Here is a 57671-nt window from a genome sequence, read left to right as displayed (position 1 = left end):
GAACGCGGCCATCTGGCCACGGCGATTGCCACGGCCAAGGTCGCCGCCAGCCGCCAGGGCCTGGAGATTTGCAGCCGACTGTTCGAAGTCACCGGCGCCCGTTCGACCCATGCATCGCTGCGCCTCGATCGACACTGGCGCAACCTGCGCACGCAAACCCTGCACGACCCGCTGGATTACAAACTCCACGAGCTGGGAGACTGGGCGCTGAACCAGTCCCTGCCGGTGCCGACGTTCTATTCCTGATTTCCTTTCGTGGAGCGAGACCCATGCAACTGTTGACCCTGCCGCCCTCACCCGCCCTGGCCACGTCGATCCGCGCTACCGCCCAGGTGTTCGAAGACCCGAAATCCCAGGCCCTGCTCGCGCATCTGCAACAAGTCGCGCCGAGCGAAGCCAGCGTGCTGATCATCGGCGAAACCGGCACCGGTAAAGAGTTGGTGGCGCGGCACATCCACAACCTGAGCAACCGGCGCAACCGGCCGTTCATTGCGGTCAATTGCGGGGCGTTTTCCGAATCGCTGGTGGAAGCCGAACTGTTCGGCCACGAAAAAGGCGCCTTCACCGGCGCCCTCAGCGCCAAGGCCGGGTGGTTCGAAGAGGCGGATGGCGGCACTTTGTTCCTCGATGAAATCGGCGATCTGCCGATGGCCATTCAGGTCAAATTGCTGCGGGTGTTGCAGGAACGTGAAGTGGTGCGCCTGGGTTCGCGCAAGAGCATTCCCATCGATGTGCGGGTGCTGGCGGCAACCAACGTGCAACTGGAGAAAGCCATCAACGCCGGGCATTTCCGCGAGGATCTGTATTACCGGCTGAACGTGGTCAATCTGGAGCTGAGCCCGTTGCGCGATCGGCCCGGCGACATCCTGCCGCTGACCCGGCATTTCATCGAGGCCTACAGTCAGCGCTTGGGCTACGGACGCATCACCATCAGCCCCGGCGCCGAACACAAACTGCGCGGCTACAGTTGGCCGGGCAACATCCGCGAACTGGAAAACGTCATCCATCACACGCTGTTGATCTGCCGTAACGGCGTGATCGAACGCGACGATCTGCGCCTGTCGAACCTGCGCATCGACCGTCCCGACGACCAGCACGCGACCGCCGACGACTCACCGGAAGCGCTGCTGGAACGGGCCTTCCAGAAACTGTTCGAGCAACAGGCCGGCGCCCTGCATGAGAAGGTCGAAGACGCATTGCTGCGCGCGGCTTATCGCTTCTGCCATTACAACCAAGTGCACACCGCGTCCCTGCTCGGCCTGAGCCGAAACGTCACGCGTACGCGGCTGATCAAGATCGGCGAACTGGCGGTGAACAAGCGGCGACCCACGGAAAACCTGCAAGGCGAGCGCTTGATCCAGCTGTCGATCTAGCCCACCAGTTGGCAGTGCAAGCCGTCGTCATGACTGCGGGCGATGCTGCTCAACACCTGGAATGAACCGAAGGTCACGGTGCGCGCCTGATGGGTGCGGATCAGTTGCCAGAAATCCTGCTCGCCAGTCTCGAAACTCTGGAACGCCGCCTCCCCCGCCTCGCGGGACTGCCACTGCAGAAAACTCAACACTCGCCGGCCATCGTCGCTGGCCTGGACGCTGGCGCTGACGAAACCGGCGTAACGCTGGGCCAGACGTTCGGTCTGCACCGCCAGCGCCGAGACCAGCGCCGGTTGCTGACCGGGTTCGATTTCAAATTCGATCAATTGGGTAAAGCTGCGGTTTTTCGCTGGTGCTTGCATGACATCCCCACTCTGTCAGACGAATCTTGCGATTCGAAGGCCTGCAGGGTAAAACCTCGAGTTAACTAGAGGTCAAGGGGCAATTTGCAAATGATCACTGCGGAAAATGTGCACAAGCAACTGACCGTCGGCGAAGTCGCGGCCCGCAGCGGTGTGGCGGTCACCGCCCTGCACTTTTACGAATCCAAGGGGTTGATCAAGAGCCAGCGCAATGCCGGCAACCAGCGGCGTTATCCACGGGAAGTGCTGCGGCGAGTGGCGCTGATCAAGGTGGCGCAGCGGCTGGGCATTCCGCTGGCAGAAATCGGCGAGGCACTGAAACAGCTACCGGACAACCGCGCGCCAACGGCAGCGGACTGGAAAGTGTTGTCGGAGCAGTGGCGGCGTGAGCTGGACGAGCGGATCAATCAGTTGATGCTGCTGCGGGACCGGCTGACCGGTTGCATCGGTTGCGGATGCCTGTCGATGGAGGCCTGCCCGCTGCGCAATCAGGGCGATGTGCTGGGCGAGCAAGGGCCAGGAGCGCACTTTCTCGACGTACCCAAGTGAGGGTTCCCATTCAATGGGAACCCTCGGATCAATCCATCAGAAACCCGGCGCAATCTGCCCTTTGTAGCGGGTCAGAATGAACTGACGCACTTCATCGGAGTTCAACGCCTTGGCCAGTTTCTGCAGGCCCGGGTCGTTGATGTTGTCGGGACGCGCGACCAGAAACTCGATGTACAGGCTCTTGCCCTTCTCGACGATCAACGCACTGTTGGTGTCGATCCCGGCTTCCAGCGCGTAGTTGGCGAACACGAACGCCAGATCCACATGACTCACTGAACGTGCCAGCAACGCGCCTTCCAGTTCACGGATTTTCAGGTGCTTGGGGTTTTCGACGATGTCGCGCTGGGTGGCCAGGGTGTTGCTCGGATCCTTGAGTTTGATCAGCCCCGCCTCGTGCAGCAGCACCAGGGCGCGACCGGTGTTCACCGGGTCGTTGGGGATCGACACGCTGGCGCCGTCCTTCAGTTCCGAAATGTTTTTGATCTTGGTCGAGTAAGCACCGAAAGGTTCGATGTGCACGCCGACCACCGGCACCAGATCGGTGTGGCGGGTCTTGTTGAAATCATCGAGAAACGGCCGGTACTGGTAGTAGTTAGCATCGAGGTTTTTCAGCGCCAATTGCTGGTTGGGCTGGATGAAGTCGGTGAAGACCTTGATGTCCAGATCCACGCCTTCCTTGGCCAGGGTCGGTTTGACGAACTCGAGGATTTCCGCGTGCGGCACCGGGGTGGCACCGACGATCAGTTTTTCGTTGGCATGGGCGCCGAACGACAGAACGGCAGCCAGTACGGCCAGGGTCTTTTTCATGCTGTGCTCCAAGGCAGATTTGAGTGGCCGTCGTGGGGTGAACGTGGGGCCTTTATGGGTTGAACTTGTTTGTTCAGCGTCGGCTGTAGTGCGCCACCAGACGGTCACCGGTCATTTGCAGGGCCTGCACCAGAATCAGCAGCAACACCACGGTGACCACCATCACGTCGGTCTGAAAACGCTGATAGCCGTAGCGGATCGCCAGATCACCGAGCCCGCCGCCACCGATCACGCCGGCCATCGCCGTGTAATCCACCAGCACGATGGCGGTGACCGTCACCGCCGCCAGCAACCCGCCACGGGCTTCCGGCAGCAGGGTGTGGCGGATGATTTGCCAGGTGTTGGCGCCCATCGCCTGGGTCGCCTCGACCACGCCGCGATCGACTTCGCGCAACGCGGTTTCCACCAACCGCGCAAAGAACGGTGTGCAGCCAACCACCAGCGGCGGAATGGTCCCGGGCACGCCCAGCGACGTGCCCACCAGCAACGTGGTCAGCGGAATCAGCACGATCAGCAAAATGATGAACGGCAGCGAGCGCAGCATGTTCACGATCACCGACAGCACCCGGTACAGGCCGACGGTTTCATGCAACTGACGCTTGCCGGTGAGAAACAGCAGCAGCCCCAGCGGCAAACCCAGCAACACAGTGAACAGCAGCGCCGCGCCGAGCATGCTCAGGGTGTCGAGACAGGCCTGGGCAATGTCGGCCCAGTAAATGTGTTTGAACCACTCGGCCATGATCAGGACCAGTCGTGGCGCGGTGGTTTGACGCCGTTGAGCAACCAGTTGCCGACCACGTGGTACTTCCAGCGCACCGGATCATGCAGCGTATGCACCCGGGCGTTACGCCAGTGGCGGTCGAAGTTGTGCTTCTTCAGGGTCGAGCGGGTACCGCCGAGTTCGAACAGCTTGTTGCTGGCCTCGATGGCGATTTCGGTGGTCAGCACTTTGGCCTTGGCCACGGCCAGGGACGCCAGCGCGACGTTGTCTTCATCCGGTGCCGGGCGAGCGGCGTCGAGCGCCCAACCGGCACGTTCGAGCAAGGCTTCGGCGGCTTCCAGACGGATTTCCAGCGCACCGATCTGGATGATCGTCAGCGGATCTTCACTGGCCTTTTCCACACCCGCATCAATCCATGGCCGGGCGAACTGGCGGACGAACTCAACCGTATCGCGCAACGCCGCCCGGGCAATGCCGGCGTCGATGGCAGCGGTGGTCAACTGGGCGAACGGCCCGGCCAGGGTCGGGCTCTCGTAGGAACGGTACGTCGGAAACAGATTGAACGGTGCCACCTGTAAATCCTGCGCCAGCACCGTGCCGCTGGACGTGGTGCGCTGGCCGATGCTGTCCCAATCATCAACGATCACCAGCCCTGTCGTGCCGCGCTCGACAAAGGCCAACTGGCCCCTCTGCTCTTCATCCAGCGCCAGCACCGCCAGCCAGTGGGCGTAGAGCGAACCGGTGCAGTAGCCCTTGCGACCGTTGATCACGAAACCGTCGCCATAACGGCGGAGGGTCGCCTGAATGTCCTGCACGTTCTTGCCGCCGGTTTCCGACAGCGCGTTGGCGAAACGATGACCTTGCAGCGCCAGCTCAAAGAAATGCGCCTGCTGCGCCGGGGTGCCTTGCAGGCGGATGTCTTCGAGCAGGCAGTAATGGTTTTGCGGGATCTGCCCGAGCGACGGATCGGCGGCGGAAATGATCGCGATCACCTGCGCCAGCACCGCACAGGACACCTGCGCGCCGCCGTATTCCTTCGGCACGGTGATGCCCCACAGGCCACTGTTGGAATACAGATCGACGATCTCGGCGGGCACTTCGCGGTTGCGGTCACGCTCGGCGGCGTGTTCCTGCAAGACGGCGGCGACCTGCGCGGCCACGCGCAAGGCTTCGGCGTCGTCGGCGATCCGGTGGGCGGCTGGCGTATTGATCGGATAAACGGCAGATTCAGACATGGATGACTCTCGGTATCGGTGTTGTACCGGGTCATTGCAGCTTCTGTGCCTGACTGACAGGCCTTGTTTTTTCGGGGGTTACAGCGGACTTTCAGGGTATCTGACGATGAAAACCCGCGCATTCTGCTGCTTCACTGTCGATGGCTGAACAGTGCGGTGGCTGCTCGTCGGCTACTCGGCCGTGGCGGCGGCACGGATCTATAGTTGAGCGACCGGCAACCCCGGCGAAGGCACACCTTCAACCTCTAATAAAAACCAGGCAACAAATAACAGGGAGTACCGCCATGAGCGTCAAACCCATTCCCGAGGGGTACCACAGCATTACCCCGTACCTCGGCATTCACAAAGCTGCCGAAGCCATCGACTTCTATAAAAAGGCGTTCGGTGCCACCGAAGTCATGCGCCTGAGCATGCCCGACGGCGGCATCGGCCACGCCGAACTGCGCATCGGTGACAGCGCGATCATGCTCGGCTCGCCGTGCGATCAAGGGCCGTTGAGCAATCCGGACAAAGCCGTTTCGGTCGGTTTGCATCTGTACGTGACCGATGTCGACAAATCTTTTCAGCGTGCGCTGGAGGCCGGCGCCACCAGCGTTTCCGAGGTCAAGGATCAGTTCTACGGCGACCGCAGCGGGACATTGAAAGATCCGTACGGGCATCTGTGGTTCCTGGCCACGCGCAAGGAGGATCTGACGCAAGAGCAGATCGAGCAGCGGGCGAAGGAGATGTTTCAGCAGGGTTAGCAACGCCGAGCGTCCATTCCCGCGCAGCGCGCGGGGATGGGCGAACACGATTCATGAACCGTCGAACCACGCTTCACGTCTTGTCATGAACGCCCGGCGATTTCAGGATGCAGGCCACTCGCCTGAATAAAGGATCACCCGATGTTTGCCGGATTCGTCAAAGACCAGCGCCACGTCAACGGTGTGGACATCAGCTACCGCCTGAAAGGCAGCGGCCCGGGCCTGCTACTGTTGCACGGGCACCCGCAGACCCACGTCATCTGGCACAAGATCGCCGAACAACTGGCGGAGCACTTCACGGTGATCGCCGCCGACCTGCGCGGTTATGGCGACAGCAGCCGACCGCCGGCCGATGAGCGGCACACCAACTATTCCAAACGCGAAATGGCCCGCGACGGCGTGGAATTGATGAAAGCGCTGGGCTTCACGCAGTTCTCGATCCTTGCCCATGACCGTGGCGCGCGGGTCGCCCATCGCCTGGCCCTCGATCATCCCGCCGTCGTGCAGCGCATGGTCCTGCTCGACATCGCACCGACGCTGGCGATGTACAGCCAGACCAATGAAGCCTTCGCCCGGGCCTACTGGCACTGGTTCTTCCTGATCCGCCCGGCGCCGTTGCCGGAAACCCTGATCGAAGCCAATCCCGAAGGTTACCTGCGCAGTGTCATGGGCAGTCGCAGCGCGGGGCTCGCGCCCTTCACCGACGAGGCACTCAGCGAATACCGGCGTTGCCTGGAACGTCCCGGCAGTGCTCGGGGGATCTGCGAGGATTACCGCGCCAGTGCTGGCATCGACCTGGAACATGATCGCGCCGATCTCGCGGCCGGTCGCCACCTGAACCTGCCGTTGCTGGTGCTGTGGGGCGCCGAGGGCACGGTCGGTCGCTGCTTCGATCCGCTCAAGGAATGGCAACAGGTTGCCACCGACGTACGGGGCAAGGCTTTGCCGGCCGGGCATTACCTCGCCGAAGAAGTCCCTGAACTGTTGCTCACCGAAGCGCTCGACTTTCTCCGCTGATTCCCCTCCTTCAATCCGACGGCATGTGCCGTCGGACTGCTTCGCCTCCCCCGCAGAAATCTGCCCACGCGACAGCAACATGCAATCGCGAAACATTTACTTTCATATCGTTTATCGGGATTTGCTTCGGTCATCCGTCTTATAGAGATGCGGGCCGGTCGCGTAGGCAAAAGCCACGACCGGACCTTTCAGGGACTCCTGTGCTGCGAAGCCCGTAGTACCGCCCCCTCACTCTGAATCAAGACTTGTCATCATGTCGAAGAAATCCCGCTCGAAACTGTGGTTCCTGGTACACAGCTGGCTGGCGTTGCCGATCTGGTTTTTCGTGCTGATCGTCTGCGTCACCGGCACCCTGGCGGTGGTCAGCCAGGAAATCGTCTGGCTGGCCAACCCGCAGATGCGCGCGAGCGCGCCGTCGGACGATGCGCCGCTGCTCAGCTACGACCAGATCATCGCGGCCATCAAGAAAGCCGAGCCGCAAACGGTCGTGCAAGAGATCGACCGCCCCGATGAATCGCACTTTGCCCTCGATGTCCGCGTCAGCTACCCCGACGGGCGCTCGCTGACGGTCTACGTCAACCCGTACACGGGCGTCATTCAGGGCGAGGCCCCGGCGTTCAATTTCAAAGGTTTCACCCGCGCCCTGCATGGCTGGTGGCTGGTGCCCTTCACCAATGGCTACAGCTGGGGCTGGTACCTGGTGTCGATCCTCGGCCTGCCCATGCTCGCCTCGCTGGTGACCGGGCTGGTGGTGTACAAGCGCTTCTGGAAAGGCTTTTTCAGCCCGACCTTGCGATTGCGTCACGGCGCGCGGATTTTCTGGGGCGATTTCCACCGCCTCAGCGGCATCTGGTCGATCTGGTTCATTGCGGTGATTTCCATCACCGGCACCTGGTTCCTGATTCAGGCGCTGCTGGCCGACAACCACATTTCCATCTCGAGCGAACCGGTGATCCCGGCCATGTCCCGTGAGAGCGTGCCCCTCTCGGCGGACGGTTCGCCGGCCCCGCAGATCAGCCTCGATCGCGCGATCGAGATCGCCCAGCAGAAAATCCCCGGGCTGGAAACCAGCTATGTCAGCCTGCCGGGCAACGCCTACAGCCACCTCGATATCGGGGGGCGCGGCTGGTATCCGTTGATGTATCAGCGCGCGACGATCAATCCGTACAACGGCGAAATCGCTGCCTCGCGCCTGCTGTCCGACCGGACTTCGCTGGAGTTCGTCACCGAATCCATGCGGCCGTTGCACACCGGTGACTTCGGCGGACTGTGGATCAAGCTGATCTGGTTCTTCTTCGGGCTGCTGCTGAGCGTGATGGTGCTCAGCGGACTGCTGATCTGGACCAAACGCACCGCACTGGCCACCGCCAACGCCCTCAAGCGCGAGCACAAGAAGCAACGCGTCAAGGCGCAACCGGCCCTGAACCGTGAACCGTCGGAGGTCAACCCGTGAGCCAGTCAAACGTTGCAACCCGCCCTTCACGCCTTAGCCTGTTCTGGCACAAGTGGCGCTTCCACATCAACGTGTTGCTGCTGTTGATCCCTTTGGGCTTCATGCCCCGGTACTTTGCGGATCAGTCGCTGTTTCGCGGCGACACTGGCCTGGGCGAACGCGAAGTCGGAGAAGTCCAGGTCGGTCCCTGGAGCCTGCGCATGGCCGAATTCCGTGACGAGGCGCCCCGCCCCGCCGGGCCTGCCGGCCACATGAAAAGCTTCAACGTCGCGTTGTGCGATGCCTGCATCGATCAGGTCAAGGCCACCTACCTGCGCATCGGCAAACCGCGCAGCCTGCGCGCCGCCGGGGTGATCTTCTTCGGCACGCCGTATCGCATGGGCACCCAGTTGCCGATTCCGGAAAAGACCCGAACCGACGCCGAACTGTGGATCACCATGGAAGGCTGGGACGGCAGCATGCATCAGGCCTCGATCCCCCTGAGCCAGGCCTCCCCCGCCACCATCGCCTGGCTGAACAAACAAGGAGCCAAACCATGACTCTCGCCCGACGCTTTTCCCGCCTGCGCCTGAGCAGCCTGATGCTGGTGCTGTGTGCCGGTTTCAGTGCCAGCGCCCTGGCCCACAACCCGATGTGCGAGTGCAAGGCCATCGACGCCGAGCAGATCAAATGCACCGGCGGCTTCTCCGACGGCAGCGGCGCACCGGGGGTGACCCTCGATGTGATCGGCTATGACGAAACCATCCTGGTGCCGGGCAAGCTCGGCGCCGATTCGACCCTGACCTTCAAGAAACCCGGCGCCGAGTTCTACGTGCTGTTCGACGCCGGCCCCGGCCACGTGGTCGAAATCGACCAAGCGGATATCGAAGCCCCATGACCACGCCGACCACCCAGGTTGTACGCCCGGCCGGTGCCGGACATGAAACCCTCAATGTGCTGCTGATGTGCTTGTTGATCCTCGCAGTCGCTGGATCGGTAGTCGCATGGCGCGGCGTCTCCCACGAGCCGGAGCCGGTTTCCAGTCATCAGATGGATGCCCGCCGCGATCTCGGCGCCAGCGAGCAAGGCATCTATGCCGACTTGCGAGTGACCCTCGACGAGATCCACCTGCTGCGCGAAGAACAGCAAGCACTGCCGACCCCGCAGAACCTGGCGGACGAAGGTTTCGCCCCGTTTGCCCAGGACGCCAGCTCGGTCAGTCGTGGCGGCCATGCCTGGCAGTTGCTGGCCGACCGCGCCTACTTCGGCCACAGCCAGGCACCAGCCGTGGCCGGTTCGTTTCTGATGCGCCTGAACGCAGCCGATGACGCCGCGCCGGACATCTGGCTCAACCGCGCCACCGACCTGCAAGCGCCGACAGACCTGTCCGACGCAGCGCTGAGCGCCGCCGGCTGGAAACAGATCGTCGCGCAATTCGATGCCGGGGTGACCCGCGAACATCGTCATTGAACCCTCGCCTTCATTCGAGAGAAGACCGCTTGCCCATGCCTAGTTCATCTCAACGCCGTCCTTTCCTGCGCCTGCTGCTGATCGGCCTGTGCGCCTGCCTGCTGAGCCCGCTGGCCAGCGCCGATCAGGCCAAGCGCCTGCGCATCGGCATCACCCTGCACCCGTATTACAGCTATGTGGCGAACATCGTCGGCGACAAGGCCGAGGTCGTGCCGCTGATTCCCGCCGGCTTCAACCCGCACGCCTATGAGCCCCGCGCCGAAGACATCAAGCGCATCAGCGGGCTGGATGTGGTCGTGCTCAACGGCGTCGGTCATGACGACTTTGCCGACCGCATGATCGCCGCCAGCGAAACGCCGAACATCAAGACCATCGAAGCCAACGAAAACGTGCCGTTGCTGGCCGCCACCGGAGTTGCCGCGCGTGGTGCCGGCAAAGTGGTGAACCCACACACGTTCCTGTCGATCAGCGCCTCGATTGCGCAGGTCAACAACATCGCCCGGGAACTGGGCAAGCTCGACCCGGACAATGCCAAGACCTACACCCAGAACGCCCGCGCCTATGGCAAACGCCTGCGGCAGATGCGCGCCGACGCCCTGGCCAAGCTGACCCAGGCGCCGAATGCCGAACTGCGGGTGGCCACGGTGCACGCCGCTTATGACTACCTGCTGCGCGAGTTCGGTCTGGAAGTCACCGCCGTGGTCGAGCCGGCCCACGGCATCGAGCCAAGCCCGAGCCAGTTGAAGAAAACCATCGACCAACTGCGCGAGCTGGACGTGAAAGTGATCTTCTCCGAGATGGATTTCCCGTCCACCTACGTCGAAACCATTCAGCGTGAATCCGGTGTGAAGCTGTACCCGCTGTCGCACATTTCCTATGGCGAATACACCGCCGACAAGTACGAAAAGGAAATGACCGGCAACCTCAACACCGTGGTTCGGGCGATTCAGGAGTCCGGCGCATGACGGCTCAGGAAAACCTCTCAATCAGACATAACGGCCCGACCTTGGATTTCGCCGACGTCAGCCTGACCCTCGGCCGCACGACGATCCTGGACAAGGTCACCTTTCAAGTTCAGCCCGGCAGCGTGCATGCGCTGGTCGGACCCAACGGCGGCGGCAAGAGCTCCCTGATCAAGACCCTGCTCGGGCAGATGCCCCATCAGGGCCGGCTCAGCCTGCAATGGCCTGGCGAACCCGGCACCATCGGCTACGTGCCGCAGGCACTGGAGTTCGATCGGGGCCTGCCGATGACCGTCGATGATTTCATGGCCGCCATGTGCCAGCGCCGCCCGGCCTTCCTCGGCTTGAGCAAACGCTACGCCGGCGCTATCGGTGATGCGCTGGAGCGGGTCGGCATGCAGGACAAGCGCAAACGCCGGATGGGTGCGCTGTCCGGTGGCGAACGCCAGCGGGTACTGCTTGCTCAGGGCCTGATTCCAGCGCCGCAATTGCTGGTGCTGGATGAACCGATGTCGGCCCTCGACGAAGCCGGGATCCAGGTGTTCGAACGCCTGCTCGGCGACTGGCGCGCGGCGGGCATCACGGTGCTGTGGATCGAGCACGATCTGGAAGCGGTCGGGCGCCTGGCCAACCGCGTCACCGGCCTCAACCGCCGGGTGCTGTTCGACGCCACGCCGCAACAGGCCCTGACCCCGGAACGCCTGCTGACCCTGTTCTCGACCCATCCACGGAGCGCTGCCTGATGAGTTACGAAGCCTTTCGTTTGATGGTGCAAGGCTGGGCCTCTTCCGGTTACCTGCCGGAAGCCCTGGCCTATGGGTTTGTGGTCAACGCCCTGCTCGCCGGCCTGTTGATCGGCCCGGTGCTGGGTGGCCTCGGCACGCTGGTGGTGGTCAAGCGCTTCGCGTTTTTCTCCGAGGCGGTGGGCCACGCGGCGTTGACCGGCGTGGCCATCGGCATTCTGCTCGGCGAACCCTACACCGGCCCGTACGGCAGCCTGTTCGGCTACTGCCTGTTGTTCGGCATTTTGCTCAACTACCTGCGCAACCGCACCGGCCTGGCACCCGACACATTGATTGGCGTGTTCCTGTCGGTGTCCCTCGCCTTGGGCGCCAGCCTGCTGCTGATTCTGGCGGGCAAGATCAACGTGCACATTCTGGAAAACGTGCTGTTCGGCTCGGTGCTGACGGTCAACGGTAACGACCTGCTGGTGCTGGCGATTGTCGGCTCGCTGGTCATGGCGCTGGCCCTGCCGCTGTACAACCGCATCATGCTCGCCAGCTTCAACCCGCAGTTGGCGGCGGTGCGCGGCGTCGCGGTGAAAACCCTGGATTACCTGTTCGTGATTCTGGTGACGCTGATTACGGTTGCTGCAGTGAAAGTCATCGGCGCGATTCTGGTCGGTGCGCTGCTGGTGATTCCGGCGGCGGCAGCGCGCTTGCTCAGCCAGTCGCTCAAAGGCTTTTTCTGGTGTTCGGTGCTGATTGCCACGGTCAGTACGCTGTGCGGAATTCTCGCGCCGATCGTGTTCGACCTGCCGATTCCGTCCGGCGCCGCGATCATTCTGGTCGCCGGTATCGCCTTCGCCCTCGCCGCCATTGCCCGGGGCGTCGTCCCCAGTCTGAAAGGGAACCTTGGATAAATGTCTTTCTCACTGCGACAACTGACCCTGGCCATCGCCCTGTGCGGCGTGGCCTCGACGACTGTACTGGCCGCCGAAAGCCCCAAACCGCTGCGGGTGCTGGCCTCGCTGCCCATCACTTACGGTCTGGGCGAAGTCCTGCTCAAGGGCACCGACATCAGCCTCGAACGTGCGGCGCCAGCGAATCTGCCGGGCAGTCGCCAGACTGCCTACTTCACCGGTCGCGGCGCCCCGGCGCTGAGCAAACTGGCCACCGGCGCCGATGCGGTGATCGGCGTGCGTTCGCTGTGGGCCGATGATCCGCTGTATCCGATCGCGCGCCGCAGCAACATCCGCATCGTCGAAGTCGACGCTGCCCGCCCGGTGGACGGGGCCCTGCCCGGCATTGCCGTGCAACCGGGGCTCAAGGTCGACGGTTTGAACAGCCAGCCGTGGCTGGCGAGCAACAACATGGGGCGCATGGCTGACGTGATGGCTGCGGACCTGGTGCGCCTGGCGCCGAAGGACAAACCGAAAATCGAGGCCAATCTGGCGGCACTGAAGCAGCGCCTGCTGAAACTCAGTGCCGACAGCGAGGCGCGTCTGGCCAGTGCCGACAACCTGAGCGTGATGAGCCTGAGCGATCACTTCGGTTACCTGATCGGCAGCCTGAATCTGGAATTGATCGGGCAGGACGCGCGACCGGATGCCGAGTGGACGCCGGAAGATCTGAAAAAACTCACCGCCACCCTGAAAGACAATGACGTGGCAGTGGTGCTGCACCATCGACAGCCGTCGGACGCGGTAAAAGCGGCAATTGCCGAATCGGGCAGTCATCTGCTGGTGCTCAGCACCGATGCGGCGGATCCGGTGGCAGAGCTGGAAGGCAATGTGGATGTGCTGCTCAAGGGCCTGAGCGGCGCGTAACGCCGATCTTTCGGACATGAAAAAACCCGCTGACTGTTTCCAGTCCAGCGGGTTTCTTTTTGGCTGAAGACTTACTGTGCAGCCGCTTGCGCTTCCATCTTCTGGCGCAGGCTCAGCGGGCGCATGTCGGTCCAGACTTCTTCGATGTAGGCCAGGCATTCCTTTTTCAGGCCACTCTTGCCAACGGTGCGCCAGCCTTCCGGCACGGCCTTGTAGTCCGGCCAGATCGAGTACTGCTCTTCGTGGTTGACCACGACTTGGAAGAGGATGTCCTCGCGGTCGAATACTGACGTCATGCTGTGTCTCCATCGCTGTAGGGGTGGGCTGCACGACGGGTGCAGCCGGGTATGTAGAAAGAACGTTCGACGCGGCGAAAAATTTACAGGCCGGCGGTCGCGGCGCTCAACGCACGACCGAAGATCTCGGCGACGCGGTCGACTTCAGCGGCGGTGATCACCAGCGGCGGCAGGAATCGCACCACCGCACCATGCCGACCGCCCAGCTCCAGAATCAGCCCGCGCTTGAGGCATTCACGCTGAACCAGCGGCGCCAGACGTGCGAAAGCCGGCGGATGGCCGAGTGCGTCCGGCGTGCCGTTCGGATCGACCAGTTCGACACCGAGCATCAGGCCACGACCGCGAATGTCGCCCAGTTGCGGGAAGTCACGCTGCAGAATGTGCAAGTGCTCGCTCAGGCGCTCGCCCATGGCGGCGGCGTGTTCGCAGACCTTGTGCTCGACCAGGTAACGCATCACGGCAGAGCCGGCGGCCATCGCCATCTGGTTGCCACGGAACGTACCGGCGTGGGCGCCCGGCTGCCAGGTGTCGAGCCAGTCGCGATAAACAACCACCGCCAGCGGCAGGCTGCCGCCGATGGCTTTGGACAGCACCACAACGTCCGGAGTGATGCCGGCGTGTTCGAAGGCAAACATCTTGCCGGTACGGGCGAAACCGCTCTGGATTTCGTCGATGATCAACGCGACGCCGGCCTTTTCGGTGATGCGGCGCAGACCGCGCAGCCACTCGATGTCCGCCGGGATCACACCGCCCTCACCCTGCACCGCTTCGACGATCACCGCTGCCGGCAATTGCACGCCGGCCTCGGGATCATTGAGCAGGTTTTCCAGGTAGCTCAGATTAGCCTTCACCCCCGCCGCGCCACCGAGGCCGAACGGGCAGCGGTAGTCGTACGGGAACGGCATGAATTGCACGCCGTTGCTGAGCAGCGCACCCAGCGGTTTTTTCGGACCGAGGCTGCCCATCAGGCTCAAGGCCCCCTGGCTCATGCCGTGGTAACCGCCGGTAAACGACAGCACGGTGCTGCGCCCGGTGGCGGTGCGCACCAGTTTCAGCGCAGCTTCCACGGCGTCGGTGCCGGTCGGGCCGCAGAACTGGATTTTCGCTTCCTTGGCCAATGCCGACGGCAGCAGGCCGAACAGGTCCTGCACGAACTGGTCTTTCACCGGCGTGGTCAGGTCCAGGGTGTGCAGCGGCAGCTCATCGGCCAGCACCTGCTGGATCGCTTCGATCACCACCGGATGGTTATGCCCCAGCGCCAGAGTGCCAGCACCGGCCAGGCAATCGATGAAGGTACGACCTTCGACGTCTTCGACGTACAGACCTTTGGCACGTTTGAGTGCCAGGGGAATGCGCCGCGGGTAGCTGCGGGCATTGGATTCCTGCTGGCTCTGACGGGCCAGCAACGGTGATTCATTGAACTGATACAGCGTTTCAGCCGGCGCGGAGGCGATCCGGGCCGAAGACTCTTCGATAAGGCTGGTGGCGACTGACATCTCTCGACCCCTCAATACGCTATGGATAGTGACCAAAACTGCACACCGGGCAGGTGCGCGTTCCGGTCGCGGGGCGCACATGCTGGTTTTCCTGTTCTGGAAACGCACCAGCGTGTCGAGGATTTACACCCTTGATCGAATGTCAGGCCGACAATGGCAGTGGCTTGTGCATCGGCAGGCTCAAAACACCGTGATGCGAGAAGGTAGACGCCGCTTCGCGATACCCCAGGCGCCGGTAGAACGCCTCGCCGGTTCGCGTGCTGGCGAGCGTGACGCAAGGCCGGCCACGAACCCGCAGCCAACCCTCGAGATCGCCCATCAGCGCGCGGCCCGCGCCCCGGCGAAACCACTCCGGCTGCACATGACAGAACGTGATTTCGCCATTGGCTGCGGCCATGCCGACGCCGACCGGTTTATCGTGAAGAAGCGCAATATTCAGATAGAGATGCGGATCGGCGAGCCAGCCGCTGATGTGTTCCGCCGATTGTCGGCGAACCCAGCGGTCGACCAATTGGGGATCGTTGCGATGGTCAAGCGCGCAACCGACGCGGATCGAGCGTTCGAGAATCCGGCTGATGAGGCCGGCGTCGGCGGAGGTGGCGGGACAGATGTGGATGGGTGCTTCCATGGCGCTGTTTCCCTCAATCCATTGAGTCAAAGGCTGGGGCGACAATAACGTCACGGCCGGCGGATGACTAATGGAGAGAGGTTACATTTGATGTGCCTGGCGAAATGTCAGACCGGTTGCAGCGGCATGGTCAGCTCGACCCGCAAACCATCCGGGCGGCTGTCGAAATGCAGGGTGCAGGCGCAACGTTGAACGATGGCCTGAACAATCGCCAGCCCCAGTCCGCAGCCGGTGCTCTGGCCGTTGCGCCAGAAGCGCTGGGTCAGATGTTGCAGATCGTCCGGGGCAATCCCCGGCCCATAATCGCGCACCACGAAACGTACGCGGTTGGCGGTGGTTTCCAGGCTCAGTTCCACCGCGCCGTCCGTCGGCGTGTGACGTAGAGCGTTGTCCAGCAGGTTGCGCAGAGCCGCGATCGACAACACCGCCGGCATTTGCAGGGGTGCACCGGACAAGCGCTCAGGCAGGTGCAGCTTGATGCGCTGGCGCTGGTCGCTGGCCGAGTCCTGAATCGCCAGTTTCGCCACCTGTTCGGCACTGCATTGCACACCGTCGTCGAACGACAGACTGCCCTCGACCCGGGCCAGCAACAGCAATTGCTCAAGGGTCCGGTGCAGACGGTCGGCGCCCTCCTCGGCCCGGGCCAGGGACTGATCGCGGGCGTTGCCTTCGGTCATGCGCGCCACTTGCAGGTGGGTCTTGATCGCCGTCAGCGGGCTGCGCAATTCATGGGCGGCATCGCCGGTCAGGCGACGTTCGCGTTCGATCGTCTTGCCGATGCGCTGGAACAGTTGGTTCTGGGTTTCGAGCAGCGGTTTCAGTTCGCTGGGGAATGACTGCAGCTGCAGCGGCTCGAGCGAATCGGCATTGCGGCGCATCAAAGCTTCACGCAAGCGATTGAGCGGCGCCAGGCCCTGCCCGATCCCCAGCCACAACAGGCACAGGCAGCCCAGCAGCGCCACGCCCACCGGCACCGAGGCCGCCAGCAGGATCGACATGTTCAGGGCTTCGCGCTCGATTACCCGGTCGGCGGTGGTGATTCGCACATCACCTCGGGCCAGGGTGAAGCTGCGCCATGGCGCGCCATCGATCATCTGATCGTGGAAGCCCATCTTCTGGGCTTCCAGCGCCTGTTCCGGATTGTTGTGGCTGCGGGCGAGGATTTCCCCGCGCAGCGAACTGACCTGACAGGCCATCCCGCCGGGAATGTTCAGTTGCTCGGCGCTGAAGTGAGTGCCTTCGCCTTTGCTCGGGATAGCGGGCAATTGCTCCAGCAGCCCGGCAACCATCCGCGCCGACGCCACCAGGCGCTGGTCGAGGGAAAACATCATCTGGTTGCGCAAGTCGCTGAGCATCCAAGCAGCCGCCAGTGCCCAGATCAGCGCGAACGCGGCGCCGAGGGTCAGGCTCAGGCGCAGGCGCAGACTCATCACTTGTCAGGTTCTCCACCATCGGCCGGGCCGAGGCGATAGCCCAGACCGCGCACGGTTTCGACGATGCCTTTACCCAGTTTGCTGCGCAGGTGATGGATGTGCACGTTGAGTGCGTTGCTCTCCAGTTCATCGTTGAAACCGTAGACGCTGTCCTTCAACTGCTCGGTGGACAGCACCCGGCCACGGTTGTGCAGCAAGGCTTGCAGCAGGGATTGTTCGCGACGGGACAGGTCTACCGAACGGCCCACCAGCGTGGTTTCCCGACTGCTCGGGTCGTAGGTCAGCGCGCCGTGTTCGATCAGGTTGACGCTGCGCCCGGCTACCCGGCGCAACAGGGTTTGCAGACGGGCGAACAATTCACGCAGGTCAAACGGCTTGAGCAGATAGTCGTCGGCACCGGACTGCAAACCGTCGACACGGTCGGTGACCGAGTCCCGCGCGGTAAGGATCAGTACCGGAATCTCCAGGCCCTGCTGGCGCAGTTGCTGCAGCAGTTTGAGGCCATCTTCGTCCGGCAGGCCAAGATCGAGCACCATCACGTCGAACTCGGCAACCTTGAGGATCGCCCGCGCCTTGGAGGCGGTGTTGACGTGCTCGACCGTCAGGCCTTGCGCCGTCAGCCCGGCGACGATCCCGCTGGCGATCAACTCATCGTCTTCGCAAACCAGTACGTGCATGGGAGCTCCATGAGAAAAAACGCGATTCAAGCAGGAGAGGATTAAGCGGCAATTATGGACACTGCCCGCGCCAAGGAAAAGCACGATCCCGACGTATACGACCACGGGCGAGGTCTTTCTCAACGCCAATTACTGCAACGACAACTAACAAGTTCACAGGCAACAACTTGACACCACCCAATGTCACAAACAGCAATCACTAAATCAGTGCATAACCATTATTTGCCGATATAACCTCCAACTGCAAAACATACAAACATCAAATCAGACAACCATCACTCTTCAGAAGAAAACATAAAATGTCCAAACTTAACAACTTCGTCGCCATCGACTGGCGCTCCGGCCCCGACCGGATTTACTTCTTCTTCAAAGATACTGATCAATTCTCCCGTTACAACAATGGCGATGAAAAAGTACCCAACGAATATCCAAAACCGATCAAGGGAAACTGGCCAGGTTTCGATGCCCATGCCAAGCACCTGCGCTTCGGATTTACGCAAACAAGGGCAGGCGACAAGGACATTGCCTGGTTGTTCTTTTACAACGGTGATCGCCCGTGGGTGTGCGCCTATGACCAGGACAATGACAAGGCTGATGCCTTTTACGATCTATCCAACTCTCTCTGGACGCCGATCCTGCCTTACTTCGACAGAATCGTTGCCGGCACCTGGCTGGAAGCCATCGGACACAAGTACGAGTTTCTTTTCCTGTTGAATGACGGAACTCGTCTGACATTCCACACTGTGACGCAAAAAATCAATCACCAAGCCAATGCAATACTGCCCGGACTTGCACCTTATAAAGATCGCCTTGTTACTGCGGCGCAGATTGATCCGACTTTCAGCGATAACCTCTGGTGCATCTTCCTGACCAATGACCAGTTTGTGGTTTTCAATATGCAAAAAGGCGCTGTCGAGGGAGGTGTGCGCAATGTCAGTGGCACATTCGCCGGGTTAACCCGCGGTCTCTGATTCCCTCATTCGTTTGCAATGCTGCAGCGTCTCGCCGGTTCGACGCATGGATAACTCCGGTTAATCATCGGTTAATCGCCGCCCGCCACTGTGCCCCTCAATTGCACAGGGACAAGGCTCCTCCATGCGTCATTTTTTTCTATTGTTTGCACTGTTGATTTCGAGTCTGGCCCAGGCAGGGAATGATCCCTTTGCATCAAAACCGGAGTTCCTGCCGGTCGACAAGGCGTTCGTACTGACCTCGGAACGTCTGGATTCCGGTGAGACCCAGCTGTTCTGGCAAATTGCCGACGGTTATTACCTGTATCAGAAGCGTCTGAAGTTCGACGGGCTGGCGACACATAACGTCCCGGCCCTGCCCGAAGGCGAGTCCCACAGCGACGAGTATTTCGGTGAGCAACCGGTTTATCGACAGGGTCTGGAACTGAAGATTCCGGCAGCCGCCACGGGCCAGATCAAAGTCAGTTATCAGGGCTGTGCCGATGCCGGTCTTTGCTATCCACCGCAAACCCGAGTGATCGACCTCGGCGGCAAAGCCGCAGCAACGACAGATGAAGCGCCGGATCAGGCACTCGCCAGCGGTCTGCAACAGCACTCGCTGGGCTGGAGTCTGCTGGTGTTCTTCGGCCTGGGCCTGCTGCTGGCGTTTGCACCGTGTTCGTTGCCGATGCTGCCGATTCTGGCGGGCATGGTGGTGGGCAGCGGCGCCACGCCACGTCGCGGTTTCGCGCTGGCCGGCAGTTATGTGGTTTGCATGGCGCTGGTGTATGCGGCGATGGGCGTCATCGCCGCGCTGCTGGGGGCCAACCTGCAGGCGTGGTTGCAGAACCCGTGGCTGCTCGGGACGTTCGCGGCCGTGTTTGTGGTTCTGGCGCTGCCGATGTTCGGCTTCTTCGAGCTGCAATTGCCGGTGGCCCTGCGGGATCGACTGGAACATGCCTCGCGCAGTCAGCGCGGCGGCAGTCTGATCGGCGCGGGCGTATTGGGCGCGCTGTCCGGTTTACTGGTCGGCCCGTGCATGACAGCACCGCTGGCCGGTGCCCTGCTCTACATCGCGCAAAGCGGCAATGCGCTGCATGGTGGTTTGATTCTGTTTGCGCTCGGGATTGGCATCGGCGTACCGCTGCTGTTGCTGGTGACCGTCGGCAATCGCTTCCTGCCCAAGCCCGGCGCGTGGATGAATCTGCTCAAGGGCGTGTTCGGTTTCCTGTTCCTTGCCACCGCGCTGCTGATGCTGCGTCCGGTGCTGGAACCGTCGTTGTGGCTGGGCCTGTGCGGCGCACTACTATTGATCGCCGCTTACAGTGCCTGGAAACAGTCTGACGGCTTTGGTCGCGTGGCTCACTTGTTCGGTGCCAGTTCGCTGTTGCTTGGCTTGTGGGGCAGTCTGCTGGTGGTCGGTGCGGCGGGCGGCAGTAACGATCCGTATCAGCCGTTGCAGGTGTACAGCGGCGGCCGCGTCGGATTTGCGGCGCCCAGCGGCCACGAAGCCTTCACGACGATCAAGGATCCCGCCGCCCTGCAACGCGAGCTCGACGCCGCCAAGTCGCAAGGCCAGTGGGTGCTGCTCGATTACTACGCCGACTGGTGCACGTCGTGCAAAGTCATGGAGAAACAGGTGTTCGGCCAGGCGCGGGTGATGCAGGCACTGAGCGATGTGCGCTTGCTCCGACTCGACGTCACCGCCGACAATGCCGCCAGCCGCGAATTGCTCGGCCGTTACAAAGTGCCGGGGCCACCGAGTTTCGTGTGGATCGGCGCCGATGGCGAAGAGCGCCGCAGCCAGCGCATCACCGGCGAGGTCGATGCCGATACTTTCCTGCAACGCTGGACCACCACCCGAGACGCCCGTTAATGCTGACCTTCACCCTCGGCACCTTTGCCATCGCACTCAACCACCTGCTGCTGATCAGCGCGCTGGCGCTGGCGACCTTCGTCGGCTGGCGGGTGGCCAAGCGCGGCGGTGACAACCCCGAGTCGGCGCTGTTCAGCCTGTTTCTGCTCGGCATGCTGGCGGCGCGCATTGCGTTTGTCGCTGTGTACTGGGGCCACTATCGCAACGACCCGTGGCAGATCATCGACCTGCGCGACGGCGGTTTTCTCGCCTGGCCGGGGGTGATCGTGCTGCTTCTCGCGGCGCTGTATCGCGGCTGTCGACGGCCGGGTTTGCGTCGACCGCTGGGGTTCGGCGTGGTCAGCGGCGTGGCGTTCTGGGTTTTGGCGACCCTGTCGCTGAACATCTACGAGCAAGGCACACGCCTGCCGGACATCACCCTGCGCAACGCCGCCGGGGAAACCGTGAAACTCACCGACTATCAGGGCGGGCCGCTGGTGATCAACCTGTGGGCCACCTGGTGCCCGCCGTGCCGCCGGGAAATGCCGGTGCTGGAAAACGCCCAGCAGCAACGCCCGGACCTGACGTTCCTGTTCGTCAACCAGGCCGAAAGCATGCAAAGCGTCGCCACGTTTCTCGAAACCCAGGGCTTGAGCCTGAACAACGTGCTGTTCGACCGCAGCGGACGCCTCGGCCAGGCCGTGGGTTCCATGGCTCTGCCGACTACGCTGTTCTATAGCCCGGACGGTCGCCTGCTGGGCAGCCATCTGGGCGAGTTGTCGAATGCCAGCCTGGCCCGCGCCCTGGAAAACTTCGACACCCCGGCTTCCAGCCCGAATCCGGCCACCTCTTCTTCAAGGAAACTGCCATGCCCCGCCTCCGCCACCTGCTGACGCTGACCATGAGCGCAGCCCTGCTGCACTTGCCGTCGGTCCAGGCCGCCGAAGAACTGCCTGAAGCGATCAAGAAGATCGAAGCCAAGGGCGCCAAGATCGTCGGCCAGTTCGACGCACCGGACGGCTTGCGCGGTTACGCCGCGCAGTACCAGAACCGTGGCATGGCGCTGTACCTGACCCCGGACGGCAAGCACGTGCTGCTGGGTAATCTATACGACGCTGACGGCAACGACTTGAGCAGCGCGCCGCTGCAAAAACTGGTCTACGCGCCGATGGCCAAGGAAGTCTGGGCCAAGTTCGAGGCCAGCAACTGGATTCAGGACGGCAACAAGGACGCGCCGCGCACCGTGTACCTTTTCAGCGACCCGAACTGCCCGTACTGCAACATGTTCTGGGAACAGGCTCGCCCATGGGTCAAGGCCGGCAAGGTGCAACTGCGGCACATCATGGTCGGCATCATTCGCGAAGACAGCCCGGCCAAATCCGCCGCCCTGCTCGCCGCCAAAGACCCGAGCAAAGCCCTGGAAGATCACGAGAAAGCCGGCAAGGCCAGCACGCTCAAGGCCTTGAAGGACATTCCGGTCGCCGTGCAGACCAAACTTGCGGCGAACATGCAGTTGATGGAAGACCTGGACTTGCAGGCCACCCCGGCGATCTTCTACATGGACGACAAGGGCGAACTGCAACAACAGCAAGGCGCGCCGACGCCGGACAAACTGGCGAAGATTCTCGGCCCGAAATAAAAAACGCCCACGCAATGCGTGGGCGTTTTCGTTACTTCAGCTCAGCCAGAAACTTCAGCAGCGTGTCGGTCACGAAGGTTGGATTCTCCAGATTGGAGATATGCCCCGCCTCCGGCACCAGCACACACGGACAGCCAATCAACTCAGCCATTTCCCGTGCTTCCGACGGCGGGCGTGGTTTGTCCTGATCGCCGCAGACCACCAGCGTGGTGGCCGCATTTAGCTCGCCCAGACGCGGCAACAGATCATCACGGCCAAAGGTGATGCGCCCCATCGGCACGATGCTCTCGCGCAGGCATTCCGCTGGATAGCCGGCGAGTTTTGCGCGGAAATCCTGATACAGCGCCGACTCTCGATCGATGCCCGGGCGGAAGAAAATAGGCACCACGATATCCAGCAGTGGCTCGGAGATCCCGCCGCTTTCCTCGATCTGTTTGAACAGCGAGAAATAGTACTGGCGGGTCGGTTCCGGCTCGACGCCGACGTAAGTGTCCATCAGCACCAGACCGTTGAGCCGCTGCGGTGCCGACAACGCCAGACGCACGCCCCACATGCCGCCGACCGACAGCCCGACCAGCGTCACCTGATCGATATCCAGATGATCGAGCAAGGCCAGTGCCTGACGGGCGATGTCGTCCAGCGAAGCAGTTCCTTCAGGCAAGCGACCGGATTCGCCATGGCCCCACAGATCCAGTGCAATCACCCGATAGTGCGGCGACAGCGCAGCGATCTGCGGCGCCCACATGGCCTGGTCCCACAGGTAGCTGCCGGCCAGCAACACCGCCGGGCCCGTGCCTTGATCAATGTAGTGAAGCGCCTGTCCGTCAACTTCGAAGAAAGCCATCGATCACCCCCGCGACAAAAAAGAGAACCGGCAGACTGGGCTGCCGGTTCGGGATCGTCAACTATACAAACGTACATCCATGTTCCGGTTGATCGATGTCGAGATCACTGACGTTAAAGACTACAAGCCTTCCAGCTCTGCCATCAGATCATTGAGACGATCAACCTTCTCCTCGGTAATGTCGCTTGCCGCCAGCCCTTCGATGTACTCGGCCAGTTCCTCCACCGTGCTGCACTCGAACATCGCCCGCAGCGGCACGTCCCGTTGCAGGGCTTTCTGCACCCGCGAGGCGATCTGCGTGGCGAGCAGCGAATGGCCGCCGAGTTCGAAGAAGTTGTCGCGTACCCCGACCTTCTCGACCTTCAGTACCTCGGCCCAGATATCGGCCAGGGTCTGCTCCAGCTCGCTGCGCGGCGCCAGGTAATCCTCGCTCTGCAACTGGCCGATCTCCAGCACCGGCAAGGCCTTGCGGTCGAGTTTGCCGTTGGCGTTGAGCGGCAACCGGTCAAGCCACAACCAGTGCAGCGGCACCATGTATTCCGGCAGCTCGGCGCGCAGGCGCTGCTTGATCCGCTCCAGGCGTTCGCTCTGATTCAGTGCGGAGTCTGCGGCCACCAGGTAGCCGACCAGATGCTTGCCATTGACGCCTTCCTGCACACCCACCGCGCCATCGCGGACTTCCGGTTGCTCGTGCAGACGCGCCTCGATTTCACCCAGCTCGATCCGGTAACCGCGGATTTTCACCTGGTGGTCGACGCGGCCGACGTACTCCAGCACCCCGTCACTGCGGCGGCGCGCCAAGTCACCGGTGCGATACAGGCGCTCACCCGGCGCACCGAACGGATTCGGCACGAACACCGGCGCGGTGCGCAACGGATCGCTGACATAACCGCGACCGACACCGGTGCCGGCGACGCACAACTCACCCACCGCACCCAACGGCACCAGATCCAGCGCGCCATCGAGCAGGTACAGCAAGTTGTTGTCGGTCGGCGTACCGATCGGCAGATAACTGCCGCGAGTCGAGGCCAGGTCGACGCGGAAGAACGCCACGTCGTCCGAGCATTCCGCCGGGCCATAGGCGTTGACCAGACCGATCTCCGGATAACGCAGCAGCCACTGGTGCGCCAGTTCCGGCGGCATTGCTTCACCGGTCGGCAGCATCCAGCGCAGCCCGTCGAGGCTCAGACGATCCGAGGCGAGCATGCCCTGAATCAGCGACGGCACACTCTCCAGCACGGTGATGCCCTGTTGTTGCACATGCACCAGCAAACCTTGCGGATCGTGGGCGATGGTGTTCGGCACGATGTCCACTCGCGCCCCGAACAGCGGCGCGGCGAGGAACTGCCAGACCGAAATGTCGAAGCTTTGCGAAGCAGTCTGGGCGATCACATCGGCGTCGCTCAGGTTCAGGTACGGCACCTTGCTCAACTGGTTGTTGAGCATGCCACGCTGCTCGACCATCACGCCTTTCGGCAACCCGGTGGAGCCCGAGGTGTAGATCACGTAGGCCAGGTTGTCCGGGCCGCTGAAGATGTTCGGATTCGCCGACGACACCGCGCCGGCCTGAACCTCTTCCCACACCAGCAAGCGTGGACGGTTGGCGCAGCTGAACTCATCGAGCAAGGTCGTCGCCTGTTCACGGCAAGCCTCGGTGCACACCAGCACCGGCGTGCGGCTGAGCTCGATGATCCGTTGCAAACGCTGGCTCGGCAGGCCCGGATCCAGCGGCAGGTAACCGGCACCGGCCTTGAAGCTGCCGATGATCATGCCCAGCAGATCCAGATTACGCTCGCCCAGCAGCGCCACCGGTTGATCGATCTGCACCCCGGCTGCGACCAGTGCATGGCCGAGACGGTTGGCGTTCTGGTTCAGTTGCTCGTAGCTCAACTGCTGATCGAGGCAACTGGCGGCAGTGCGTTGCGGATGTTGTGCGACCTGCGCTTCGAACAGTGCGACATAGCTCTGCTCCAGCGGATAGTCGTGCTCACTCTGGTTGCAGCCGTGGAGCAGGAAGTCCTGTTCCTCATGGCCCAGCAGCGGCAGGTCGGCCATATCGCCATGGAAGCCGTCGACCAGCGCCAGCAACAGACGCTTGAACTCGCCGAGCATGCGCTCGATGGTCGACTCGTCGAAGTAACGCTGGTCGTAAGACAGGTGCAGACCGAGGTCGTCGCCCGGATAGCACACCGCCGTCAACGGGAAGTTGGTGTGGGTACGGCCCGAGTCCGAGGTCGCGTTGAGGCTCTGCGCGCGGTCCAGCACCGAGACTTCCACCGGGGCGTTTTCGAACACGAACAGGCTGTCGAACAGCGGCTGGCCTTTCGGCAATTCGCTTTGTTCCTGGATGTTCACCAGCGGCAGGTATTCGTACTCGCGCAGTTGCATGTTGCTGTCGAGCAGACCGCTCAGCCATTGACGCACGCTGGCGCGCTGATCGTCCGCCGGGATCTGCACCCGCAGCGCGATGCTGTTGATGAACAGGCCGACGGTGCGCTGCATCTCCGGCATTTCCACCGGGCGCCCGGCCACGGTCACACCGAACAGCACGTCGCGATCACCGCTCATGCGGCGCAGCACCAGTGCCCACGCCGCCTGGGCGAAGGTGTTGATGGTCAACTGATGGGCCTGGGCCAGTTCGCGCAGACGAGCGCCGTCCTCGACATTCAGTCGCGTGTAGCGGTCGCCGACGATCATGCCGCCGCTTTCGCCGGCGTGCTCACGCAGGAACGGACGGTCGCTCGGGATCGGCGTGGTGCGCTCGAAGCCTTGCAGGTTCTGCTGCCACCACTGGCGCGCTTCGGCCAGGCTCTGACGTTGCAACCAGCCGATGTAATCGCGGTAGCGCGGCGGCACTGCCAGTTGTGCTTCGCGACCTTCGCCCAGAGCGGTGTAGATCTCGAAGAAATCGTTCATCAGCAGCGAACGGCACCAGGCATCGATCAGGATGTGGTGGTTGCTCATCATGAACCAGTAACGCGCCGCGCCGACCTTGATCAGGCGCAGGTGGAACGGTGCCTGATTGAGCAGATCGAAACCGGCCTCGCGCTCGGACTTGAGCAGCGCTTGCAATTTCGGCTCCTGCTCGGCTTCTGCGATGGCGCTCCAGTCCAGATATTCGATCGGCGTGCGACCCGGCGTATGAATCACTTGCAGCATGTCTTCGCCGACGTTCCAGCAGAACGACGCACGCAACGCTTCGTGACGGGCGACCACCGCTTGCCACGCCTGGGCGAAACGCTCGGGGTCGAGTTCGCTGTTGATGCGGTAGCGATCCTGCATGTAATACAGACCGGTGCCCGGCTCGAGCAAGGTGTGCAGCAGCATGCCTTCCTGCATCGGCGTCAGCGGGTACACGTCTTCGATGTGCGCCGCCGGCACCGGCAATGCGTCAAGTTGCGCCTGGGTCAGTTTCGCAAGCGGGAAGTCCGACGGCGTCAGGCCACCGGCCTCGTCCTGCAGGCAATGTTCGATCAGGCTCTGCAACTCGCCGACGTAGGCATCGGCCAGCTCGTTGATGGTCTGCGCGTCGTAGCGTTCGGCGCTGAAGGTCCAGCGCAGCAGCAGTTCCCCGCCGTACACCTGACTGTCGACGCTCAACTCGTTCGGCAGCGGTGCGTGCGGATCGTGGGCGGCGCCAACCGATTCATCCAGCGGTCGGAACAACGCGTCGCTGCCGAAGCTCTGGTCGAACTGACCGAGGTAGTTGAAGGTGATCGGCGCATTCGGCAATTCCGCCATGCTCTGACGGCTGGCGTCATCGGCCAGATAGCGCAGCACACCATAACCGAGGCCTTTGTGCGGCACGGCACGCAGTTGTTCCTTGATCGCCTTGATCGAAGAGCCCTGCCCGGCGGCCTCTTCGATGTTGTGCGGGGTCAGGCGCAGCGGATAGGCGCTGGTGAACCAGCCGACGGTGCGGGTCAGGTCGATCTCGTCGAACAGGGTTTCGCGGCCGTGGCCTTCCAGTTGAATCAGCGCCGACGGCTGCCCGCTCCAGCGGCACAGCACGCGGGCCAGCGCGGTCAGCAACAGATCGTTGACCTGCGTGCGATAGGCGCTCGGCGCCTGTTGCAACAATTGCTTGGTGCGCTCGGCATCCAGACGCACGCTGACGGTTTGCGCATGGCGATTCTGGCGACCGCCCTCAGGACGCTCGCACGGCAAATCAGCAGTCGGGCCGGCCAGTTGCGCTTGCCACCAGCTCAGTTCTTCACGCAGGGATTCGCTGCCGGCGTAAGCCTGCAAGCGCGCCGCCCAGTCCTTGAAGGCACTGGTTTTGGCCGGCAGTTTCACCGACTGATCAGCGTCGAGCTGGCGATACACGGTTTGCAGATCGTCGAGCAGAACGCGCCACGACACACCGTCGACCACCAAGTGATGGATCGCAACGAACAGCCGTTGCTGACCTTCCGGCCCATCGACCAGCACGGCACGCAGCAGCGGGCCCTGGGCAAGGTCGAGACTGCGCTGGGCATCGGCGAACAGCGCGGCGCATTTGTCCATCGACGGCACGCGAACTTGCCACAGCACGGCAGCATCGGTCACCGGTTGATGGGTCGCTTGCCATGCGCCGTTGACCTCGGTGAAGCGCAGACGCAGGGCGTCATGCTGCTCAATCATCGCCAACAGCGCTTGCTCCAGACGGTGCGGTTCCAGCGCCACAGTCGGCTCCAGCAACAACGCCTGGTTCCAGTGCTGACGCTCGGGAATCTCGGTGTCGAAGAACCAGTGCTGGATCGGCGTCAGACGCGATTCGCCCGTCACCAGACCTTGCTCGGCGGTCACGGTTTCACTGCGGCTGGCGACAGCGGCCAGGGTCTGCACGGTCTGATGCTGGAACAGATCACGCGGGCTGAAGTGAATGCCCTGCTGACGCGCCCGGCTGACCACTTGAATCGACAGGATCGAGTCGCCGCCCAATTCGAAGAAGTTGTCGTTCAGACCAACCTGCTCGACGTTGAGCACTTCGCACCAGATCTGCGCCAGGGTTTGCTCCAGCTCGTTGCTCGGCGCCACGTAATCCTGACGATTGAGCTCCGGGTCCGGTGCCGGCAACGCGCGGCGGTCGAGCTTGCCGTTGGCGGTCAACGGCATGCTCGCCAACAGAATCAGATGCGTCGGCACCATGTAGTCCGGCAGTTGCGTCTTCAGGTGCGCCTTCAGCGCGTCGCGCAGTTCGGCTTGCTCGGCTTCGCCGCGCGAAGCGACCTCGGTCACCAGATAGCCAACCAGTTGCTTGCCGCTCGGCGCATCCAGCGCCAGCACCACTGCTTCACGGATCGAGTCGTGATCGAGCAGGCGGGTTTCGATCTCGCCCAGTTCGATCCGGAAACCACGGATCTTCACCTGATGGTCGATCCGCCCCAGGTATTCCACAAGACCGTCGGCGCGCTGGCGCACCAGGTCACCGGTGCGGTACATGCGCCCGCCATCGGCAGCAAACGGGTCGGCGACGAAACGTTCGGCAGTGATGCCCGCACGCTCGTGATACCCCACCGCCAGACCGGCGCCGCCGACGAACAATTCACCGGTCGCACCTTGCGGCACCAGCGCCAGATCGGCGTCGAGAATGTAGGCCACGCGATCACCGATCACGCTGCCGATCGGCACACTGCCGGCGCCCTCTTCCAGCACCTCGGGCGCAAGGCTGGCCAGCGGCATGACCACGGTTTCGGTCGGGCCGTAGGCGTTGAAGAACAGGCTCGGCTTGAACGCCGCGCGAATTCGTTGCAGGTGCTCGCCGGTCAGCGCTTCGCCGCCGGTGATGATCATGCGCACCGGCAGGATGTCGTTTTGCGTCGCGAGGAACTGCGCCAACTGGCTGCCGTAGCTCGGGGTGAAACCGAGAATATTGATCCGATGTTCACGGATCAGCCCGCAGATTTCTTCCGCGTCCCACTGACCCTGCGCACGCAACACTACCTGCGCACCGCTCAGCAGCGGCACCAGCAGACGCTCGGTGGCGGCGTCGAAGTTGATCGAATAGAAGTGCAGTTCGCAGTCGTCCGAACGCATGCCGAAGCGCTCGATCACCGCCTGGCAATGCATGGCGATTTCACCGTGGGACACCACCACGCCTTTCGGCTTGCCGGTGGAGCCCGAGGTGTAGATCAGGTACGCCTGATGCTGCGGCAGGCTGATGAATGGCAGCTCGGTTGCCGGGTAATCGGCCAGCGCCGCGCTGTCGTCTTCCAGGCACCAGCGCGCCACGTTCGACGGCAGCTCGCCGAGGGCCTTGAACATCGCGCGGTCGCTGAGCAACAGGCCGACGCCGCTGTCTTCGATCATGTAATGCAGGCGGTCGAGCGGGTATTCAGGATCCAGCGGCACATAGGCGCCGCCGGCCTTGAGAATCGCCAACAGGCCGACGACCATTTCCAGCGAACGCTCCAGCGCCAGGCCGACCCGCACTTGCGGGCCGACACCGCGTTCACGCAGGGCCCAGGCCAGACGGTTGGCGCGGGCGTCGAGGTCGGCGTAGCTCAGGGTCTGCCCGGCGAAGGTCAGGGCCGGTGCATCTTTGCGCGCCAGCGCTTGCTCAGCGAACAGGTGATGAATGCACTGGTCGAGACGACGCTCGCCCGGCTCGACGCCAAGGCTGTCGAGCAATTGCTGTTGCTCAGGCGCATCGAGCAACGGCAGTTCACTGAGGCGTTGCTGCGGGTCAGCGATCAGCGCTTCCAGCAGGTTGCGCCAGTGCTTGGCCATGCGCGCAATGGTCGGCTCGTCGAACAGATCAGTGCTGTAAGTCAGGCAGCAACCCAGACGGTGATCGAGGTCGGTGACTTCCAGGTTGAGGTCGAACTTGGTCGCCCGCGCATCGTTGGCCAGGTACTCGACAGTCATGCCGGCGAGCATGCGGCTTTGCTGGAATTCCCAGCGCTGGACGTTGCACATCACCTGGAACAACGGGTTGTACGCGGCACTGCGCGGTGGCTGCAACGCCTCCACCAGATGATCGAACGGAAGGTCCTGATGGGACTGGCCTTCGATCACGGTGTGACGCACCTGCTCGAACAATTCACCGACCGACATCTGGCCGTCGAGCTGGCAACGCAGCACCTGAGTGTTGAGGAACGCACCGATCAGGCCTTCGCTTTCCGGGCGGATACGGTTGGCCACCGGCGCGCCGATGCGCAGATCGGTCTGGCCGCTGTAGCGATAGAGCAATGTGGCGAGTGCGGCGGTCATGGTCATGAACAGGGTCAGACCGTTCTGCGCGTTGAACGCCCGAACCCGTGCGGCGAGATCGTCGCTGAGGTCGAAACGGAACAGTTCGCCCTGATGGCTTTGCACCGGTGGACGCGGACGGTCGCCCGGCAGTTCCAGCAGTGGATGTTCGCGCCCCAGTTGTGCGGTCCAGTAGTCGAGCTGACGCTGACGCTCGCCGGACTCCAGCCAGTTGCGCTGCCACACGCTGTAGTCGAGGTACTGCACCGGCAACGGTTCCAGCGGCGATTCGCGGTCATCGACGAACGCTTCGTACAGCGCGCTGAGCTCACGGGCAAAGATGTCCATCGCCCAGCCTTCGGTGACGATGTGGTGCAGGGTCAGGACGAAGTAATGCTCTTGCTCGGCGGTCTTGACCAGACAGGCGCGCAGCAGCGGGCCGGTCTCCAGATCGAACGGCAGGTGCGCTTCGTCGTCGGCCAGTTGCTGGACTTTCTGCTCGCGCACGTCGGCGGCGAGTTTCGAGAAATCCTTCCAGTCCATTCGCACGCCGGTCTCGGCATGCACCTGCTGACGGGCCACGCCGTCGACGCTCGGGAACGTGGTGCGCAGGGTTTCGTGGCGCAGGATCAACGCTTGCAGCGCGGCCTCGAAACGCCCGACATCCAGCACGCCACGCAGGCGCGCCATGCCGCCGACGTTGTACGCCGGGCTGTCCGGTTCCATCTGCCAGAGGAACCACATGCGCTGCTGCGAGTAGGACAGCGGCACCGGTTTGCTGCGATCAACCTTGTCGATCGGCGGCTGTTTGTTGGTGCGACCGCTGGCCTGGATTTGGCGGATCTGTTCGGCGAAATCACCCAGTTCGCTGTGTTCGAACAAGGCACGCAACGGCAGCTCGACGTCGCAGGCCTGCCGGGTGCGGGAAATGATTTGGGTGGCCAGCAGCGAGTGACCGCCGAGAGCGAAGAAGTCGTCGCGCAGGCCGACCTGTTTCAGGCCCAGCACTTCGCGCCAGATTGCGGCGATCTGCTGTTCCAGCTCGGTGACCGGCTCGACGTGTTCGCGCACCTGCCATTGCGGCTCGGGCAAGGCGCGGCGGTCGAGTTTGCCGCTCGGGCTCAGGGGCATTGCGTCCAGGCGCATCAGTTGCGCCGGGACCATGTATTCCGGCAGCTCGGCGGCCAGTGCGGCCCTCAAGCGCGCGATTTGCCCGTCCTGATCTTCACTGGCATCAGTGGCGGTGAAGTAGCCGATCAGTTGCGGGCCGGCGACGGTTTCGCGCACCAGCACGGCGGCCTGCGCCACGCCGTCCTGAGCCAGCAGACGGGCTTCGATTTCTTCCGGCTCGACGCGGAAGCCGCGCAGTTTGACCTGCTGATCGAGACGGCCGAGGTATTCGATCACGCCATCATTCGTCCAGCGTGCGCGGTCACCGGTGCGGTACAGACGCACGCCCTGCTCGCCCAGCGGATCAACCACGAAACGCTCGGCGGTCAGCGCCGGACGGCCGAGGTAACCACGAGCCAGACCGATGCCGCTGATGCACAGTTCACCCGGCACACCGGCCGGCACTGGATTCAGATCGCTGTCGAGCACGCGGCAAACCACGTTGCCCAGCGGACGACCAATCGGCGAACGCTCGCCATCCGCCACACTGCAATGCCAGTGAGTGACGTTGATCGCGGTTTCGGTCGGGCCATAACGGTTGTGCAGTTGCACCGCCGGTAGTTGCACCAGCACGCGGTTACGCAGCTCCGCCGGCAGCGCCTCACCGCCGGAAAACACGCGACGCAGGCTGGTGCATTCGGCGCTCAAAGGCTCGTCGATAAACAGCGAAAGCAGCGGCGGCACGAAGTGCAGCGTGGTCACGCCGTACTGCTGAACCAGCTGTGCGATGCGATGCGGATCGCGGTGTTCGCCGGGGCCGGCGATCAGCAGGCGCGCACCGGTGATCAGCGGCCAGAAGCATTCCCACACCGACACGTCGAAACTGATCGGTGCCTTTTGCATCAGCACGTCGGTGTCGTTCAGGCGATAGGTGTTCTGCATCCATTGCAGACGTTCGGCCAGTGCCGCGTGAGTGTTGCCCACGCCTTTCGGCTGGCCGGTGGAGCCGGAGGTGTAAATCACGTAGGCGAGGTTGTCGCCGTGCAGATGCAGACCCGGTGCCTGGCTCGGCCAGTTTTCCAGGTGCAGGGTGTCCATGGCGATCACGCTGACGCCTTCGCTGACCGGCAAGCGGTCGAGCAATGCAGTCTGGGTCAGCAGCAATTCGACGCCGCTGTCGCTGAGCATGTAGGCCAGGCGATCGACCGGGTAATCCGGGTCCAGCGGTACGTAGGCGCCACCGGCCTTGATGATCGCCAGCAGGCCGATCAGCAGTTGCGGCGAACGCTCGGCGGCGATGGCCACGCACACGTCCGGGCCGACGCCTTTGTCGCGCAGGTAATGGGCGAGACGGTTGGCCTGGGCGTGCAGTTCGGCGAAGTCGAGGCTGCCGCCGTCCCACACCAGCGCAGTGCGATCAGGGGTTTGCCGTCCCTGTTCATTCAGCAGCTCCGGCAGCCATTGTTGCGCCGGGGTGCACGGGGCGATGCTCCATTCGCTTTGCTGAGTATTTTCGGCGGCGGTCAGCAATTGCAGATCGCCGATGGTTTGTTCCGGACGTTCGCAGACGGCACGCAGCAGGTTGCTGAAATGCTCGGCGAGGCGCTCGATGGTCGCGGCGTCGAACAGTTCATCGGCGTAGTCGAAGGACAGCGTCAGGCGACCGTTTCGGTCTTCTTCACTGTGCAGTTGCAGATCGAACTTGGCCTCGCGGCTGTGCCACGGTAGTTCTTCGGCCAGCAGGCCCGGCAGACGTTTGAGCGCACTCAGGTCGCGCTGCTGGTGGTTGAACATGACCTGGAACAGGCCCTGCTCGCGCGCCTGCGGGAAGGCTTCGAGCAGTTGTTCGAATGGCAGATCCTGATTCGCCTGAGCACCGAGTGCAGCCTGGCGGGTTTGCGCCAGCAGTTCGGTGAACGGCAGACGCGAATCGACGTCGGCACGCAGCACCTGGGTGTTGATGAAGAAGCCGATCAGGCCCTGGGTTTCCAGGCGCGGACGGTTGGCGTTGGGTACGCCGATGCGAATATCGCGCTGGCCGCTGTAGCGATGCAACAGGCTCTGGAACGCCGAAAGCAGCAGCATGAACGGGGTGGATTGATAAGCCTGTGCCGTCTGGCGAATGGCATCGCTGAGGCTGATACCCAGACGAACGCTGTGGCGTGCGGCGCTGTGAATTTGTTTGGCAGAACGTGGATGGTCAGTCGCCAGCTCCAGGGTCGGATGCTCGTCACCCAACTGCGCTTTCCAGTACGCCAGTTGCCGTTCGCCCTCGCCTTGCGCCAGCCATTGGCGCTGCCAGCTGCCGTAGTCGGCGTATTGGGTTGGCAGCGGCGCGAGTTCGGCGCGCTGACCTTGGGAAGCGGCGGCGTACAGGCGCGAGAACTCGTCGATCAGCACGTTCAGCGACCAGCCGTCGGCGATGATGTGGTGCGGGGTCACCAGCAACTGGTGGTCTTCTTCATCAAGGCGAACCAGCGTCACCCACAGCAGCGGGCCTTTCTCCAGATCGAACTGGGTGCGGGCTTCGTCTTCGCGGATCTGTTGTGCACGGGCTTCACGTTCGCTGGCCGGCAGGTCGCTGATGTCGATCAGTTGCAGGTTGAACTCACCCGCCACTTCGACCTGTTGCAGTGCCACACCGTCGCGCTCGAAGAAGCGCGTGCGCAGGGATTCGTGGCGTTCGATCAGTTGCTGGAAACTGGCGCGCAGGGCGTCTTCGTCCAGTTCGCCGCGCAAGCGCAGGGCACCGGGAATGTTGTAGGCGCTGCTCTGCGGGTCGAGCTGCCAGGTGATCCACAGACGGTTTTGCGCCAGGGATTGCGGCAGTGCTTCGGTGCGCGACAGTGCGGTGATTTCGCCCTGGGCGCTGCCGCCGTCCTGTTGCTGTTGCGCGACGGCTGCGGCGAACGCGGACAGGGTTGGCGCTTCGAACAGCAGGCGCAGGTTCAGCTCCAGGCTCAGCTCTTCGCGAACCTTGGCGATCACCTGAGTCGCGGCGATCGAGTTGCCGCCGAGCAGGAAGAAATGGTCGTCGGCGTTGACCTGTTTGATGTTGAGTTGCTCGGCCCAGATGTTTCCGATCAACGCTTCCAGTTCGGAGGCGGACGCGGTCGACTCATGAGCGGTTTCAGCGGTGGCCGACGGGAACACCGCGTAGCTGTCGAGGCTGCCATCAGCCAGGCGATTGCGGCAGGCCGAACGTTGCAGCTTGCCGCTGGAGGTCTTCGGCAGCGCGCCCGGGTTCAGAAGCACCACCACGCTCGGCGCTTCCTGATACGCCTCGGCCACGGCCTGGCGAATGGCTTTGATCAGCGCTTCAGGCGGGAGGATTTTCTGCACGCTGCGGCTGATTTCCGCCGCGATGCCGATGCCTTCTTCGCCATTCTGATTGACCGCGAACGCGGCGACGCGGCCCTTGCGCACCACCTCCACTTCGTTCTCGACAGTCTTTTCGAGATCCTGCGGATAGAGGTTGTGACCGCGCACGATCAGCATGTCTTTCAAGCGACCGGTGATGAACAGTTCACCGTCGCGGATGAAGCCCAGGTCACCGGTGCGCAGCCAGGTCTGGCCGGCGTGCTGGACGAAAGTCTTGGCGCTGGCCTCGGGGTTGCGCCAGTAGCCGAGGGCGATGCTCGGGCCGGCGGCCCAGACTTCACCGACGGCGTTGTCGGCCAGTTCTTCGAGGGTGTTCGGCTCGACGATCAGCACCGCATGATCGGGCTGACTGATGCCGCAGCTCATGATCGGGCTGCCCTCGCCCGCTTCGGCGCGGTTCTGTGCCAGGGCTTGATCGTCGACGCGCAGTGCAGGAATACCTTTGCCACGCGGTGTGCCGGCGACGAACAGGGTCGCTTCGGCCAGACCGTAGGACGCCATGAAACTGCTTTCGCTGAAACCGCACGCGGTGAATTTCTCGGCGAAGCGCTCGAGGGTGTCGAGACGGATCGGCTCGGAGCCGGAATAGGCCACGCGCCAGCGGCTCAGGTCGAGGCGTTCCAGCGCCGACTCACTGACCCGCTCGCTGCACAGACGATAGGCAAAGTCAGGGCCACCGCTGATGGTGCCGCCGTATTGGCTGATCGCTTCGAGCCAGCGCAACGGCCGGCCGAGGAAGTAGGCCGGCGACATCAGGATGCACGGCACACCACTGAAGATCGGTTGCAGCAGACCGCCGATCAGGCCCATGTCGTGGTACAGCGGCAGCCAGCTGACAATCACGTCGTCCGGGTTCACGTCGATGCCGAAGCCATGGCGGATCAACAGCTCGTTGGCCACCAGATTGCCGTGGCTGACTTGCACGCCTTTGGGCAACGCGGTCGAACCTGAGGTGTATTGCAGGAAGGCGATGTGGTCTTGCGGCAAGGTCGGTTCGACCCAGCGTTCGGCCAGTGCAGCGTCGAGGGTGTCGACGCACAACAGCGGCGGCGCGCCTTCGATTTGCTGCAAGGCGTCGCGCAGGTCGGCGCTGGTCAGGAGCAAGCGCGGCTCGGCGTCAGCAATGATCGACAGCAGGCGTTCCTGATGGTGACGCTTGGCCGATTCCGGCGGATAAGCCGGCACCGCGATCACGCCCGCGTACAGGCAACCAAAGAACGCCGCCACGTAATCCGGGCCGCTCGGAAACAGCAGCACCGCGCGATCACCGAATCCGGCCTCGGCCTGCAATGCGGCAGCGATGGTGCGCGCACGCCGATCGAGTTCGCGATAACTGAGCACCACAGCCTGTTCCTCGGTTTCGGCGAGAAAGCGCAAGGCCAGCCGATCCGGCGTCAGGGCCGCGCGGCGCTGGAGGGCTTGGACCAGGGTGCTGGGGAGTTCGAACGCGTCGGTCATGAGGTTTCCTGCCTGAATTCGGCTTGCTGGTGGAATCGGGTTGGCTGCGGCATGCCCGTGCAAGGCATGCGGGACACGGTCTTCGCCGACCGTGCAAGGCATTGGAATGCGGTAGGTCCGGGGCTGCGTACCCGGATCCATTCACCAATGAGAACGGATGACGTCTTGAAATAATTAGTCGGCAGGCTGGATCGCCAACGGGGCTGGGCGCTTGGGCGAGTGCGGCGGCGTGTCGCAGTTCTCAGATCGCACTGTTATGGATCATTAGTTCTCTTTCTCAATTGACAATCATTATCATTCAACATAATTTGTCGCTCGATGTGTAGGACGGCCCCGTCCCCCAGGCGTCCCACTAACCTATTGGCAGCAAGGTGATTTCCATGACGGAACAAGTATCCACAAGCAGGTGCGATTCACCGCTACTTCAGGCATTCGTCGACAATCGACTGATTCTGGTCAAGATTGCAGCCCGCATTACCGGCTGCCGGTCACGCGCCGAAGATGTGGTTCAGGATGCGTTCTTCCGACTGCAGTCGGCACCGCCGATCACGTCGTCGATCAAGGCCCAGCTGAGTTATCTGTTCCAGATCGTGCGCAACCTGGCGATCGATCACTACCGCAAACAGGCGCTGGAGCAGAAGTACGCCGGCCCCGAGGAGGAAGGGTTGAACGTGGTCATTCAGGGCGCTTCGCCGGAAACCTCGCACATCAATTTCTCGACCCTTGAACACATCGCCGACGCGCTGACCGAGCTGCCGGTCCGCACCCGCTATGCGTTCGAGATGTACCGTCTGCACGGCGTGCCGCAGAAGGACATTGCCAAGGAACTCGGCGTTTCGCCAACTCTGGTCAACTTCATGATTCGCGATGCGCTGGTGCACTGCCGCAAGGTATCCGGCAGCCGCGCCGATGCAGTGTCCGCGAACCGTCGCTGATAAAAACCGACCGCAAAAAAAAGATCGCAGCCTTCGTTGAAGGGCTGCGATCTTTTTTGTTTTCAGCGAAAAATCACACCAGCGTGCACCGGTCGAAGAACCGCTCGCGCCCGAGGATCATCAGCGCCGCGCGCTTGTGCGGGAAGTCGAACTCCTTTTCGCAATGGAAGCACTGGTTGTGCATGTGGCCGATCATCTTCGCGTTGTCGGCGCGCGGTTCGGCGACCACTCGCTGAGTACGCGGATCATCCAGGAACAGGTAGTGCACCAGCGCCGACAGCCAGCTCGCCACCTTGTGCGGGCCGCGATGGTCTTCTTCTCCGACCAGCATGTGAATGCCGCGATCGTAATTGTCGGCATCGTAGAACGGCGCGATGCGATCTTCCTTGGCCCAGTAGGCTTCGAAATAGGCAAACGGCTGATCATCGAAACAACCGATCAGGGTCAGCGTGTGCGGATCGGCGTCGAGCTTGCTCAGGTATTCGCGATGCTGTTCGAGGCTGCCCTCTTCCTGCCAGAAACTGGCGACGCGCGGGCTGTTCTGCCAGCGATTGAAACGCGCCAGATCCTGCTCGATCTCCACCGTTCGCAGGGAAATCCAGGCACCAAGGCGCGCATCGAAACGCCGATAAACCTCACCACGCGGTTTCACCGGTCGCAGCGGATGACGCTTGCCGTTGCTGATGACCATCTGCTGCGGATAGCTTCCGGTCAGTGAGGTGCCGAGCCACGGCTGCGGCAGTTGCCAGAACAGCGTGCGCTCGCAGCGATACTCACCCGCCACTTCAGTGCCCACCAGCAAACCGCTGAGCAAGGCTTCGGTTGGCGTCTGATCCAGTTGCCAGATCAATTGCTGACGCGCCGGATCCCGGGCAAACAGCCAATAACAGGCCGCCCACAGTGCCTGGCCCGGCGGCAGTGCATAGCGTTCATCGATCTGGATCGGCCCCTGGCCTTCACGATCAAGACGCAGGCGAATCAGCGGTTGCCCGTCCAGGCTCAGGCTCAGACGGCTTTCGGTGGCATCGGCTACCAGTTGGCTGCCCGAAGGCAGGGCCAGGGCAGTCAGGTCATTCAGATTGGACATGGGTCGGGCTCACGATAATCGTCGACAGTTCAACGATGGGACGTGAGCCGGGGCGGGAAATTTAGGCCGGTGGGCAAAAACCGCCGGTCACTGATGCGGTACCGGCACCACTGCAATCTTGTATGGATCGAAGATCTTCAGCATCTGCCCGCTGTCGCGCAGGCCTTGCAGCAGTTTACCGAAGGCTTCGCCGGTGATCGGGGCCTTCGGACTGAGAATCGCGTAATGGTGGTAGATCTGGTCGATGCGCTGGGACACCAGCAACTCGTCGCGCACCTTTTCGTTGCGCAGCAGGTAATCGAACAGGTACGAGCGGGTCACCAACGCAATGTCTGCGCGCCCGCGCAAGACCATCAGCAGATTGCTGTCGTGGGAATAGGTCAGCGTGGCGCTGTAGGTTTCAGCGAGGTATTTGGGATCGGCATTGAAGTTGGCGAATTCGTAGTGGTAGCCGCTGTACAGCGCCAGCCTTTTGCCCTTGAGATCGGCGAAGTAATTCTGCTGGCGACCGGGCTTGTTCTGCGCGACGAAAATCTCCGCGTCCTCCAGGCCCATGTCGACGGTGATGTGGGGAATGTCTTTCCAGCCCCAGTCCGGATTTTCGAAGATCGCCATGTCGGTGCGGCCGTCCTTGAAATCGCCGAACCGGCGAGGAATCGAGGTGGGCACCAGCTCGAAACGATAGTCGCTCTGGGCGCTGTTCAAAGCCGCGACCAATTCCGGCAGCAGCCCTGTATCAGCGCCGTTTTCCGGGCGAATGGTGTAGGGCGGAAAATGCGCCGCGCCCACCCGAACCACTTGCGCCGCCGGAGCAGGCAATACCCATAATGCAGCCAGCGCTGCGAGCATCAGCCCGGCGGCCGTCCGAATTGGCGAAGACTTCAAAACACCCCACTCCCCGAAAAAGTACCGATCATTGCATTCAAGCTAGGCGGTTTCGCCCAGTTAGCCAGTTTCCCGGGCCGATAGAAAGCGCCTAGCGCTCTTCGAGCACCAGAATCAGCGCTTCTTCGGCCAGTTGATCGAGGCTCAGGCTGCCGCCGGCACGGAACCAGGTGGTGGTCCAGGACAATGCGCCCGTGAGAAAACGTCGGGTAATGAACACGTCGCCACGGATGAATCCCGCCTCTTTGGCCTCGCCGAGTACTTGCAGCCAGAGGTCTTCGTAGATGTCGCGCAGCGCCAGCACTTTGGCCTGGCCGTCTTCGGACAGCGAGCGCCATTCATACACCAGCACCGCCATCGCCTCGCCGCTGCCGCCCATGATCGACTGCAGTTCGCAGCGGATCAGCGCCAGCACCCGCTCGCGCACATCGGCGGCATCGGCAAGGGCCGCACGCATCAGCGCGGTGTTGTAGCGGATGGTTTCTTCCATCACCGCCCGCAGGATTTCATCCTTGCTCTTGAAGTGATGAAAGATGCTGCCGGACTGAATCCCCACGGCACCGGCCAGATCGCGCACCGTGGTGCGTTCATAGCCTTTGTTGCGGAACAGGTGGGCCGCCACTTGCAGCAGTTTGCCGCGAGCGCTGTCCGGATCGGTCAGCTGGCCGGCATCGACCAGTTCACGCATGACCCTCAGGGCTTTTTGCTCGTCCACCCGTTCTCTCCTACAGTCGATCAGTCAAATGCGCCGTACGCCGCAGAAACGGCGGGGTTGCGCGGGCAATTTAAGCCGCCGGCGGTGACCAAGCAAGCGCTTGGGCAGAAGATAATTCCAGGCGTTTACAAACCAAGCGCTTGCTTGGTAGTCTCGATGCACTTCTGTCACAGGTTGCTGAGTCGGAGATCAAAATGCCCACCACGGTTCGCATCGGATGCGCCAGCGCATTCTGGGGAGACACCTCGACCGCCGCCGCGCAGCTTGTGGCGGGCGGACAGCTGGATTATCTGGTCTTCGACTATCTGGCCGAAATCACCATGTCGATCATGGCCGGCGCGCGCATGAAGGACCCGCAGGCCGGGTTCGCGGGAGACTTCATCGAAGTCCTCGCCCCCCTGCTGCCGCAACTGGCCGAACAGAACATTCGCGTCATCAGCAATGCCGGCGGAGTCAATCCAAAAGCCTGTGCCGCCGCCCTGCAAGCGGCCTGCGACAAGGCCGGCGTATCGTTGAAAATCGCCGTGCTGTCGGGCGATGACCTGCAACCCCACTTCAAAAAACTCGCCTCCCAAGGCATCACGGAAATGTTCAGCGGCGCCCCGCTGCCGCCGATGTGTGTTTCGACCAACGCCTACCTCGGTGCACCGGGCATTGTCGAAGCACTGCGTCTGGGCGCCGACATCGTCATCACCGGCCGGGTGGTCGACAGCGCAGTGGTCAGCGCTGCGCTGGTGCACGAATTCGGCTGGTCATGGCACGACTACGACAAACTCGCGCAAGCCGCTCTGGCCGGGCACATCATCGAATGCGGCGCGCAGTGCACCGGCGGTAACTTCACCGACTGGCGCGACGTGCCGGATTACGAGCACATCGGTTTCCCGATCGTCGAAGTCAGCGCCGACGGCCAGTTCATCGTCAGCAAACCCGAAGGCTCCGGCGGGCTGGTCACGCCGCTGACTGTCGGCGAGCAGATGCTCTACGAAATCGGTGATCCGCAGGCCTATCTGTTGCCCGATGTGGTCTGCGATTTCAGCCAGGTCAAACTCCAGCAACAAGGCAAAAACGCCGTCCGGGTCCACGGTGCCAAAGGCTTGCCGCCCAGCGACCAATACAAGGTCAGCGCAACGTATCCGGACGGTTTCCGTTGCACCGCCAGCTGCCTGATCGCCGGCATCGATGCGGTGGAAAAAGCCCGGCGCGTCAGCCAGGCGATCCTCGACAAAACCTCGGAAATGCTCGACCAGAAAGGTCTCGGCCCCTACACCGAAACCCACGTCGAACTGCTCGGCAGCGAAGCCACCTACGGCCCTCACGGCCAGCGCCGGGACAGCCGCGAAGTGGTGATCAAACTCGCCGTGCGCCACTCGAACAAACAGGCGCTGATCCTGTTTTCCCGCGAGATCGCCCAGGCCGCGACCGGCATGGCGCCGGGGCTGACCGGCATCGTCGGCGGACGGCCGACGGTGTATCCGCTGATCCGGCTGTTCTCGTTCCTGATCGACAAAAGCGCCTGCACATTGCAGATCGACATCGCTGGCGAATCTCACCCGTTTGCCCTGCCCGCCCCCGCCACCCTCGACAGCCAGGATCTGCCCCTGCCCCACGAAACACCCAAACCCCAGGGCCGCGCCGACGCGAGCGTGCCCTTGGTGAAACTGGCCGTGGCGCGCTCCGGCGACAAAGGCAATCACAGCAACATTGGCGTGATGCCGCGTCGTCCGGAATACCTGCCGTGGATCGCCGAAGCGCTGACCCAGGCGGTAGTCGTTGACTGGATGAGCCATGTCCTCGACCCGATTCACGGCCGGGTCGAGCGCTGGTATCTGCCGGGCACCCACAGCCTCAACTTCCTGTTGGAAAACGCCCTCGGTGGCGGCGGCGTGGCGAGTCTGCGCATCGACCCGCAAGGCAAGGCCTTCGCCCAACAACTACTGGAAATCCAGATCCCGGTGCCGCAGAGCATCGCCGAACAGTTCGACTAGAGGATTGGCACCATGGCGTTCGAATCGATTTTCAGGGCTGATCTGTTCAGCGGCCAGACCGTCATCGTCACCGGTGGCGGCAGTGGCATCGGGCGTTGCACCGCCCATGAACTGGCGGCGCTCGGGGCAACCGTGGTGCTGGTCGGGCGCAAGCCGGAAAAGCTGCAAACCGTCGCCGCTGAAATTGCCGAGGATGGCGGTCGCGCTCACTGGAAGGCCTGCGATATCCGTGATGAAGAGGCGGTGAAGGCGCTGGTCAGCGAACTGATCCGCGAACACGGGCCGATCCACGGGCTGGTCAACAATGCCGGCGGCCAGTATCCGTCGCCCTTGGCCTCGATCAATCAGAAAGGCTTCGAAACCGTACTGCGCACCAATCTGGTCGGCGGTTTCCTGATGGCCCGGGAAGTGTTCAACCAGTCGATGAGCAAACACGGCGGCAACATCGTCAACATGCTCGCCGACATGTGGGGCGGCATGCCCGGCATGGGCCACTCCGGCGCCGCGCGCTCGGGCATGGACAACTTCACCAAAACGGCGGCGTTCGAATGGGGTTACGCCGGGGTACGGGTGAATGCGGTAGCCCCCGGCTGGATCGCTTCCAGCGGCATGGACACTTACGAAGGCGCGTTCAAAGCCGTGATCCCGACCTTGCGCGAACACGTGCCGCTCAAGCGCATCGGCACCGAATCGGAGGTCAGCGCAGCGATCGTGTTTCTGCTCAGCCCCGCTGCCGCGTTCATCAGCGGCAGCACCTTGCGCATCGACGGCGCGGCAAGCCTGGGCAGCCGCGCATGGCCGTTGCACAAGGCGAGCCACAGCGAATCGTTCAACGGTTTTCACCGGGCCTATATGCCGGACGTTTTGAAGGACAAGGAGTAAGCCATGCCGGTCATTCAATCTCAGCTCGACCCGCACAGCGAAGCCTTCGCCCGCAACCGCGCAGCGATGCTCGCCGCCATCGAGCAAGTCCAGCAGCTCGAACAGAACCTGCTGAACAAGGCTGCCGAAGCCAAACCGAAATTCGACAAACGCGGACAATTGCTGCCCCGTGAGCGCCTGAATCTGCTGCTCGACCCCGGCGCGCCATTCCTCGAGCTGGCGAGCCTGGCCGGCTACAAACTCCACGACGACAAGGACGGCAGCTCGGCCGGTGGCGGCTTGATCGCCGGCATCGGCTACGTGTCCGGCGTTCGTGCCTTGATCGTGGCGAACAACAGCGCAATCAAGGGCGGGACGATTTCCCCGTCGGGTCTGAAAAAATCCCTGCGCCTGCAACAGATCGCCCAGGAAAACAAACTGCCGGTGATCACCCTCGCCGAAAGCGGCGGCGCCAACCTCAACTATGCGGCGGAAATCTTCGTCGAAGGCGCGCGCAGTTTTGCCAATCAGGCACGGATGTCGGCCATGGGTTTGCCGCAGATCACCGTGGTGCACGGTTCGGCCACGGCCGGCGGCGCGTATCAGCCGGGGCTGTCGGATTACGTGGTGGTGGTGCGCGGCAAGGCCAAGCTGTTTCTTGCCGGCCCGCCGTTGCTTAAAGCGGCGACCGGTGAAGTCGCCACCGACGAAGAACTGGGTGGCGCCGAGATGCACGCGCAAGTCGCCGGCACCGCCGAATACCTGGCCGAAAACGATGCCGACGGCGTGCGTCAGGCGCGGGAAATCGTCAGCCTGCTGAACTGGAACGAGCAAATACCGTGGCTGCCCGAGCCGCAATTCAAGGAGCCGCTGTACCCCATCGACGAACTGCTCGGACTGATCCCGGACGACCCGAAAAAACCCTACGACGTGCGCGAAATCATTGCGCGGATCGCCGACGAATCGCGCTTTCTGGAGTTCAAGGGAGAGTTCGATCAACAGACCGTTTGCGGGCACCTGAAAATTCAGGGCCGCGCCTGCGGTTTCATCGGCAACAACGGTCCGATCACGCCTAACGGTGCGAGCAAGGCGGCGCAGTTCATTCAACTGTGCGACCAGAGCCAGACGCCGCTGCTGTTTTTCCACAACACCACCGGGTTCATGGTCGGCACCGAATCGGAACAGCACGGCGTGATCAAGCACGGTTCGAAACTGATCCAGGCCGTGGCCAATGCGCGGGTACCGAAATTGACGATTGTGGTCGGCGGCTCCTACGGCGCAGGCAACTATGCGATGTGCGGACGTGGGCTCGATCCGCGTTTCATCTTCGCCTGGCCCAACAGCCGCACCGCCGTGATGGGCGGCGCCCAGGCTGGCAAGGTGTTGCGCATCGTCACCGAAGCCAAGCAGCTCAAGGACGGCCTGGTGCCCGACCCGAAAATGCTCGACATGCTGGAGCAGGTCACCGCGCAGAAACTCGACAGCCAGTCCACCGCGCTCTACGGCAGCGCCAACCTGTGGGATGACGGGCTGATCGATCCGCGCGACACCCGCACCCTGCTCGGTTACCTGCTGGACATCTGCCACGAAGCCGACATCCGCACGTTGCAACCCAACAGCTTCGGCGTCAGCCGGTTCTGATCGCCACGGATTAAAGGAGAACAATAAAAATGATCTTCACCCCGGAACACGAAGCTCTGCGCCGTACCGTCCGCCAGTTCGTCGAGCACGAGATCAACCCGCACGTCGATGAATGGGAAAAGGCCGGGCGCTTTCCGATTCACGAGATTTTCCGCAAGGCCGGCGACCTCGGCCTGCTGGGGATTTCCAAGCCAGAAAAATTCGGCGGCATGGGCCTGGATTACAGCTATTCGATCGTCGCCGCCGAAGAGTTCGGCACCATTCATTGCGGCGGCATTCCGATGTCGATCGGCGTGCAGACCGACATGTGCACCCCGGCTCTCGCCCGCTTCGGTTCCGATGAGTTGCGCGAAGAATTCCTGCGCCCGGCCATCACCGGCGAGCAGGTCGGTTGCATCGGCGTCTCGGAAGTCGGCGCCGGTTCCGACGTCGCGGGGCTCAAGACCACCGCGCGCAAGGACGGCGACGACTATGTGATCAACGGCAGCAAGATGTGGATCACCAACTCGCCGAGCGCCGACTTCATCTGCCTGCTGGCCAACACTTCGGACGACAAACCACACATCAACAAATCGCTGATCATGGTGCCGATGAACACGCCGGGCATCAGCCTCAGTTCGCATCTGGACAAGCTCGGCATGCGCAGCTCGGAAACCGCCCAGGTGTTTTTCGACAACGTGCGTGTTCCCCAACGCAACCGCATCGGCCATGAAGGCGCCGGGTTCATGATGCAGATGCTGCAGTTCCAGGAGGAACGCCTGTTCGGCGCGGCCAACATGATCAAAGGCCTGGAATACTGCGTCGACAGCACCATCGAGTACTGCAAGGAACGCAAAACCTTCGGCAATGCGCTGATCGACAACCAGGTGATCCACTTCCGCCTCGCCGAACTGCAGACCGAAATCGAATGCCTGCGGGCGCTGGTCTATCAGGCCACCGAGCAATACGTGAAAGGCCAGGACGTCACTCGACTGGCTTCGATGGCCAAGCTCAAGGCCGGGCGCCTCGGCCGTGAAGTCAGCGACAGTTGCCTGCAATACTGGGGCGGCATGGGCTTCATGTGGGACAACCCGGTGGCCCGCGCCTATCGCGACGTGCGGCTGGTGTCGATTGGCGGCGGCGCCGACGAAATCATGCTGGGGATCATCTGCAAACTGATGGGCATCCTGCCGGGGAAAAAGAAATGAGCGCCCTGCCCGATTGCCAGACGCTGCTGCTGGAACGGCACAACGGCGTGTTGCACATCACCCTCAATCGCCCGGAAAGCCGCAACGCCATGAGCCTGCAAATGGTCGCCGAGTTGCGCGCCGTGCTCGCCTCCGTGCGCGATGACCGTAGTGTTCGCGCGCTGGTGCTGAGCGGTGCGGGCGGGCATTTCTGTGCCGGCGGCGACATCAAGGATATGGCCAATGCCCGCGCTCAGGGCAGCGATGCTTATCGTGAGTTGAACCGAGCGTTCGGGTCGTTGCTGGAAGAAGCGCAGCACGCGCCGCAAGTGCTGATCACCGTGTTGCAGGGCGCTGTGCTCGGGGGTGGCTTCGGCCTGACGTGTGTCAGCGATATCGCCATCGCCGATCATCAGGCGCAATTCGGTTTGCCGGAAACCAGCCTCGGCTTGTTACCGGCGCAGATCGCGCCGTTTGTGGTGCAGCGCATCGGCCTCACCGAGACCCGACGTCTGGCCCTGACCGCCGCCCGCTTCGATGGCCATCAGGCCCGACGCCTGGGGCTTGTGCATTTTGTCGAGCAGGATCCACAGGCGCTCGCCGAGCGACTGGATGAAGTGCTCGACCACGTCTTGTGTTGCGCTCCCGAGGCGAATGCCGTGACGAAAAAACTGTTGCTGGCCAGCGCCGGCCAGCCGTCGAGTGAATTGCTGGACGAAGCCGCGCAGTGGTTTAGCGCAGCGGTGACCGGTGCCGAAGGGATCGAGGGCACGATGGCGTTTGTGCAGAAGCGCAAACCCGGATGGAGCACCTGACTCTGTGGGAGCGAGCCTGCTCGCGATGAAGCCCTTCAATTGCCAACATTCAGGAAAACCACCATGCCCGCCCTCCACAAAATCCTGATCGCCAACCGCGGTGAAATCGCCTGCCGCATCCAGCGCACCGCCCAGGCCCTCGGTTATCGCACGGTCGCGGTTTTCAGCGATGCCGACGCCGACGCATTGCACGTGCAAATGGCCGATCAAGCGGTGAACATCGGCCCGGCGCCGGTGCAGCAGTCCTACCTGAACATCCCGGCGATCCTCGACGCCGCCCGGCGCAGCGGTGCCGACGCGATCCATCCCGGCTACGGTTTTCTCTCGGAAAATGCCGAATTCGCCCGAGCTTGCGAACAGGCCGGCCTGATTTTCATCGGCCCCAGCGTCGAAGCCATCGAACTGATGGGCAGCAAACGTCAGTCGAAAATCGCCATGCTCGCCGCCGGTGTGCCGTGCATCGCCGGCTATCAAGGCGCCGAGCAGGACGACGCGACCCTGGCCCGTGAAGCCGAGCGCATCGGTTATCCGTTGATGATCAAGGCCAGCGCCGGCGGTGGCGGGCGCGGCATGCGTCTGGTGCACAGCGTCGAGGAATTGCCAGCGCAGTTGCGCACGGCGCGCTCCGAAGCCTTGAACGGTTTCGGCAGCGACGAACTGATCCTCGAACAGGCGTTGATCGAACCGCGCCATGTCGAAGTGCAGCTGTTCGGCGACCGGCATGGTAACCTGATCTACCTCGGCGAGCGCGATTGTTCGATTCAGCGCCGTCACCAGAAAGTCATCGAAGAGGCACCGTGCCCGGTGATGACTGAGGACCTGCGTCAGGCGATGGGCGAAGCGGCGCTCAAGGCCGGGCGTGCGGTGAACTACGTCGGCGCCGGCACCGTGGAATTTCTCCTCGACGCCGATGGCCGGTTCTATTTTCTGGAGATGAACACCCGGTTGCAGGTCGAGCACCCGGTGACTGAATTGATTACCGGGCTGGATCTGGTGGCGTGGCAACTTCTGGTTGCCGAAGGCCAGCCTCTGCCGCTGTCGCAAGCGCAGGTCAAACTCGATGGCCACGCGATGGAAGTGCGCCTCTACGCCGAAGATCCGGCCCAAGGTTTTCTTCCGCAGACCGGGCGTGTCGAAGCCTGGGTGCCGGCACTGGATCGCGGTGCGCGGATCGATCACGGCCTGATCGAAGGGCAGTCGGTCTCACCGTTCTACGACCCGATGCTCGGCAAACTGATCGCCCACGGCGCAACCCGTGAAGAGGCCCGGCGCAAACTGTTGTGTGCGGTTCAGGACAGCGTGTTGCTGGGCGTGCAGAGCAATCAGCGGTTGCTCGCCAGCCTGTTGCAGCATCCGCAGTTCATCAGCGGAGAATTCGGCACTGGCTTCATCCCTCAACATTTCGCCGATCACGATTGCCTGCACGCCTATTCGCCCAGTGCCGAAGAGCTGGCCATCGCGGCGGTGATTTTTTACCAAGCCGCCGCGCAGCAACATCGCGCCCCGCTGTCCGGATGGCGTAACAACGTCGGTGCGCCGTTGCTCTATCGCATCGGCCTCGACGCCCGCGACTGGAACGTGCAACTGCGCGCCAGCCCGGACAACACGTTTGAAGTGCAGGTCGCGGAGCGCGTCATCGAACTCAAACTCATCGAACACATCGCCGGGGCCGTGACACTGGAAATCGACGGCCTGCGCCAGCGCCATGCCTATCGCCTGCGCGACGACCAGCTCTGGCTGTTCACCCACCCTGGCAGCCTGCACCTGGTGGATCGAACTCACGCGGTGATAGACAGTCAGACCAGCGTCAGTTCCGGCACGTTGAAAGCCCCGATGGATGGCGCCATCATCGATGTGCTTGTCTGCGAAGGCAGCCCGGTCAGCAAGGGTCAGCTGCTGGTGGTGCTGGAAGCAATGAAAATGGAGCACCCGCTCAAGGCCGGCATCGACGGCGTGCTCAAGCGGGTGCAGGTCAAGGTCGGCGATCAGGTAAAAAATCGTCAGGTTCTGTTGCAGGTCGAGTAGTCGCCGCGCGCATCCGCAAGGTTTGACTACGCTCTGAATAATCAGGACGCGGAAATCAGGAACCCTGCGATGCCCCATTGGCTGGTCATAGATCTGGAAGCCACCACCGATGAGGGTGGCTGGCCGGTTACGGAGATGGAGATCATCGAGATCGGCGCGACCCTGGTGGATCGCGCCGGTCGCGAGCAGGATCACTTTCAGCGCTTCGTCAAACCGACGCGGCGCCCGTTGTTGACGCCGTTTTGCCGCGAACTCACGCACATCACCCAAGCCAACATCGACGCCGCGCAGCCGCTGAGTGAAGTGTGGCCTGCGTTCGAGCGCTGGCTCGGTCAGCACCAGACACGCCTTGAAGGCTGGGCGAGCTGGGGCGATTACGACCGCAAGCAGTTGCTTCAGGAATGGCAGCGGCTGCAACTCGACAGCGTCCTGAGCCGGGTGCCGCACATGAACCTCAAACAGCGCTTTGCCAAGGCCCGACGCCTCGAACGGCCGCTGGGCCTCAATGGCGCGTTGCAACTGGCGGGCATGCAATTCACCGGTCAACAACACCGGGCGCTGGAAGATGCGCGCAATACCGCCCGATTATTGCCGTTGGTGCTGCCGCTCTAGCGCAGGTGACGGCGCCATGAGCCTTGTGCATACTGGCCGACCTTTTTGACCCTTTTTAAGCCCTTTTCGAGAGGAATCGCCCATGTTTAAAGTCAACGAGTACTTCGACGGCACCGTCAAGTCGATCGCTTTTGGCACCGCTGAAGGCCCTGCGACCATCGGCGTCATGGCCCCGGGCGAATACGAATTCGGCACCAGCCAGCGTGAAATCATGCACGTGGTTTCGGGCGCACTGACCGTCAAACTGCCGGACAGCAGCGACTGGGAAACCTTCGCTGCGGGCAGCCAGTTCAATGTGCCAGCCAACAGCAAGTTCCAGCTGAAAGTGGCCGTCGACACTGCTTACCTGTGCGAATACCGCGGCTGAACCCACGGTTTTCGGCAGTCATAAAAAATGCCCGTGTCCAAGGACACGGGCATTTTTCGTTTCAGGGCGGGTTATTCGAGAATTTCCACTGGCATGCCAACTTCGAGCCGGCCGTTGCCGTCGTTGACCAGGTTCTGGCCGAACATCGCACCGTCGGCCTGGGCACGGGTCTTCTGAAGTGTCGCCAGTGGCTCACGGTCAGCGCTGCGCTCACCGGTCAACGGATCGATCGTGGTGAGAATGCAGCGGGAGCACGACTTGACCACGCGGAACTCGACATCGCCGATGCGGATGCGCTTCCAGCCATCCTCGGCATAAGCATCACTGCCTTCGATCACTAGATTCGGCCGGAACCGCAGCATTTCCAGCGGACGCCCGACTTCCTGCGACAGGTGTTGCAGCGAGGCCTCACCAATCAGCAGCAGCGGAAAGCCGTCGGCGAATGCCACTTGGTCGTCATCGTTGCCGTACCCGGCCTGGGTCGTGCGGGCGCGATCCAGCGGCACTTGCACCAATCGGGTCGGTTTGCCAATGAAATCGCTGACCCAGCGCGCCGCCTCTTCACCGGCATCCGGTACGCGCAAGGTATCGCGCCAGATGGTTACACCACGCAGGTCGTCGTCACTGCCGGGCAAGGCGACATCGATTGCCGCATGCCCCGGCGCGCTGAGCGTCAGGCCGCCGCTGGCATTCCAAAGTGCCGACAACTGACTCATTTTCGCTTCGGCACGCTGGGTCAGGAATCGCCCGCTGGCTTCGTCCACCAGCATCCAGCGTCGATCGCCCTCAAGCCCCAGTTTGTCCAGGCCGATCCCTTGCAGGACCTCGCCCTTGGCGGATTTCAACGGGTAACGATAAAGCGCGCTCAGACGCAGCATGGCCAGCTCCCTGGTGGGTCAAAAACGCCACCCTATACGAGCTTTGTCAGCGAATCAAAGGCTGACGCAGGGTCAGCCTCGACAGGTTGATCAGGCCGGCACTTCGTCGAGCATCAGACGCTGGCGCACCACATCGACCAGTTTGTCCGGCTGGAACTTGGAGAGGAAGTTGTCGCAGCCGACCTTCTTCACCATCGAGTCGTTGAAACTGCCGGACAGCGAGGTGTGCAGCACCACATACAGACCACGCAGGCGCGGGTCGTTGCGGATTTCGGTGGTCAGGCGATAGCCGTCCATTTCCGGCATTTCGGCGTCGGTGAACACCATCAGCAGTTTGTCGGTCATGTTCACCCCGGTGTCCGCCCAGGCCTTGAGCATGTTCAGGGCTTTCAGGCCGTCGCTGGCGATATGCATCTTCACGCCCAACTGGCCGAGGGTGTCGCGCAATTGCGAGAGCGCCACGTTGGAGTCGTCCACCAGCAACACTTCACGGCCACGGGCGCGCTCCAGAACCGGATCGTCCAGTTTGTCGCGCGAAACCTTGGCGTTGTACGGCACGATTTCGGCGAGGACTTTCTCGACGTCGATGATTTCCACCAGTTGATCGTCGACCTTGCTGATGGCCGTCAGGTAATGCTGGCGACCGGCGCTGGTCGGCGGCGGCAGGATGGCTTCCCAGTTCATGTTGACAATGCGGTCCACGCCGCCGACGAGGAACGCCTGCACCGAACGATTGTATTCAGTGACGATGATCGTGCTGTTCGGGCCCGGCACCAGCGGGCGCATGCCGATCGCCTGGGACAGGTCGATCACCGGCAGCGTCTGGCCGCGCAGATTGACCACACCGCAGACAAACGGGTGACGCTGGGGCATCAGGGTCAGTTTCGGCAACTGCAGGACTTCCTGAACCTTGAACACGTTGATTGCGAACAATTGGCGCCCGGCCAGTCGAAACATGAGAATTTCCAGGCGATTCTCACCCACCAGTTGCGTGCGTTGGTCTACCGTGTCGAGAATGCCGGCCATCAATGACTCCTGGGCTTGTTCTGATGAATTCACTATTGGGGGTTATCGGCTGAATCTGGCGGATCTTGATCCCGTCACAAATCACCAACAAAATGCCATGAGCAGGCATTGATGTCACATTAACATCATGCTTTACTGGCCCGGTGAAATCATCTGCTACATTCTCTTCGGCGCGACCTCGTTTTGCGCGACAGGTTCCCGTGCCTAAGGGAATCCCCTAGTAACAATCAGGCCCAACCTGATATTCGCGATATCCAATAGCCATTAATGTGACGCCATTCTCATTGCATGAACGGAGTCAGGCTATTGTGTGCGATCGCAGTTCAGTGGAAACACATCCTCTTGAAACCTCAGGTCTGTGCCAATGCACGCCGGGGCGCGGTCTCGCGACGGTTCATGATCGTCGACACACACGGCATTCCCTCATCAGACATGACGTGGTGGAGATAAGCATGCCGAACGACCGTAGTGACTGGGCGCAGCGGTTCCCCGAATTCCTTGTCGAGGCTGAAACGCTCCTGGCCAAGTCTGAAGAATGCCTCAGCCACTTGCAGCTGATCAGCAATGACAAGGACGCCATCGACTGCATGCTCAGCACCCTCCTCAAGCTGGCGAACAAGGCTGATGCCCTGGCGCTGGAGGCGGTGTCCGAATTCTCCCTGCACCTGCATGGCCTGCTCACTCAGGTCCAGGATCACGTGGATTTGCATGCGCAAGCCCTGGAAGCACTGAAAGACTGCTTCACCCTGATGGCCTGGCAACTGGAGCTGGTTGACCCAAGCACCGGCCAATTGGGCCTCGATGAAAGCGAGCAGGTGTCGCTGATCGAAGCCTTTGCCTGCCAGGTCGGACAGACTCACTTTCAAATGCCGCTCAATGGCAAGCCGATGTCCCTCGTCTCCTGGTCGGAGCGCCAAGCGTAACCGGGCACACAGTGGGCTGTTCGGGCCCGTCAGTTTTCGCCGTCGAATGTCGCAATTGAATAGTTCATGCCTGCCTGCGACACCTTCCAATAAATAATTACGAGCGATGAATGCGGACTATCCTCTGCGGATGTCAGGGTTTTCCTGTGTAAATGAAAACTTGCGGTTGCATCGATAATTATCGAGTCAGGTACTTTAACTTTTCCATTATGGAACCGCCGTCCAACATGGCCTGTTTCCTGACTCTTTGGACATATAGGGCAAACGCGACCAACGGTATGTTAAGTGGTATTATGCCGCCCGTTAGTTGTTTCAGTTAATGGCATTGTGACTTCAATGAGCGGTCTCTACCGAAGTTGGCGCTCAATTATCGATCACTGAACCGTTTTGAAATCAACAACCTGAATGACAGTTTTCCAGACAGAGACCGCCAGCCCTTCTGACCGGTCTGCCCGCAGCGAACATCCATTGGCTCCATCCGCTATGTACGCCAGCCTCAAGTCAATCACCACATGGCCTCCCTCCCGAGAAAATGCCCGCAGGTTCACACTCCTGCTGTGCACGGCTTCGGCCTTGGGCAGTCTGTTGAGCTATGGCGTTTCTGCGCCATTGTCGCTCGGCCTGCTGCTGATCAACGTGGCGGCTGCCGGTTGCGTCTGGACACAACATCGTCTGTCGCGCAAATCCATCAAGTTCCAGCCACAGGAACTGGCCGACCGTTTGCTGGAAGTCCAGGAAAACGAGCGCCATCGCCTGAGCCGTGAACTGCATGACGATATCGGCCAACTGCTGACCGCCGCCAAGCTGCAAAGCGAATGGCTCAAGCGTCGCTTGCCCGCGGACATGCAGGAACACTGTTCAGTACTTTGCGAGACCCTCGAAGAAACCCTCAACAAGGTTCGCGACGTTTCGGCCATTCTCAACCCGCGGCAACTGACCAGCCTTGGCCTGGAAGCGAGCCTGCGTGCACACCTGCTCAAGGTGTTGACCAATACTTCGGTGCACTGGAGTCTGGACTGCCAGCAGCGCCTGAATGGAATCCCCGAAGAAATGGCCGTCGCGGCCTTTCGTATCACTCAGGAAGCGGTGACCAACATCCTTCGCCATGCGCAGGCCAAAAACCTGTTGATTCGCGTGCAACGCCTGCCGCAGGGCCTGACTCTGCTGATCAGCGATGATGGGCTGGGTTTTTCCCCGGCGGCGAATCCGGGTCGCGAAGGACAGCGGGGCATGGCCGGGATGGCCGAACGCATCGAGCAACTGGGCGGCACACTGAGCGTGACCAGCGAGCCGGGCAAAGGTACTCAAATCGAAGCACTATTCCCCTGGGCGCCCCGTGCACTCGAGCGGGCCAGTACGAATAAGGTTATGCGTTGACTTGTAACTTACTTCTGGTGGATGACCACTCGCTGATCAGGGCCGGCGTGCGCGCCCTGGTGCTGGATATTCCCGGTTATGCGGTCATCGGCGAGGCCAATGACGGCTCGCAGTTGCTCGAGATGGTCGAGCTGCTGTCTCCCGATATCGTATTGCTGGACATTTCCATGAAAGAAACCGGCGGTCTGGAAGCCCTGCAGCGGCTCAGACGCGTACGGCCGCACGCCAAAGTGCTGATTCTGTCGATGCACACCGACCCCGCGCTGATCATGCAGGCGCTGGAGTCCGGCGCTCACGGTTACCTGCTCAAGGACACCACGGCCACCGAGCTCGAACATGCACTGGAAGCGCTGCGCAACAACGAGCGCTACTTGAGCCCTGCCATCGCTCACACCGTGATCAATCAGGCGCTGACCCGTAACCTCAAGCAGCAGCCGGAAGTCGCCGAGTCGCATAACCTGACGGCACGCCAGCTGGAAATCCTGCGCCTGATCGTGCGCGGCAAGTCCACGCGGGAAATCGCCAATGGCCTGGGCTTGAGCATCAAGACGGTCGAAACCCACCGTTCGCAGATCATGAAACGCCTGCAGATCTACGATGTGGCGGGCCTGGTGCTGTTTGCCGTGCGGGAACAGATCATCAGTCTGGACGACTGAGCCGAGGTGATGCACTCAACAGCGGCGAGTCCTTGGGCAAATGCACACGCAAAGCTCCGGGACGCGCCGCAAACCGCAGACTGTCGCCTTCCAGCGGCTCACCGTCGAGATTGATGCAAAGCCCCTCGGCGACCTTGATTTCAACCCATGGCAAGCGGGTGCGCACGAACATGTTGTCGATGCCGAACCCGTCGCTGAGCAGGTTTTTCAGCGTGCCGACCAACTCCTGCGGCGCCGGCAGAATGCTGATATCCAGAAGACCGTCGTCCACCAGCGCTTCCGGGCACAACACATGCCCGCCACCCGCCTGACGGCCATTGCCGATCCCCAGCGCCAGCAGCTCGCCACGCCAGTGAAAATCCGGTCCCTGCAATTCGCCATAGGCGGCATGCAGCTCGCTGAACCGCGATAAACCGGTGAACAGATAGGCCGCGCCGCCCAGCACTTTTTTCAAATCTTCCGACGTGTTGGCGGTCACTTGGCTGCCGAATCCGCCGGTGGCCATGTTCAGGAAAATCTGCCCGCCGACCTCACCCAGATCAATGTCATGGGCGGGGGCCTCAAGCAACTCGAGCGCTTCGGCCGGCTCCAGCGGAATAGCCGCCGCGCGGGAAAAATCGTTGGCGGTTCCCAGCGGCAACAGCACCAGACTGGCCTTGCCCGGCTGCGCCGCCAGTGCTTCGGCGATGTCACGCAAGGTGCCATCTCCGCCACCGGCAATGATCTGACGGTATCCCGCCGCGAGCGCCTCCTCCACCAGTCGCTGGGCATCGCCGGCCTCCCAGGTCAGGCGCACAGCCAGTTCCCAGCCCTGCTGACGCTTGTTCTCGACAGCGGCACGAACCGCCTCGTTGAGTGCCTGCTTGCCATGCAGAATCAACAATGCCTTGCGTTCACTCATTGCGGTTACTCCCGGAATTGAATCAGTACGGGACATCTTGACCCTCAAGACCGGCAAAAAAGTCGCACGTCTTCTGATTAATTCCTGCTGCCCGTCTGGCCCGTCCTACATATCGGTAATTTTTCGTACAGAACGTAAGGAATCGGCTCAATTGACCCAGCCCGGTCGTTGGTACAACGTGTGTCGGCGTTAGCGATCTTCAATTCAATTACACAAGGATGTGCATGTAATGAGTGGATACAGTTTCAGGACTTTCGATACTTTGCATTCCGGCATTTGCCAACTGCCCCCAATGGCCGCAGGCGGGCGTTTCCATGCAAAGCCATGAAGCAAGACTATCCGTGAGTCCGGTTGCCTCTCTCTCCGAAAGTCGCGCCAGTCTTAAAGACGAATTCAAATGCAGCGCCAGAAACACTGGAGAAACCGATATGGAACCGCGTGTCACCGAGCTGGAAACCCACCTCAAGTACATTCGACGCGATATGGACGAAGTCAGAGGGGACGTCAAAGCCATCAAGCATCGCCTTGCCTACTCGGCAGGGGCGACAGCGATGGTGCTCGGGCTGTTGGGCTGGATTGCCAACAGCCGGTTCGATCAGCTCGTCTCATTGCTCAGCCGTTGACCCGCTGAAAAGGCAGGCATCGTTTTGCGACTATGCCTGCCTTTCAAATGCCTGCAATCAACCGAGCAGCTCGCTGAGCGGAATGAATGGCACCTGATCACCCTTGGCCAAGACTCGCCCCTCCTGCACTTCCACCAGACCCTCGGCCCAGGCAGCGCTGCGCAGAACGCCCGAACTCTGGTTACGGTAGATAATCGCTTGCCCCTGCTCCAGGCGTCCGCGCAGAAACTCACGGCGGTTACCGGCCTGAGGCCAGACAAATCCTGCGGGCACCGAAAACTTCAGCGGCTCGACATCCTGCATACCCTGGCGACGCAACAGATATGGCCGGGTCAGCAAGGCAAAGGTCACCAGTGTCGAGGCAGGATTCCCCGGAAGTCCAATCACCGGGACACCACGGAAATGCCCGACCGTCAGCGGCTTGCCAGGTTTGATTGCGAGCTTCCATAGTGTCAGCTCGCCCTCTTCCCTCAATGCGATGCCGAGGAAATCCGCTTCCCCGACCGAGACACCACCGGTTGAAAGAATCAGGTCTACATCCTGAAGCTCCCCAAGTCGCGCACGGGTGGTGGGCAGGTCATCAGGCAAAATACCGGCATCCACCACTTCACATCCCAGGCGTTGCAACCAGCTGCACAACAGAACCCGGTTGCTGTTGTAGATCTGTCCCGGCCCCAGTGTCGTGCCCGGTTCGACCAGCTCATCCCCCGTGGACAACACCGCCACACGAACCCGGCGAACCACCTCGAGCCCTGCGCAACCCAGCGATGCGGCCAACCCCTGTTCGATCGGACCGAGCCGGGTTCCGGCAGCCAGGACCAACTCACCGACTGTCGTTTCCTGGCCTTGCGGGCGAATGTTCTGCCCGGCCACCATCGCCTCGATGAAGCTCACGCGCTCATCGGCATGAATCTCGGCGTTTTCCTGCATCTCGACACAATCAGCACCGGCAGGTACCGGCGCACCGGTAAAGATCCGTGCGCAGGTGCCTGGCTTCAAGGGTTCCGGTGCCTGCCCGGCGAAGACTTTCTGACTGACCGGCAACGGTTCACCGGTCCAGTCGGCCAGACTCAAGGCATAACCGTCCATGGCGCTGTTCGGCCACGGCGGCAGATCCAGCGTCGAAATCAGATCCTGCGCCAGCACCCGCCCCTGAACCTGCGCCAGGGGCAGAAACTCGCACTCGACAATCCGCGAGCTCTCGGCCATTTCCAGCAATCGCGCCAATGCATCTTCGACGGGCATCAGGCTACCGGTCTTGCCCGGCTTACCCACGGGATTCACAAGGCGCCGCCTGTTTCAAATGAGTGACGAAATTGCACGGGCGGTGGCGTGAGTCCAGTTGCTCGGCGAGGATGCCATCCCAACCGGTGCGCACTGCGTTGGTCGAGCCTGGCAGGCAGCAGACCAGCGTGCCATTGGCCAGTCCCGCCAATGCCCGGGATTGCACGGTGGAGGTGCCGATGTCGGCCACCGAGATCTGGCGGAACAGCTCACCAAAACCATCGACCTGCTTGTCCAGCAGGCAAGCGACCGCTTCCGGGGTGCTGTCGCGGCCGGTAAAACCGGTACCGCCGGTAATCAGCACCACTTGCACGACGTCTTCGGCAATCCAGTGGGCGACTTGCGCACGGATCTTGTAAAGGTCATCTTTGAGCAGCACTCGCTGCGCCAGATGGTGGCCCGCGGCCGTCAGCCGGTCGACGAAGACCTGGCCGGAGGTATCGGTTTCCAGGGTTCGGGTGTCGCTGACCGTCAGTACCGCGATATTGAGCGGCACGAAAGGTACATCAGCCTTGGCTTTCATAGGCTCGTCCAGTTGTAGGAGAAACAGCCCGGTGTTATATCACAGCGCCCCCTTTTTTCGCCGCCCCTGCGGAGAGCTGCCATGACTTCGAACACGCCATTACCACCCTGCTCCATTCTGTTGCTGGCCGGTGGACGCGGCCAGCGGATGGGCGGCCAGGACAAGGGTCTTGTGGAATGGCACGGTGAACCACTGATCGCACATCTGCATCGCAAGGTTCGGCCATT

The 57671-nt window shown here is 62.1% G+C and carries 50 protein-coding genes (2 of these 50 running past the window's edge); 31 read left to right on the top strand and 19 right to left on the bottom strand.

Features of this window, described 5'->3' with window-relative positions; translation table 11 throughout:
* Window positions 1-246, top strand: partial view of an acyl-CoA dehydrogenase family protein gene (locus tag PMI24_RS16540; protein ID WP_007955826.1) — the 3' end only. It extends 942 nt beyond the left edge of the window; the window shows 246 of its 1188 coding nt (coding positions 943-1188); the start codon falls outside the window, past its left edge; it ends in the stop codon at window positions 244-246.
* Between the two features lie 23 nt (window positions 247-269).
* Window positions 270-1373 carry a sigma-54 interaction domain-containing protein gene (locus tag PMI24_RS16535; protein ID WP_007955824.1) on the top strand — a complete coding sequence of 368 codons (1104 nt, stop codon included), beginning with the start codon at window positions 270-272 and terminating at the stop codon, window positions 1371-1373.
* Here PMI24_RS16535 and PMI24_RS16530 read toward each other — a convergent pair.
* The gene (locus PMI24_RS16530) at window positions 1370-1735 is read right to left on the bottom strand and encodes an antibiotic biosynthesis monooxygenase (RefSeq protein ID WP_007955823.1); all 366 of its coding nucleotides are present in this window, start codon (window positions 1733-1735) and stop codon (window positions 1370-1372) included. The two genes, PMI24_RS16535 and PMI24_RS16530, sit on opposite strands and share 4 nt — an antisense overlap.
* 90 nt (window positions 1736-1825) lie before the next feature.
* On the opposite strand from PMI24_RS16530, the gene soxR reads away from it, so the two are divergent.
* Window positions 1826-2284, top strand: coding sequence for a redox-sensitive transcriptional activator SoxR (soxR, locus tag PMI24_RS16525; RefSeq protein ID WP_007955822.1), 459 nt, complete (start codon window positions 1826-1828; stop codon window positions 2282-2284).
* 36 nt (window positions 2285-2320) lie between these two features.
* Here soxR and PMI24_RS16520 read toward each other — a convergent pair whose 3' ends face one another.
* From PMI24_RS16520 to PMI24_RS16510, 3 genes are all read right to left on the bottom strand, one after another.
* Window positions 2321-3091: a MetQ/NlpA family ABC transporter substrate-binding protein gene (locus tag PMI24_RS16520; protein ID WP_007955821.1), complete on the bottom strand. Its 771-nt coding sequence runs from the start codon at window positions 3089-3091 to the stop codon at window positions 2321-2323.
* Between the two features lie 73 nt (window positions 3092-3164).
* Complete coding sequence (locus tag PMI24_RS16515) at window positions 3165-3830, bottom strand: methionine ABC transporter permease (protein WP_007955819.1); 666 nt, start codon at window positions 3828-3830, stop codon at window positions 3165-3167.
* A gap of 2 nt (window positions 3831-3832) precedes the next feature.
* On the bottom strand, window positions 3833-5047 hold the full coding sequence (locus tag PMI24_RS16510) for an SfnB family sulfur acquisition oxidoreductase (protein WP_007955818.1): 1215 nt from the start codon (window positions 5045-5047) through the stop codon (window positions 3833-3835).
* A 284-nt stretch (window positions 5048-5331) separates the two neighbouring features.
* Here PMI24_RS16510 and PMI24_RS16505 point away from each other — a divergent pair, with 284 nt between their 5' ends.
* The 10 genes from PMI24_RS16505 to PMI24_RS16460 all read left to right on the top strand — a co-directional run bounded on the left by PMI24_RS16505 (window position 5332) and on the right by PMI24_RS16460 (window position 13219).
* Window positions 5332-5790 carry a VOC family protein gene (locus PMI24_RS16505; protein ID WP_007955817.1) on the top strand — a complete coding sequence of 153 codons (459 nt, stop codon included), beginning with the start codon at window positions 5332-5334 and terminating at the stop codon, window positions 5788-5790.
* Window positions 5791-5931: 141 nt separating this feature from the next.
* Window positions 5932-6807, top strand: a complete 876-nt coding sequence (locus PMI24_RS16500; RefSeq protein WP_007955816.1) for an alpha/beta fold hydrolase — start codon at window positions 5932-5934, stop codon at window positions 6805-6807.
* Between the two features lie 253 nt (window positions 6808-7060).
* The gene (locus PMI24_RS16495; protein ID WP_007955815.1) at window positions 7061-8260 is read left to right on the top strand and encodes a PepSY-associated TM helix domain-containing protein; all 1200 of its coding nucleotides are present in this window, start codon (window positions 7061-7063) and stop codon (window positions 8258-8260) included.
* Window positions 8257-8799 carry a hypothetical protein gene (locus tag PMI24_RS16490; RefSeq protein ID WP_007955814.1) on the top strand — a complete coding sequence of 181 codons (543 nt, stop codon included), beginning with the start codon at window positions 8257-8259 and terminating at the stop codon, window positions 8797-8799. The genes PMI24_RS16495 and PMI24_RS16490 overlap by 4 nt, the downstream gene beginning before the upstream one ends.
* Complete coding sequence (locus tag PMI24_RS16485) at window positions 8796-9137, top strand: hypothetical protein (protein ID WP_007955813.1); 342 nt, start codon at window positions 8796-8798, stop codon at window positions 9135-9137. Before PMI24_RS16490 ends, PMI24_RS16485 begins: the two co-directional genes overlap by 4 nt.
* Window positions 9134-9709 (top strand): DUF6162 family protein, encoded by a 576-nt coding sequence (locus PMI24_RS16480; protein WP_007955812.1) that lies wholly within the window; start codon window positions 9134-9136, stop codon window positions 9707-9709. The genes PMI24_RS16485 and PMI24_RS16480 overlap by 4 nt, the downstream gene beginning before the upstream one ends.
* A 35-nt stretch (window positions 9710-9744) precedes the next feature.
* Window positions 9745-10674, top strand: coding sequence for a metal ABC transporter substrate-binding protein (locus PMI24_RS16475; RefSeq protein ID WP_007955810.1), 930 nt, complete (start codon window positions 9745-9747; stop codon window positions 10672-10674).
* Window positions 10671-11414 carry a metal ABC transporter ATP-binding protein gene (locus PMI24_RS16470; RefSeq protein ID WP_007955808.1) on the top strand — a complete coding sequence of 248 codons (744 nt, stop codon included), beginning with the start codon at window positions 10671-10673 and terminating at the stop codon, window positions 11412-11414. The genes PMI24_RS16475 and PMI24_RS16470 overlap by 4 nt, the downstream gene beginning before the upstream one ends.
* Window positions 11414-12313, top strand: a complete 900-nt coding sequence (locus PMI24_RS16465; protein WP_003226663.1) for a metal ABC transporter permease — start codon at window positions 11414-11416, stop codon at window positions 12311-12313. The genes PMI24_RS16470 and PMI24_RS16465 overlap by 1 nt, the downstream gene beginning before the upstream one ends.
* Window positions 12314-13219: a metal ABC transporter substrate-binding protein gene (locus tag PMI24_RS16460; RefSeq protein ID WP_007955807.1), complete on the top strand. Its 906-nt coding sequence runs from the start codon at window positions 12314-12316 to the stop codon at window positions 13217-13219.
* 71 nt (window positions 13220-13290) lie between these two features.
* Here PMI24_RS16460 and PMI24_RS16455 read toward each other — a convergent pair whose 3' ends face one another.
* The 5 genes from PMI24_RS16455 to PMI24_RS16435 all read right to left on the bottom strand — a co-directional run bounded on the left by PMI24_RS16455 (window position 13291) and on the right by PMI24_RS16435 (window position 17749).
* A complete protein-coding gene (locus PMI24_RS16455; RefSeq protein ID WP_007917715.1) occupies window positions 13291-13515 on the bottom strand; it encodes an MbtH family protein in 225 nt (74 codons plus the stop codon).
* An 83-nt stretch (window positions 13516-13598) separates the two neighbouring features.
* Window positions 13599-15011, bottom strand: a complete 1413-nt coding sequence (locus tag PMI24_RS16450; protein ID WP_007955805.1) for an aspartate aminotransferase family protein — start codon at window positions 15009-15011, stop codon at window positions 13599-13601.
* Window positions 15012-15153: 142 nt separating this feature from the next.
* Window positions 15154-15639, bottom strand: a complete 486-nt coding sequence (locus PMI24_RS16445) for a GNAT family N-acetyltransferase (RefSeq protein WP_007955803.1) — start codon at window positions 15637-15639, stop codon at window positions 15154-15156.
* Between the two features lie 107 nt (window positions 15640-15746).
* Window positions 15747-17069: an ATP-binding protein gene (locus PMI24_RS16440; protein ID WP_007955799.1), complete on the bottom strand. Its 1323-nt coding sequence runs from the start codon at window positions 17067-17069 to the stop codon at window positions 15747-15749.
* Complete coding sequence (locus tag PMI24_RS16435; RefSeq protein WP_007955797.1) at window positions 17069-17749, bottom strand: response regulator; 681 nt, start codon at window positions 17747-17749, stop codon at window positions 17069-17071. Before PMI24_RS16435 ends, PMI24_RS16440 begins: the two co-directional genes overlap by 1 nt.
* 299 nt (window positions 17750-18048) lie before the next feature.
* On the opposite strand from PMI24_RS16435, the gene PMI24_RS16430 reads away from it, so the two are divergent.
* From PMI24_RS16430 to dsbG, 4 genes are all read left to right on the top strand, one after another.
* On the top strand, window positions 18049-18720 hold the full coding sequence (locus PMI24_RS16430; protein WP_007955795.1) for a hypothetical protein: 672 nt from the start codon (window positions 18049-18051) through the stop codon (window positions 18718-18720).
* A gap of 124 nt (window positions 18721-18844) precedes the next feature.
* Window positions 18845-20575: a protein-disulfide reductase DsbD gene (gene dsbD, locus PMI24_RS16425; protein WP_007955792.1), complete on the top strand. Its 1731-nt coding sequence runs from the start codon at window positions 18845-18847 to the stop codon at window positions 20573-20575.
* Window positions 20575-21447: a TlpA disulfide reductase family protein gene (locus PMI24_RS16420; RefSeq protein ID WP_007955790.1), complete on the top strand. Its 873-nt coding sequence runs from the start codon at window positions 20575-20577 to the stop codon at window positions 21445-21447. The genes dsbD and PMI24_RS16420 overlap by 1 nt, the downstream gene beginning before the upstream one ends.
* A complete protein-coding gene (gene dsbG / locus PMI24_RS16415; protein ID WP_007955786.1) occupies window positions 21423-22193 on the top strand; it encodes a thiol:disulfide interchange protein DsbG in 771 nt (256 codons plus the stop codon). Before PMI24_RS16420 ends, dsbG begins: the two co-directional genes overlap by 25 nt.
* A gap of 31 nt (window positions 22194-22224) precedes the next feature.
* Here dsbG and PMI24_RS16410 read toward each other — a convergent pair whose 3' ends face one another.
* Both PMI24_RS16410 and PMI24_RS16405 read right to left on the bottom strand, forming a co-directional pair.
* Entirely contained in the window at window positions 22225-23037 is an 813-nt protein-coding gene (locus tag PMI24_RS16410) for an alpha/beta fold hydrolase (RefSeq protein WP_007955783.1), read from the bottom strand.
* 120 nt (window positions 23038-23157) lie between these two features.
* Window positions 23158-36159 (bottom strand): non-ribosomal peptide synthetase, encoded by a 13002-nt coding sequence (locus PMI24_RS16405; protein WP_007955781.1) that lies wholly within the window; start codon window positions 36157-36159, stop codon window positions 23158-23160.
* 380 nt (window positions 36160-36539) lie between these two features.
* Between PMI24_RS16405 and PMI24_RS16400 the strand changes: the two genes are divergently transcribed.
* Window positions 36540-37094 (top strand): RNA polymerase factor sigma-70, encoded by a 555-nt coding sequence (locus PMI24_RS16400; protein WP_007955779.1) that lies wholly within the window; start codon window positions 36540-36542, stop codon window positions 37092-37094.
* Window positions 37095-37167: 73 nt separating this feature from the next.
* On the opposite strand, the gene PMI24_RS16395 is transcribed toward PMI24_RS16400, so the two are convergent.
* The 3 genes from PMI24_RS16395 to PMI24_RS16385 form a co-directional block, all read right to left on the bottom strand.
* Window positions 37168-38181, bottom strand: a complete 1014-nt coding sequence (locus tag PMI24_RS16395; RefSeq protein ID WP_007955777.1) for a GNAT family N-acetyltransferase — start codon at window positions 38179-38181, stop codon at window positions 37168-37170.
* Between the two features lie 87 nt (window positions 38182-38268).
* Complete coding sequence (locus PMI24_RS16390) at window positions 38269-39066, bottom strand: substrate-binding periplasmic protein (protein ID WP_007955775.1); 798 nt, start codon at window positions 39064-39066, stop codon at window positions 38269-38271.
* Window positions 39067-39157: 91 nt separating this feature from the next.
* A complete protein-coding gene (locus tag PMI24_RS16385) occupies window positions 39158-39781 on the bottom strand; it encodes a TetR/AcrR family transcriptional regulator (RefSeq protein ID WP_007955773.1) in 624 nt (207 codons plus the stop codon).
* 194 nt (window positions 39782-39975) lie between these two features.
* Between PMI24_RS16385 and PMI24_RS16380 the strand changes: the two genes are divergently transcribed.
* The 8 genes from PMI24_RS16380 (at window position 39976) to ppnP (ending at window position 49253) form a co-directional block, all read left to right on the top strand.
* Window positions 39976-41766, top strand: coding sequence for an acyclic terpene utilization AtuA family protein (locus PMI24_RS16380; RefSeq protein ID WP_007955770.1), 1791 nt, complete (start codon window positions 39976-39978; stop codon window positions 41764-41766).
* Window positions 41767-41778: 12 nt separating this feature from the next.
* On the top strand, window positions 41779-42648 hold the full coding sequence (locus tag PMI24_RS16375) for an SDR family oxidoreductase (protein WP_007955768.1): 870 nt from the start codon (window positions 41779-41781) through the stop codon (window positions 42646-42648).
* A gap of 3 nt (window positions 42649-42651) precedes the next feature.
* Window positions 42652-44268 carry a geranyl-CoA carboxylase subunit beta gene (gene atuC, locus PMI24_RS16370; RefSeq protein WP_007955766.1) on the top strand — a complete coding sequence of 539 codons (1617 nt, stop codon included), beginning with the start codon at window positions 42652-42654 and terminating at the stop codon, window positions 44266-44268.
* Between the two features lie 29 nt (window positions 44269-44297).
* Window positions 44298-45455 (top strand): citronellyl-CoA dehydrogenase, encoded by a 1158-nt coding sequence (gene atuD / locus PMI24_RS16365; protein ID WP_007908685.1) that lies wholly within the window; start codon window positions 44298-44300, stop codon window positions 45453-45455.
* The gene (locus PMI24_RS16360) at window positions 45452-46249 is read left to right on the top strand and encodes an enoyl-CoA hydratase/isomerase family protein (protein WP_007955763.1); all 798 of its coding nucleotides are present in this window, start codon (window positions 45452-45454) and stop codon (window positions 46247-46249) included. Before atuD ends, PMI24_RS16360 begins: the two co-directional genes overlap by 4 nt.
* Before the next feature lie 63 nt (window positions 46250-46312).
* Window positions 46313-48274: an acetyl/propionyl/methylcrotonyl-CoA carboxylase subunit alpha gene (locus PMI24_RS16355; RefSeq protein WP_007955761.1), complete on the top strand. Its 1962-nt coding sequence runs from the start codon at window positions 46313-46315 to the stop codon at window positions 48272-48274.
* 69 nt (window positions 48275-48343) lie between these two features.
* A complete protein-coding gene (locus PMI24_RS16350) occupies window positions 48344-48886 on the top strand; it encodes an exonuclease domain-containing protein (RefSeq protein ID WP_007955759.1) in 543 nt (180 codons plus the stop codon).
* Window positions 48887-48968: 82 nt separating this feature from the next.
* On the top strand, window positions 48969-49253 hold the full coding sequence (gene ppnP, locus PMI24_RS16345; RefSeq protein ID WP_007940055.1) for a pyrimidine/purine nucleoside phosphorylase: 285 nt from the start codon (window positions 48969-48971) through the stop codon (window positions 49251-49253).
* A 71-nt stretch (window positions 49254-49324) separates the two neighbouring features.
* Here ppnP and PMI24_RS16340 read toward each other — a convergent pair whose 3' ends face one another.
* Together PMI24_RS16340 and PMI24_RS16335 are read right to left on the bottom strand one after the other, a co-directional pair.
* A complete protein-coding gene (locus PMI24_RS16340) occupies window positions 49325-50131 on the bottom strand; it encodes an MOSC domain-containing protein (protein ID WP_007955757.1) in 807 nt (268 codons plus the stop codon).
* 90 nt (window positions 50132-50221) lie between these two features.
* The gene (locus PMI24_RS16335) at window positions 50222-51157 is read right to left on the bottom strand and encodes a chemotaxis protein CheV (protein ID WP_003226705.1); all 936 of its coding nucleotides are present in this window, start codon (window positions 51155-51157) and stop codon (window positions 50222-50224) included.
* A 452-nt stretch (window positions 51158-51609) separates the two neighbouring features.
* On the opposite strand from PMI24_RS16335, the gene PMI24_RS16330 reads away from it, so the two are divergent.
* From PMI24_RS16330 to PMI24_RS16320, 3 genes are all read left to right on the top strand, one after another.
* On the top strand, window positions 51610-52080 hold the full coding sequence (locus PMI24_RS16330; protein WP_007955754.1) for a hypothetical protein: 471 nt from the start codon (window positions 51610-51612) through the stop codon (window positions 52078-52080).
* 483 nt (window positions 52081-52563) lie between these two features.
* Window positions 52564-53457: a sensor histidine kinase gene (locus PMI24_RS16325; protein ID WP_007955752.1), complete on the top strand. Its 894-nt coding sequence runs from the start codon at window positions 52564-52566 to the stop codon at window positions 53455-53457.
* Window positions 53454-54113: a response regulator gene (locus tag PMI24_RS16320; protein WP_007955750.1), complete on the top strand. Its 660-nt coding sequence runs from the start codon at window positions 53454-53456 to the stop codon at window positions 54111-54113. The genes PMI24_RS16325 and PMI24_RS16320 overlap by 4 nt, the downstream gene beginning before the upstream one ends.
* On the opposite strand, the gene yegS is transcribed toward PMI24_RS16320, so the two are convergent.
* Window positions 54097-55014 (bottom strand): lipid kinase YegS, encoded by a 918-nt coding sequence (gene yegS, locus PMI24_RS16315; protein WP_007955748.1) that lies wholly within the window; start codon window positions 55012-55014, stop codon window positions 54097-54099. The two genes, PMI24_RS16320 and yegS, sit on opposite strands and share 17 nt — an antisense overlap.
* Window positions 55015-55328: 314 nt before the next feature.
* On the opposite strand from yegS, the gene PMI24_RS29425 reads away from it, so the two are divergent.
* Complete coding sequence (locus PMI24_RS29425; protein WP_170929389.1) at window positions 55329-55637, top strand: hypothetical protein; 309 nt, start codon at window positions 55329-55331, stop codon at window positions 55635-55637.
* Window positions 55638-55694: 57 nt separating this feature from the next.
* Here PMI24_RS29425 and PMI24_RS16305 read toward each other — a convergent pair whose 3' ends face one another.
* A complete protein-coding gene (locus tag PMI24_RS16305; protein WP_007955744.1) occupies window positions 55695-56921 on the bottom strand; it encodes a molybdopterin molybdotransferase MoeA in 1227 nt (408 codons plus the stop codon).
* Entirely contained in the window at window positions 56905-57444 is a 540-nt protein-coding gene (gene moaB / locus PMI24_RS16300) for a molybdenum cofactor biosynthesis protein B (protein WP_007955742.1), read from the bottom strand. The genes PMI24_RS16305 and moaB overlap by 17 nt, the downstream gene beginning before the upstream one ends.
* An 81-nt stretch (window positions 57445-57525) precedes the next feature.
* Here moaB and mobA point away from each other — a divergent pair, with 81 nt between their 5' ends.
* Window positions 57526-57671: the start of a molybdenum cofactor guanylyltransferase MobA gene (gene mobA / locus PMI24_RS16295; RefSeq protein WP_007955740.1), read on the top strand. It continues 457 nt past the right edge of the window; the window shows 146 of its 603 coding nt (coding positions 1-146); it begins with the start codon at window positions 57526-57528; the stop codon falls past the right edge of the window.

The organism is Pseudomonas sp. GM25 (assembly GCF_000282255.1).
GTDB lineage: Bacteria > Pseudomonadota > Gammaproteobacteria > Pseudomonadales > Pseudomonadaceae > Aquipseudomonas > Aquipseudomonas aphyarum.
The sequence above is the reverse complement of the archived record's forward strand: the minus strand, read 5'-3'. Positions and strand labels throughout refer to the sequence as shown.

Bases quoted from the DNA above. Each gene is read 5' to 3' on its own strand.
- PMI24_RS16355 (WP_007955761.1), top strand. From the start codon at position 46,313: ATGCCCGCCCTCCACAAAATCCTGATCGCCAACCGCGGTGAAATCGCC.
- PMI24_RS16400 (WP_007955779.1), top strand. From the start codon at position 36,540: ATGACGGAACAAGTATCCACAAGCAGGTGCGATTCACCGCTACTTCAG.
- PMI24_RS16520 (WP_007955821.1), bottom strand. From the start codon at position 3,091: ATGAAAAAGACCCTGGCCGTACTGGCTGCCGTTCTGTCGTTCGGCGCC.
- PMI24_RS16455 (WP_007917715.1), bottom strand. From the start codon at position 13,515: ATGACGTCAGTATTCGACCGCGAGGACATCCTCTTCCAAGTCGTGGTC.
- PMI24_RS16510 (WP_007955818.1), bottom strand. From the start codon at position 5,047: ATGTCTGAATCTGCCGTTTATCCGATCAATACGCCAGCCGCCCACCGG.
- PMI24_RS16430 (WP_007955795.1), top strand. From the start codon at position 18,049: ATGTCCAAACTTAACAACTTCGTCGCCATCGACTGGCGCTCCGGCCCC.
- PMI24_RS16515 (WP_007955819.1), bottom strand. From the start codon at position 3,830: ATGGCCGAGTGGTTCAAACACATTTACTGGGCCGACATTGCCCAGGCC.
- moaB (WP_007955742.1), bottom strand. From the start codon at position 57,444: ATGAAAGCCAAGGCTGATGTACCTTTCGTGCCGCTCAATATCGCGGTA.
- PMI24_RS16360 (WP_007955763.1), top strand. From the start codon at position 45,452: ATGAGCGCCCTGCCCGATTGCCAGACGCTGCTGCTGGAACGGCACAAC.
- PMI24_RS16470 (WP_007955808.1), top strand. From the start codon at position 10,671: ATGACGGCTCAGGAAAACCTCTCAATCAGACATAACGGCCCGACCTTG.
- PMI24_RS16505 (WP_007955817.1), top strand. From the start codon at position 5,332: ATGAGCGTCAAACCCATTCCCGAGGGGTACCACAGCATTACCCCGTAC.
- dsbG (WP_007955786.1), top strand. From the start codon at position 21,423: ATGCCCCGCCTCCGCCACCTGCTGACGCTGACCATGAGCGCAGCCCTG.
- atuD (WP_007908685.1), top strand. From the start codon at position 44,298: ATGATCTTCACCCCGGAACACGAAGCTCTGCGCCGTACCGTCCGCCAG.
- PMI24_RS16335 (WP_003226705.1), bottom strand. From the start codon at position 51,157: ATGGCCGGCATTCTCGACACGGTAGACCAACGCACGCAACTGGTGGGT.
- PMI24_RS16475 (WP_007955810.1), top strand. From the start codon at position 9,745: ATGCCTAGTTCATCTCAACGCCGTCCTTTCCTGCGCCTGCTGCTGATC.
- PMI24_RS16440 (WP_007955799.1), bottom strand. From the start codon at position 17,069: ATGAGTCTGCGCCTGCGCCTGAGCCTGACCCTCGGCGCCGCGTTCGCG.
- PMI24_RS16480 (WP_007955812.1), top strand. From the start codon at position 9,134: ATGACCACGCCGACCACCCAGGTTGTACGCCCGGCCGGTGCCGGACAT.
- PMI24_RS16435 (WP_007955797.1), bottom strand. From the start codon at position 17,749: ATGCACGTACTGGTTTGCGAAGACGATGAGTTGATCGCCAGCGGGATC.
- PMI24_RS16465 (WP_003226663.1), top strand. From the start codon at position 11,414: ATGAGTTACGAAGCCTTTCGTTTGATGGTGCAAGGCTGGGCCTCTTCC.
- yegS (WP_007955748.1), bottom strand. From the start codon at position 55,014: ATGAGTGAACGCAAGGCATTGTTGATTCTGCATGGCAAGCAGGCACTC.
- PMI24_RS16530 (WP_007955823.1), bottom strand. From the start codon at position 1,735: ATGCAAGCACCAGCGAAAAACCGCAGCTTTACCCAATTGATCGAATTT.
- PMI24_RS29425 (WP_170929389.1), top strand. From the start codon at position 55,329: ATGCAAAGCCATGAAGCAAGACTATCCGTGAGTCCGGTTGCCTCTCTC.
- PMI24_RS16340 (WP_007955757.1), bottom strand. From the start codon at position 50,131: ATGCTGCGTCTGAGCGCGCTTTATCGTTACCCGTTGAAATCCGCCAAG.
- PMI24_RS16350 (WP_007955759.1), top strand. From the start codon at position 48,344: ATGCCCCATTGGCTGGTCATAGATCTGGAAGCCACCACCGATGAGGGT.
- PMI24_RS16375 (WP_007955768.1), top strand. From the start codon at position 41,779: ATGGCGTTCGAATCGATTTTCAGGGCTGATCTGTTCAGCGGCCAGACC.
- dsbD (WP_007955792.1), top strand. From the start codon at position 18,845: ATGCGTCATTTTTTTCTATTGTTTGCACTGTTGATTTCGAGTCTGGCC.
- soxR (WP_007955822.1), top strand. From the start codon at position 1,826: ATGATCACTGCGGAAAATGTGCACAAGCAACTGACCGTCGGCGAAGTC.
- PMI24_RS16445 (WP_007955803.1), bottom strand. From the start codon at position 15,639: ATGGAAGCACCCATCCACATCTGTCCCGCCACCTCCGCCGACGCCGGC.
- PMI24_RS16380 (WP_007955770.1), top strand. From the start codon at position 39,976: ATGCCCACCACGGTTCGCATCGGATGCGCCAGCGCATTCTGGGGAGAC.
- PMI24_RS16495 (WP_007955815.1), top strand. From the start codon at position 7,061: ATGTCGAAGAAATCCCGCTCGAAACTGTGGTTCCTGGTACACAGCTGG.
- PMI24_RS16410 (WP_007955783.1), bottom strand. From the start codon at position 23,037: ATGGCTTTCTTCGAAGTTGACGGACAGGCGCTTCACTACATTGATCAA.
- PMI24_RS16460 (WP_007955807.1), top strand. From the start codon at position 12,314: ATGTCTTTCTCACTGCGACAACTGACCCTGGCCATCGCCCTGTGCGGC.
- atuC (WP_007955766.1), top strand. From the start codon at position 42,652: ATGCCGGTCATTCAATCTCAGCTCGACCCGCACAGCGAAGCCTTCGCC.
- PMI24_RS16330 (WP_007955754.1), top strand. From the start codon at position 51,610: ATGCCGAACGACCGTAGTGACTGGGCGCAGCGGTTCCCCGAATTCCTT.
- PMI24_RS16420 (WP_007955790.1), top strand. From the start codon at position 20,575: ATGCTGACCTTCACCCTCGGCACCTTTGCCATCGCACTCAACCACCTG.
- PMI24_RS16535 (WP_007955824.1), top strand. From the start codon at position 270: ATGCAACTGTTGACCCTGCCGCCCTCACCCGCCCTGGCCACGTCGATC.
- PMI24_RS16450 (WP_007955805.1), bottom strand. From the start codon at position 15,011: ATGTCAGTCGCCACCAGCCTTATCGAAGAGTCTTCGGCCCGGATCGCC.
- PMI24_RS16325 (WP_007955752.1), top strand. From the start codon at position 52,564: ATGTACGCCAGCCTCAAGTCAATCACCACATGGCCTCCCTCCCGAGAA.
- ppnP (WP_007940055.1), top strand. From the start codon at position 48,969: ATGTTTAAAGTCAACGAGTACTTCGACGGCACCGTCAAGTCGATCGCT.
- PMI24_RS16485 (WP_007955813.1), top strand. From the start codon at position 8,796: ATGACTCTCGCCCGACGCTTTTCCCGCCTGCGCCTGAGCAGCCTGATG.
- PMI24_RS16405 (WP_007955781.1), bottom strand. From the start codon at position 36,159: ATGACCGACGCGTTCGAACTCCCCAGCACCCTGGTCCAAGCCCTCCAG.
- PMI24_RS16500 (WP_007955816.1), top strand. From the start codon at position 5,932: ATGTTTGCCGGATTCGTCAAAGACCAGCGCCACGTCAACGGTGTGGAC.
- PMI24_RS16395 (WP_007955777.1), bottom strand. From the start codon at position 38,181: ATGTCCAATCTGAATGACCTGACTGCCCTGGCCCTGCCTTCGGGCAGC.